The organism is Rhodopseudomonas sp. BR0M22 (assembly GCF_010907035.1).
In the GTDB taxonomy this organism is placed as follows: domain Bacteria; phylum Pseudomonadota; class Alphaproteobacteria; order Rhizobiales; family Xanthobacteraceae; genus Rhodopseudomonas.
In genome coordinates this window covers 1-57,671 of record NZ_QUMK01000028.1, presented here as the reverse complement: position 1 = coordinate 57,671, position 57,671 = coordinate 1, and the positions used below count along the sequence as shown (strand labels likewise).

Below are 57,671 nucleotides of genomic sequence, written 5' to 3'. Positions count from 1 at the left end.
GGTTGTCGTGCCGATCGAGAATGACGTCCTCGGGCGCCTCAATCCTGCCGAGGCCGATCAGCGACACGTCGCGCAGCTTGTCGTTCTGCTCGAACGGCCCGCCCTTGCCGATCTCGGTCGACGGTGGCGGCGGCAGATAGTGATAGGCCGGCGCGACATAAACCTTGCTGATGATGCGGTTGCGGTTCTTCAGCCAGCGGATATCGATCGTCGCCGCGATCAGCAGGATCGACGCAAGCACCATGCGGTTGTAGCCGCCGCGCACCGACAGCGTGGTCAGGCCGTTGGTGATCAAAAGCACGATCAGCGTGCCGGCCAGCGCCTTGGCGACAGAGCCCTTGCCGCCGCCGAGCGTGATGCCGCCGAGCACGGTCGCGGTCAGCACCGTGACTTCGAGGCCGACGCCGACGTCGCCGCCGACGGTGCCGAGCCGGGCCGCGAAGAACAGCGCGCCGATCGCGGTGAGCGCGCCGCTCGCCACGTAGCACAGCGCGATAGTGCGGCGGACCGGAATGCCCGAATTGTACGCCGAGCGGCGCGAGCCGCCGATCGCGGTGATGTGCCAGCCCGGCCGCAACCGCGTCAGGAAGATGTGGCCGAAGATCGCCACCACGACGTACAGCAGCGCGACGCTCGGAATGCCGAACACGTCGCCGCCGCCGAGGAAGTCCCACAGCGGAAAGTCCGGCATCGAGGAAGCGATCTTGACCGAATTGCCCACCAGCAGCAGATCATAGGCGGAGCGGAAGATGATCAATGTGATCAGCGTGGTGATGAAGGCGCGGAGCCGCAGATAGCCGATCAGGATGCCGTTGATGCTGCCGAGCAGCGCGCCGCAAGCGATGGTGGCGACAATCACCGCCGGCACCGGCCAGTTCAACACGTTGAGGCAATACAGCGCGCAGAAGTCGCACAGCGCGAACATCGAGCCGACCGACAAATCGATGCCGCCGACGATCACAACCAGCGCAATGCCGAGCACGACGAAGCCGATCTCGCCGGCCTGGCGCGCGGTGTCGCCGAGCGACGCGGTTGATAGGAATCCCGGAATCGCATTGCTGAGAGCGATCGCCACGACGATCAGCACGATCATCGGGATCGCGGTTTCGGTCCAGCGTTTCGACAGGATTTCGCCGAGCAGATGATCCGGCCAGTAGCGCGACTTGAATTTGACGAGAGCTTCTTGCATGGGACCTGCTGAACTGGACTGTCGCCGACGTGCGGGCGCGCGCGCCCGCGGCAGCCGCCCGCAGCACGCGGGCGGCGCCGTGTTCGAAGCTGGCGTGCGTTACTTCTTCAGGTCGCTGAGATTCCAGCACGCCGTCTGGGAATCGGCGTTCTCTTTGGTGATCGGGATCAGCGTGGTGTAGATCGAGCCCTTCACCTGGCCCGGCTTGACGCCGGACGACAGCAGCCACTTGATCATCGCCGCCATGTCGGCGGCCTGGGTCGGCACGTCGTAGCTGAGATTGAGATCGAACGCGCCCGACTTCACCAACTCGCAGGCGCCCTTGCGCTCACCGCCGCCCGAGGTGGCGACGAACACCTTGCCGGTGAGACCGGCCTCCTTCACCGCCGCGGCGGTGCCGATGTCCATGCCGTCCCAGAAGCCGACGATGCCGCACAGATCCGGATTCTGCTTCAGCACCGTCTGGGTGATCGCTTTGGCCTTGGCCGCATCCCAGTCCGCCGCCTGCGACGACACCACCTTGATGTTCGGGTGTTTGGCCAGCACGTCCTCGACGCCCTTCAGCGTGTAGGCCGAGGTCGCCGCCGACAACGCGCCCTGCATCACGGCGATCTTGCCGGACTTGCCCTCGCAAGCCTTCACCACCGCCTCGGTGGCCCGCTCGCCGACCTCGATCCAGTTGGCGCCGACGAACGCGGAGCTGCGGTACACCGAGCCCATGTTGATCTGGATGATGAAGATGCCTTCCTTCTCGGCGCGCTGCAGCAGCTTGGCGTAGGTCTGCACGTCGGGATTGTGCACGATGATCACCGACGGCTTTTCCGAGATCAGCGTCGTCAGCGCTTGCGCGCCTGCGCTGGTGCTCCAATTGGGATCGCGCACGATCACCTTCATGCCGAACGGTTCGAGCTCACGCTTGACGCCGGCGAACCAGCCTTCGGTGAGGTCGAAATTCATCGCCACCGGAAGGTAGGCGACGGTCTTGCCGGCCAATGCCGCCTTGAACGGCCCTTGGAACGGCTCGTCGAGCCCCTGCTGCGCGCGTGCGGGCAGCACCATCGCCGCCACCGCCGACGCGGCCACGATCAGCCGCAATGCAGTGCGCTTCAGTTGAACCGACATGGTCACCTCCCTTGGTCGTTGGTTTTCGCCCGGCGTTGTTCGCCGTGGCCTTCTTGGATTCGTCAGATATCGCCCTGCTGGGCGGTCTCCTCGTTGCGTGGATTGACGAAGGAGTCGGCGATCACCGCGATCAGCAGCACGACTCCCTTCACCAGATTCTGCCCCGAATAGGAGACGTCCATGATCGTCATGCCATTGAGCATCGTGCCGATCAGCAGCGTGCCGATCACGACGTTGAGCACGCCACCACGGCCACCCGACAGGCCGATGCCGCCGAGCACCACGACGAGAATGACGTCGTAGATCATCGTCGAGTTGAAGATGCGGGTCGGCATGCTGTTGACGGACGACGCCATCACCAGCCCGGCGAAGCAGCCGATCAGCGCCGCCAGCACGTATTGCAGCACGATGATCGGCCGGGTCGGAATGCCTGTGACGCGCGCGGTGTTGGGATTGTCGCCGACCGCATAGATGTAGGCGCCGGGCCGCGTACTGCGCAGCAGGAAGGCGACCAGCAGGCAGGCGAGTGCGAACACGATGATCGGGAGCGGTACGCCGAGCAACCGCCCCTGCCCGAGCCATTCGAAGCCCTGCATGCCAGGACTCCATTGCACCACATCGAGACTAAACAGCGCCGCCTGGCCGAAGCCGGCGAGAAACAATCCGCTCGCGAGCGTTGTGAACAGCGCCGGCACTTCGGCGTAAGCGATCAGCCAGCCGTTGAACACGCCGAATGCCACCGCCAGCAACAGCGCCACCGAGAGCGCTGCCGGCAGTGAACTGCCGTCCTGTACCATCTGCAGCACCAGCCCCGGCGGCACCGCGAGCACGGCGATGAGTGAGATGTCGATGCCGCGACCGATCACCACGATCGCCATCGCGAGGCCGAGAATGCCGAGAACGGACACGTTCTGCAGCAGCGTCAGCATATTCGCGGTGGTGAAGAAGCCCGGCAGAAACACGACGAAAGCGACAAACATGACGGCAAAGATGCCGAGCACGATGCCCTGCTGACTAACCCGACTGAGCGCCATCCCTAGCCTTACGTCTTTTTAGTTACGCGATCCTCCCCCGTCCTTTTACTAATTGCAAGACGAAATCCGGTGCACGAACAGCCGGCGCGTTTGTGCACCGCATCCACAACCGCCCGCTGACACAAACTAATCATTGCGCGATGATGTCGAGCGCGGCAATCGGAGGTTGGCGGACTGCGATGGAGTCTTCGTCGCTGCGCTCCTCGCAATGACGGCAACAGCACAAGCACTGAGTCCTTATCCTGAAGAGTCCGGCGAAGCCGAGCGTCTCGAAGGATGGGGCCACGCATCCCTCGCGGGCCATGGTTCGAGACGGCGCTGCGCGCCTCCTCACCACGAGGTCGTATTTGTGGATACGCATCATCGAGGCTGTCTCGACCGCGGCGGAGTTCATCACGATGCGATGAAAGAACTGCACTCACGTCGTCATGCCCGGCACAAGGACGGCCATGACGGTTAGTTACATGACGTCTGATCGATCGAACTACACCGTCGGCAGAATCGAAAACCGCTCGCCGGCCGCCCGCTGAGCCAGCAGCGCGGCGCCCGCCTGTTCCACCACCACCGCGTCGACGCGCGCGGCCGAGGGGCCGCGGTGGCAGGCGGCGATCATGTCGGTGACCACAGTGTCGTCGCCTGCGAACAGCGCTTCGACGCTGCCGTCGCGGCGGTTGCGGACCCAGCCTGCGAGCCCTTTCGTCTGCGCGGCCATCGCCACCCACGCGCGATAGCCGACGCCTTGGACACGGCCGGTGATCGTGACCTGCCGGAAGATCTCACTCATCAGCGTTTCACACCGAGGAAGTGTTCGTTCCGGTCGGCGACCACATCGGCGCGCGTGACCTTGTCCATCAGGTCGGCCCCGGCGAGCCCGGTCAGTTGCTTCGGCGTGGCGCCATCCTTGATCACCGACAGCGTTTTGAAGACGGCCTCGGTCGCAGCCGCGATCGGCGCATGGCCCTGCACGGCGATGCGGACTCGCCTGCCCGCCAGATGATCGAAGTCGCCGAGTTCGGCCGGCGGACTGCCGAGCGCCAGCGGCAGCTTGGTCACGGCACTGATCGCCTCGAGCTGCGCGCGGGTCTTCACGCCGGTGAAGAACAATGCGTCGACGCCGGCGGCCTCGTAGGCCAGCGCCCGCTCGATCGCATCATCGAGCGACGTGATCGAACACGCGCCGGTGCGTCCGAAAATAACGAGATTAGGATCGCGTCGCGCGTCGAGCGCGGCCTTGATCTTGCCGAGCCCCTCTTCGCGCGACACCAGCTGCGGCTTGGCTTCGCCGTAGGCCTGCGGCAGCAGCGTGTCTTCGATGGTGAGACCGGCGGCGCCCGCCGCCTCCAGTTCTTCGACGGTGCGGCGAACGCTGAGGGCATTGCCGTAACCGTGGTCGGCATCGACCACCACCGGCAACGCAGCGGCACGGCTCATCCGCCGCACCTGCTCGGCGAGTTCGGTGAGCGTGATCAGCGCGATGTCGGGATCGCCGAGGATCGCCAGTGAAGCCACCGAGCCGCCGAACATCCCGAACGGAAAGCCGAGGTCGTCGGCGATCCGGATCGAGATGGCATCGTACACCGACGCCGGGCGCACGCAGACGGATCCCGTGAGGATCGCCCGCAATGCGCTGCGGCGGTCGCGCCAGGCCACGGCTGCTTTACGCGAACTCGAGGATCATCGCATCGACCGCGAGCGTCGCTCCGGCCGAGGCGTGGATCTTCTTGACGGTGCCGTCGCGCTCGGCGCGCAGCACGTTCTGCATCTTCATCGCCTCGACCACCGCCAGCGTCTCGCCGGCCTTGACCTCCTGGCCTTCGGTGACGGCGATCGACACGATCAGCCCCGGCATCGGGCACAGCACCTTCTTGCCGGTGTCGGCCTTGTCGACTTCCTTCATCCAGCGCGCCGCGGCGGCTTCACGCTCGGTGAAGACGTTGACCGACACCTCGTAGCCATGATGCGCCAGCTTGAAGCCGTTCGGGATCGAACGGACCTGCACCGCCACCGGACGGCCGTCGATGGTGCCTTCCCAGACCGGATCGCCCGGCATCCAGGACGACAGCAGCTGATGCGGCTGACCGAGCGAACCGTCGGGGTTGGCGAAACGAACGACGAACGCCTCGCCCTCGCGGATCACGTCGAGCGGCACTTCGCTGCGCTCCAGCCAGACGCAGCGGCGGCGCTCGCGGATCACCGCGCGGCCGATCATCTGACCCGAGATCTTGCGCTTGCGTTCGCCGATCACCCGGTCGATCGCCGCGCCGACCGCCGCAATGCGCCGGGCGACTTCGCCTTCCGGCACCCGCGGGTGGAAGCCCTGCGGAAACTCTTCGGCGATGAAGCCGGTCGACAGGTTGCCCTCGCGCCAGCGCGGATGCGTCATCAGCGCCGACAGGAACGGAATGTTGTGGCGAATGCCGTCGACGTAGAACGCATCGAGCGCATGGGCCTGCGCCTCGATCGCCGCGGCGCGCGACGGCCCGTGAGTCACCAGCTTGGCGATCATCGGGTCGTAGAACATCGAGATCTCGCCCCCCTCCTGCACGCCGGTGTCGTTGCGCACCGTGATGCCGGAGGCCGCGCTCTCGGCCGGCGGACGGTACTTCACGAGGCGGCCGATCGACGGCAGGAAGTTGCGGAACGGATCTTCCGCATAGACGCGGGATTCGACCGCCCAGCCCTTCAGCGTGACGTCCTTCTGCGCCAGCGCCAGCTTCTCGCCGGCCGCCACACGGATCATCTGCTCGACCAGGTCGATGCCGGTGACCATTTCGGTGACCGGATGTTCGACCTGCAGGCGGGTGTTCATCTCGAGGAAGTAGAAGCTCTTGTCCTGGCCGGCGACGAACTCGACGGTGCCGGCCGAGTCGTAATTCACGGCCTTGGCCAGCGCGACCGCCTGCTCGCCCATCTTGCGGCGGGTGACTTCGTCGAGCAGCGGCGACGGCGCCTCTTCGATCACCTTCTGATTGCGGCGCTGGATCGAGCATTCACGCTCGCCGAGATAGATGACGTTGCCGTGCTTGTCGCCAAGCACCTGGATTTCGATGTGGCGCGGATCGACGATGAACTTCTCGATGAAGACGCGGTCGTCGCCGAACGACGCCTTGGCCTCGGCCTTGGCGAGGTTGAAGCCCTCGGCGACCTCGGCGGTCGAATGCGCGATGCGCATGCCCTTGCCGCCACCGCCAGCGGAGGCCTTGATCATCACCGGATAGCCGATCTCGTCGGCGATCTTCACCGCGTGCTTGTCGTCCTCGATCACACCGAGGAAGCCGGGCACGGTGGAAACCTTGGCCTGCGCGGCAGCCTTCTTGGACTCGATCTTGTCACCCATCGCGGCGATCGCGCCGGGGTTCGGACCAATGAACACGATGCCGGCGTCGGCCAGCGCCTTGGCGAACGCCTCGCGCTCGGACAGGAAGCCGTAGCCCGGATGCACCGCCTCTGCGCCGGTCTTCTTGCAGGCCTCGACGATCTTCTCGATCACCAGATAGCTCTCGGCAGCCGCCGGCGGGCCGATCAGCACAGCCTCGTCGGCCATTTCGACGTGCAGCGCGTCCCGGTCTGCCTCCGAATAGACGGCGACCGTTTCGATACCCATACGACGTGCGGTCTTGATGACCCGGCAGGCGATCTCGCCGCGGTTGGCGATCAGAATTCGTTTGAACATGCTCTTTTTCTTGCAACCTTGGGTGGTTCTGCTGTCCCGGGCAGGACAGCGACGGGGCATTGCAGGTGTGCTTGTAACAATTCTGACGCCGGGGAAAACTAGATATTGCGAAGGGGGCCCCGACGTGGGCCCCGATCAACCCGGGTCCCTGTCATGCGCCGCACACTCGCCCTGCTGTCTGCGAGCCTTTGCCTACTGTCCGTCTCCACCGCTTTCGCTCAGAACACCCCGCCCCGCAACCTGATTCTGTTCATTCCGGACGGCCTGCGCGCGAAGTCCGTCACCCCCGAAACCGCACCGGCAATGGCCGCGCTGCGCGATCAGGGCGTCAATTTCAAGAATCCGCACTCGCTGTTTCCGACCTTCACCATGGCGAACGGCTCGGCGATGGCGACCGGCCACTATCTCGGCGACACCGGCACTTTCAGCAACACCATCTACACCGGCTACAATGTGCCACCAGCCGGAAATACGGTGGTGCCGTTCATCGAGAACGACGATGTTTTGGGCGACATCGACAATCATTTCGACGGCAATTACCTCAACGAGGACAGTCTGCTGAAGCTCGCCCGCGACAAGGGGCTGAGCACCGCCGCGATCGGCAAGGTCGGCCCGACCCTGCTGTTCGACCACACCGACCGCGCCGACAGACCGGGCCCGCACTCGATCCTGATCGACGATGCGACCGGTTCGCCAAAGGGCGTGCCGCTGCCCGACGACTTCAAAGCCGAACTCGACAAGCTGGGGTTACCGCTCAAGACGCCCGGTCGCGGCGAAAATGCCAAGGCCGGCGACGCCAAGACCCCCGGCACCCTGATGGCGAACGTTGCCCAGCAAGCCTACTTCGCGGACGTCGCGACCAAGGCGGTGCTGCCGCTGTTCAAGCAGCGTGGCAAGCCGTTTGTGCTGGTGTTTTGGTCCCGCGATCCGGATGGGAGCCAGCACAATCAAGGCGATAGCCTCAACGAGCTGACACCCGGCATTAACGGACCGACCTCGCTGGCCGGAATTCGCAATGCCGACAACAACCTCGCGCAATTGCGCAAAGCTCTGGATGAACTCGGACTCTCGGCCTCGACCAACATCATCGTGTCGGCCGACCACGGCTTCTCGACGATCTCCAAGCAAAGCAAGACCAGCCCGTCAGCGAAGGCGAGCTATGGCGATACCCCGGCGGGCTTCCTGCCAATGGGCTTCCTCGCCATCGATCTCGCCAAGGCGCTCAAGCTGCCCCTGTTCGATCCCAACAACGGCAACGCAGCGGTCGGCGACAATGCCCACCCCAAGGCCGGCAACGGCGTGCTCGGCAAGGATCCGGCCAAGCCGGATCTGGTGGTGGCGACCAATGGCGGCTCCGACCTGATCTATCTGCCGACCGGCGACAAAAAGCTCGCCGGCCGCGCCATCAAGGCCCTGCTCGAGCAGGATTACGTCAGCGGATTGTTCGTCGATGACTCGCTCGGCAGCTTCCCTGGCACGCTGCCGCTGTCGGCACTGAATCTGAAAGGTAAGGCGGCGACGCCGACGCCCGCGATCGTGGTCAACTTCCGGTCCTATGCGTCTGGATGCGCCGAGCCGACGCTGTGTTCGGTGCAGGTCGCCGACACCGTGCTGCGGCAGGGCCAGGGCATGCACGGCTCGTTCAGCCGCGGCGACACCATGAACTTCATGGCCGCCACCGGCCCCGACTTCAAAACCGGCTTCGCCGATCCATTGCCGGTGAGCAACGCCGATGTCGGGTTCACCGCGGCGAAGCTGATGGGGCTCGATCCGACCACCAAGGGCAAGCTGATCGGCCGGGTGATGACCGAGGCGATGCCGAACGGCGCCGTGCCGAAGGCGACGCAGGAGACGATCCGCTCAAAGTCCGCCACCAACGGGCTGCGCACCGTGCTGGCGACCCAGCGCGTGGGGGATCAGCGCTATTTCGACGTCGCCGGCTTCCCTGGGCGGACGCTTGGACTCGACGGCGAGACCGACAAACGAAAAGCGGCGGGGCACTGACCCCGCCGCCGAAACATCGAAACCCGCTGCGAGCGGATCAAACGCCCAGATCAAAGATCTGCGGCACCTGCGTCATCAACGGCAGCGTGGCAACGCCGACCAGCGTGGCAACCAACCGCATCAGCGTATGGTTGCTGCGCCGGGTGCTGCGCATCTGGCGCGAGATCCACTCGAGCACCTCGGTATTGGCACCGACCGCCTGAGCCGGAGCCCAGGACTCGATCGCCACGTCGGGCGACAGCGCAACGCTCCGGGCAGGAACCTGCAGGCCCGAGGCGGATGCGGCGAGATGTGCGACCGCCTTTGCAAACAGATCATCGAACCGGCCACCATCAACCCGCTCGGCTGCGGCATCGTTGATCTCGAACAGCGCCTCGGCCTCGGCCCGGCTGATCGGCTGGCTGTCGATCGTTGCGTCGGTGAGGATGCGCATGCACCACTCGGTATCGGCGGCGTCGAGGGTGCGGGAGAAATGAACCCGACCTCCGGTGGTCGGGCCTTCGCCGGTGATGATCCCATCCCGAACGATCCCGAGCGCCTGCGCGGCGGTATAACGATTCGAAACCTTGAGAGGGTCGATGCCGATCAGTTCGGCGGTGGCGACGGCAGTCATTGCTTTCACTCGTTTTTCTGGCTCTGAGCCAGCATTTCCACGCTGGCGTAAACGCTTGGTTAAGACTTCGCTCCCGCGCCCGAATCGATCGGAATTACCCACGAAGTTTCGGAACAGGGTTGCCGATTTGTCGCAGCAGCGGTCTCGTCGGCTCAATTCGCAGGACGCTCCGGCGGCGATTAGGCGCAGTGGCGGCGAAGTTGAGGCAAAGCGACTTTCCGGGCGGCCATTTGGCCGCACCGGCCGTTCAGCCGCCCTTCATTTCAAGCGTCGAGCCGTCCGCGCTCGGTCAGCGCGGCGACCACCAGTCGGCGAGCAGCAGGCCGAGCGTTCCTGACACCGCGGTAATGAACACCCCCCACGAGATATCGACCGCGACCACCGGCCAGGTCCAGTGCTTCAGCAGGGCCAGTGAGGTCAGTTCGAAAGTGGCGTAGCAGAACAAGCCGAACAGCGCCCCGTATACCAACGAGGATTGCCAGGTCGCCTGCGCTGAGCCGTTGACGAAGATGATGATACCCACGACGTAAAGCAGGTAAAAAATTACAGCCGGCAGCAACCGCACTTCACCCAGCATCTCGCCGACCTGCGACTGGAAAAAGCTTTTGGCGATCGTGCCGAGGAACAAAAAGTCGAGCGGGATCATGACAATGAATGTTGCCAGATAGAGCACACCGTATCGCTTCAAATCGTCCTCCTGAACAAAAGCGAAATCCATCCTGTCAAATACGCAGCGTCTCGTCGATGGTTGCAGACGCGGCGAAAAGTCGGAGCAAGATCGCCCCCGGATCGAGGATGAGCCAACGTGTTGACCGCTGACGCCCGCCCCATCGTCGTCTGGTTTCGTGACGACCTCCGCCTCGCCGATCATCCCGCGCTGCACGCCGCCGCGCAATCCGGCGCACCGCTGCTGTGCGTCTATGTGCTCGACGACGACAGCGACGGGCTGCGGCCGATCGGAGCGGCGGCGCGCTGGTGGCTGGCTCAGTCGCTTCGAGCGCTGAGCTCCGAGCTGCGCGCGCTCGGCGCGGCGCTGATCCTGCGCCGGGGACCGGCGGCTGCGGTGCTGGCCCAGCTGGCGCAGCAGAGCGATGCAGCGGCGGTGCATTGGAACGAGATCGACATCGTCCCGCATCGCGCTGTCGCGGATGCGCTGGCCGACGCACTCACTTTGGCGGGCATTGCGTATCACCGCGATCGCGGCGATCCGCTGGTGGAGCCGAACGCGATCCGCAGCAAGGACGGCCGCGGCATGCGGGTGTTCACGCCATTCTGGCGACGCGTGCTCAGCCTCGGCGATCCACCACAACCGCTCCCCCGTCCGAAGACCCTGCGGCCAGGACCGGCACTGCCGAGCGAACAGCTCACCGACTGGCAGCTCGAGCCGACGACGCCGGACTGGGCCGGAGGACTGCGCGAGACTTGGACGCCGGGTGAAGCAGCAGCACAAGCCCGACTGACCGACTTCCTAGCTAGCCTGCCGGGCTATGCCGCGGGCCGCGACTATCCGGATCGGCACATCACCTCCGGCCTGTCCCCGCATCTGCGCTTTGGCGAAATCAGCCCGCGCCAGGTCTGGTATGCGGCGCGCTTTGCCGCTGACGAGCGACCGGCGATCGCGCCCGACATCGACAAATTCCTGAGCGAGCTCGGCTGGCGCGAGTTCTGCCGGCACCTGCTGGCCGACCATCCCGACCTCGCCACCCGCAATCTGCAGCCGGCGTTCGATGACTTCCCGTGGCATCGCGACGACGCCGCACTGACCGCCTGGCAGCGCGGCCACACCGGCTATCCGATCGTCGATGCCGGGATGCGTGAGCTGTGGCACTCTGGAGTGATGCACAATCGCGTCCGCATGGTGGTCGCCTCGTTCCTGGTCAAGCATCTGCTGATCGACTGGCGGCTCGGCGAACAGTGGTTCTGGGACACGCTGGTCGACGCTGATCCCGGCAGCAATCCCGGCAATTGGCAATGGGTGGCGGGCTGCGGCGCCGACGCGGCGCCGTATTTCCGGGTGTTCAACCCGGTCTTGCAGGGCGAGAAGTTCGACGCCGGTGGCGCCTACGTCCGGCGCTGGGTGCCTGAACTGGACGGCCTGCCAGACAACCTGATCCACCAGCCCTGGACAGCGACGCCGCTCGAACTCGCCGCGGCGGGCGTCGAGCTCGGCGGCAACTACCCGACTCCGATCGTGGACCACAAAGCAGGCCGGGCACGGGCGCTTTCGGCCTATGCCGAGCTGCGTCAGCGTTGAACAACTCCGCTTAGCAGCGTTACTAATTTCGCGAATCGGCTATCGTCGGGGCTATCTGCAAACCCGTGGGGGATCAACATGGACGACGACAAGCCGATGATCGAACAGGTGAGCGAGGTGATCGCCGAGGTCGCCGATGCCGCCAAGACCACCGTCAAGAAGGCCCGCAAGGCGGCCAAGAAAGTCGCCAAGAAGGTGACCGCAGAGGCCAAGAAGGTCGCGAAAAAGGCCACCAAGAAGGCCAAGAAAGCGACCAAGAAGGCCGCCAAGAAAGCGCCGAAGAAAGCTGTGAAGAAGGCCACCAAGAAAGCCAAGACCGTCGCCAAGAAGGCGCCGAAGAAAGCCAAGAAGGCCGCCAAGAAAACCGTAAAGAAGGCCAAGAAGGCGGCGCCGAAGAAGGCGAAGAAAGCCAAGAAATCCAAGCGCTGATCGCGTCATTCGCATCGGCCAGCGAAAGCCTCCGGAGCCATGCGCCGGAGGCTTTTTGCTGTCTGCGAAGCCGCGTTGCCGTCGACCAAACCGCGCCCGCTGCGGCGGCCCACCTAAGCCTTCGCCCGATTGACCAGAAACACCGCCGCCGCGCAGATCGCCATGCCGGCGATCGAGACCGCATCCAGCGTCTCGCCGAACAGGACATACGCCATCAGTGCGGTCACGCCGGGCACCAGATAGAACAGGCTGGCCACCGAGGTCGCGGCGGAATGCCGGATCAGCCAGTACAACAGCCCGATCGAGCCGATCGACAGCACCACGACCAGCCATCCCACCGCCAGCACGAACTCGGTGGTCCAGCTCACCACACGGGTTTCGAATAGCGCGGCGCCGATCGCGAACAGCGCCAGCGCGGCGAGGAACTGGATGATGTTCCCGGCGCGCCAGTCGATGCCGCTGCAGAACCGCTTCTGGTACAGCGTTCCAATCGTGATGCCGATCAGCGAGCAGGCCGACGCGAGCCAGCCCCAGCCGATGTCGCCGGTCAGGCTGCGGCCGTGCAGGATCAGCAGCGTGCCCCCGAGGCCGAGGCCGAGCCCCAGCCATTGCAGCGGCGTGACACGCTCGCCGAGCCAGCGATTGGCCAGCGTCGAGGTCAGGATCGGCTGCAGCCCGGGGATCAGCGCCGACAGGCCCGCCGGCACCGAATGCGCGATCGCGATCGAGGTGCCGCCCAGATACACGCCGTGCACCAGCAGCCCGGCGACGATGCTGTGGCCGACGCCGGCGAGGTTCGGCCAGCGCGGCCGGGCGATCGCGGCGATCACGGCCAGCAGGAACACCACCCCGATCATCCGAACCGACAGGTAGGTCAGCGGCTCCGCACCGGCCAGCGCGTATTTGGTGCCGACGAAGCCGGTGCTCCACAGCACGACGAACACGGCGGGCGCGGCGCGGCCGGCGAGATGCTCTGCGTTACGGTTCATTGTCTCCCCGGGAGCCCGCTCATATGGTGACGGGCAAGCGCCCGATGGCGCTACGTCCATGCCATGCCGCAAGCGCCGCGACCAGCAGGGATCGTCATCGTCCGACGCATCGCTCTCCTAACCCGCGCGGCGCGTTCATCATCTTCGGAGCCGCCAATGCGCCTGCAGTTCGAAACCGTCGACGTGTTCACCTCCGACCAGTTCAGCGGCAATCCGCTCGCCGTCGTGCTCAATGCCGAGGGGCTCTCGACCGCGCAGATGCAGGCGATCACCGCCGAGTTCAACCTGTCGGAAACGACCTTCGTGCTGCCGCCGCAAGACCCCGCACACACCGCGCAGGTGAGGATCTTCACGCCCAATGGCGAGCTGCCGTTCGCAGGTCACCCGAATGTCGGCACCGCTTTCGTGCTCGCCCGTATCGGACAGAGCTACGGCCGCAGCATCGCCGGCGAAAATGTGGTGTTCGAAGAGAAGGCCGGTCTCGTGCCGATCGAATTGCTCAAGGACGGCGGAGCGATTACCGGCGCGCGTCTGACATCGCCGCAACGCCTCTCGCTGGCCGACGAAGTCGCGCCCGATGTCGTGGCGGCGGCCTGCTCGCTGAGCGCCGGCGACATTGAAACGGCCAACCACCGGCCCTGCATAGCGTCTTGCGGCACCGGCTTCATCATCGCGGAGGTGAAGAGCCGGAGTGCGCTGGCCGCCGCCGGCCCGCGCGCCGAGGTCTTCGGCGACCGCATCGCCGGCTATTCGACGTCGAAGATCCTGCTCTATGTACAAACCAACGAGGACACGATCGACATCCGTGCACGGATGTTCGCGCCGCTGAACAAGATCCCCGAGGACCCAGCCACCGGCAGCGCCAATGTCGCGCTGATCGGCCTGTTGGCGAAGCTGCGCCCCGAAGCCGATTTGATGCTGTCCAAGACCATCCTGCAAGGGTTCGAGATGGGGCGCCCGAGCCTGCTGTTCGCCAGCGCGGAGAAGCGCGGGGGCGAAGTCACGACCACCGCGATCGGCGGACACTGCGTCGCCGTGATGTCAGGGACGATCATCCTCGAGTGAGGCCCGGGCCTGACAAGAGGCTCGCGCCGCCGCGTCCGGTTCAGGCCGCGGGCACGCTCAATAGTCTTCCGGACACGGATCGACGATCTTCCACAAATCGACGCCGTTCTTGATTTTCTTCATCTCGGGGGTCAGCCCGCCGTGGCGGGCGATCCAATCCTTCACCGGCTGAGGATAATACGACATCAGCTCCGAGGTGCCCTCGAGGCTGGTGACCTTGATGCCGAAGGTGAACGCCTTGTCGTAATAGGCCTGATGGAACCCGACGCTGGCGCGCGGGGTGACGCAGATCTTATTGAGAGGAACGATCCCGAACACCAGAGTACAGGCGGAATTGCAGATCCCGTCGATGATCACCCGCTCGTGGCGGTCACGGATGCGCTGATACTTGGCCTTGTACTCCTCGACGTAACCGCCATGATCCCGGGTAATATGGAGATCAGCGCGGGCCGGCGTGGCCAGCAACATCAGCGGCAGCAGAAGCGACGAGAACAGCTTACGCATGGTTCGGTCGAAACCCGTGGCGACAAGGGGAGCGGCCGGCGGTGGCCGGCACCAGCACTTTGGCCGAGTTTGGTTTGCGCGACGTTAATGCGGACATTCCGGCGAAATCATGGGATCCGCCCTCCCCCTTGTAAGCGCCTGCAAAAGTGGGGTATTCGAGAGGCCCTCGCCGGGGGCAAGCTTCCCCGGCCCCGCGCTCGTAGCTCAGCTGGATAGAGCATCGGATTTCGATTCCGAGGGTCGGAGGTTCGAATCCTTCCGAGCGCGCCATTTCCTCTTTCTGACTGACAATGAGGTGACGATCGTTCTCAACGGTCGCAACCTCCGCGAGGCGATCACTCCGAGGTCGCATCTCGTCGCGTTGACGCCGCGTCGGTTGCCTTGGCATAAAAGTACCCGCGCTCGATACGACAGAGCGATCGGCCGGGGCGCGGCTGGGGGATGTTATGAAAAACGGGCTGTATTCGCTCCACGTTGATCTGCTCGATGGCCGCTCCGGCAAGGGCAGCGGCGTGGCGCTGTTTCGCGACGGCAAGATTCTCGGCGGCGACGCCTATCTGTATTACGTCGGCAGCTACGTGGTTTCGGGCGACAGCTTCAAGGGCGAGGTCACCGTCACCCAGCACACCCCGAGCCCCGACGCCAATCCGCTGTTCGGCGGCCAGAAGGAGCCGGTCGGGGTCGGCGTTACCGGCACGTCGGACGGCCAAGCCGCAGTGATGACCGGCACCGCGCTGGTCGGCAAATCCAGCCAGCTGTTTCGCGCCACTCTGCGCTGGCTCGCGCCCGCCGACTGACGCGCCGCGGCGGCGGTCGTCCGCGCCTTCCCTATGAGGCCGAAGCCGCCGACAGATCGGCGCGCTCCTGCGGCGCGGTCCGCGGCAGCGTCATCAGAATGCGGGTGCCGTTGCCGGGCTCGGAGTCGAGTTCGAGCCTTCCGCCGAGCCGGTTGGTGACGATGTTGTAGACGATGTGCAGGCCGAGGCCGGTGCCCCCCTGGTCGCGCCGCGTCGTGAAGAACGGATCGAAGGCGCGGCGGCGGACGTCGAGGCTCATGCCGCAGCCGTCGTCGGAATACGCCACCACGACGTGATCGTTGCCCGCTGCACGCACCTCGATCTCGACCGTGCCGGCGCCGCCGTTCGGAAACGCGTGCGCCACCGAATTCAAAAACAGGTTGGTCAGCACCTGGCCATAAGGCCCGGGATAGGAGTTCATCATCAGCCCGGGCTGGCACTCGACGTTCAGCGTCAGATTGTGTTTGCGCAGGCCCGGCCGCAGGCTCATCACCACCTGCTCGGTCAGGTCGCCGAGGTCGAACAGCCGCTGATCCGAGTAGTTGCGGTCGGCCGCGACCTGCTTGAACGACTGGATCAGCTCGGCGGCACGGTTGAGATTGGCGACCAGCTGCGACGAGGCATCGCGCGTCGTTTCGATGAATTCGTTGAGGCGGGAGCGCTTCAGCTCGCCGCGGGCGACCTCGGTGCCGAACACTGCGGCCTTGCGCTCCAGCGCCGAAGCCACCGTCAGGCTGATGCCGACCGGATTGTTGACCTCGTGGGCGACGCCCGCCACCAGCCGGCCGAGGGCTGCGAGCTTTTCCGCCTCGATCAGCGACTGCTGGGTTTCGCGCAGGTTGCGCAGCGCCGCCTCGGCCGCGTCCTTGGCCTGCCGCATCTCGAGCTCGCCGCGTTTGCGTTCGCCGATATCCAGCGCCACCGTGACGATCCGCTCGATCGCGCCGTCGGCGTCCTTCAGCGGCATCTTGTTGACCAGCCATTGCCGCACCGCGCCGGTGGCGTCGCGATACTCCTCCTCGTAGAAGCCGAGCCCCTCGCCGGTCTCCAGCACGCGCTTGTCGTTGGCGTCGGTCTTGTGCGATCCGAACCGGGACATCAGCTCCGCGGTGGTGTGGCCGATCGCCTCGCGCGGATCGATGCCGAACACGCCCGCCATGTAGCGGTTCATCAGCACGTAGCGCAGCTCGGTGTCCTTGACGTTGATCACCGCCGGAACGGTGTCGATCACCTGCTGCAGCAGCAGCCGGCTTGCGGCCACCGCCTGCTCGGCGCGCTTCTGATCGGTGATGTCGCGCACCGCGCCTTCATAGCGGATCACGGCGCCGGCGTCGTCGCGGACCGCACCGGCACTGTCCGACAGCCACAGCACCTCGCCGCTGCGCTTGCGCGCCTGATACTCGAATTCGCGAACCATGCCGTCGCGCTGCATCAGATCGCGATACTGCTCACGCTTGTCCGGATCGATGTAGATCGTGGTGGTGACGTCGGCGGTGGCGCGGATCAGTTCAGCCGGGCTATCGTAGCCCATCATCCGCGCCAACGCCGGATTGGCGTTGAGCAAAGCGCCGTCGGGCGTGGTGACATAGATGCCGTCGATCGAGCCTTCGAACAGCTTGCGGTAGCTTTCTTCGGCGAGCCGCTGCTCGGCGAGCGCCCGAACTGCAGCCTCCCGGGCGTTGTCGGCCTCGACCAGGGTGCGGCGGAACACTTCGGCGGCGCGGGCGATGTCGCCGATCTCGTTCTTGACCTCGGTCGCCGGGATCGCGGTGTATTGCTGGCCGGCCGCCAGGGAGCGGATCGCGCGGGTGATTGCCGTCAGCGGTCCGACGGTGCGGCGGACCACGAACGCCGCCGCCATCCAGCCGACCAGCACGCCGGCGATGCCGAGCACGATGCTCTGCCATTTGTCCTCGGCGAGCGTGCGGGCGAGATCGCGCGACAGCACCCGGCCGCGCCGGGCAGCGGCGTCGCGCAGCAGTTCCGTGACCTTGCCGATCAGCCGGCCCTCGGTACCGAGCACGTCGCGGTCGAGGTCGGAGATTTCCTGCTCCACCGCCGCGGTCGATGCGATCACGTCGGCGTAGTCGCGCACCGAGCGGGCCGCGCCGGCATCGCCGATCGGCAGGGCCCGCATCCGCCTGGCGGCATCGCTGGCACCCATCAGATCGCGCGCCAGCAAAGTTGCCACAACTTTAGTCTGCGCCGCATGCAGGTCGCCGGCGAGCTGGCGGTCGGACAGTCCGGCGACCGCCGCCTCGAAGGCTTCGCGCGACGACGGGATCTTGGCGACCAGCTCACCACGGCGCTGCATCAGTTCGGTGATGCGCTGCAGACCGTCGCGATAATTGGTCAGGCGCTCGGTGACGCCGTCGAGCATCTCCTGCTGATCCGGCGCCAATTCCAGACGGGTCTTCTTCAGCAGTTCGGTGAGCGCGGACGCGGCGGCAAACACCTTGCCGGCGGGCTGCGCGGCCGGCTCGGTCACCGCCTGGCGGGCGGCGAAGCGCAGATCGCTCATCCGCCGTTCGATCTCCTCGGCGAGATCGCCGACGCTCTGCAGCCGCTGCAACTCGCCGAAGGTACGGTCGATATGCCGGATCGCCACCACACTGCCGATCGAGGTGGCGGCGATGATCGTCAGCAGCAACAGAAAGCTGCCGAACGTCATCTGTCCGATCGAGAGCGTGCGTGTCCTCACGCTCTGGATGAACGATGAAACAGCGTTTGGCATGCGGACGAGACCGGCGCTCCCTGTGCGGGCGAGATCGCCCCACACTCGTGGCGCCGAGAGTACAGCGTCGGTGCGCCGGCAACAATCGCCGACGATGTCCCGGCAGCTCGCGCTGCCGGGACCAGGCGTTCAAGCGGCCATCCCCCGGCCGAAACCGGTCGGCGCGACTGTCATTTCTTCGGCCGGATCGCGTCCGCGGTACCTTGGATGAAGGCCTGGATCTTCACCACATCAGCCTCGGTCAGCTTGCCGGTGAAATCCGGCATGCCCTTGTCGCGGAACGGCCCCTTGAAAACGATGTCCTTGAGGTGAGCGATCCGCTCGGTGGTGGAGTAGCCGAGGTTCTTGACGTTTCCGCCGCGATCGACGCCGGGCACGCCGTGGCAGGTGGCGCAGGCGGCGACGTAGATCGCCGTCCCCTCCGCCACGTCCTTCGGATCGTATTCGATGCCGGTGAGCAGATTGCCCATCTGATACTTGGTGAACTCCGGCATCTTGGCCTTGCCGCCGACCGCGAAGGTGTACACCGTGCCCGGCGCTTCGGTCTCGGTGGCACGGGCGCTGATGCCGAACACGCCGCCCCAGCCGACCGCGATCGAGACGTATTGCACGCCGTCGACCATGTAGGTCGCAGGCGCCGCCACCGCACCGGTGCCGAGCGGGCTCTCCCACAGCTTCTCGCCGGTCTTGGCGTTGTAGGCGACGAAGCGACCGTCAGCCGTGCCTTGGAACACGAGGTTGCCCGCGGTGGTCAGCGTGCCGCCGTTCCACGGCGAGACGTATTCGGCACGCCAGGCTTCCTTCTGCTGGACCGGGTCCCACGCCACCAGCCGGCCGAACGGCAGGTTCTTCGGCGGCACCGCGTTCAGCGTGAAGCCGACGTTCCAGCCCGTGGTCGAGCCGAACTTGAACGGCTCCATCTTGTTCTGGGTCAGCGCCTTCTCGCCGGTGAGATTGACCGGCACACCCTGCGCCGGCAGATACACCAGACCGGTCTGCGGATTGAACGACATCGGGTGCCAGTTGTGGGCGCCATACGGCCCCGGAATCGCGTCGAACGGTTTGTCCGCCGAGCGCGCTTCCGGCACTTCGATCGGCCGGCCATTGGAGTCGTAGCCGGTCGCCCAGTTCACATCGACGAAGTTCTTCGCCGAGATGAACTGACCGTTGGTGCGGTCGATCACGAAGAAGAAGCCGTTCTTCGGCGCGTGCAGGATCACCTTGCGCGGCTTGCCGTCGATCGGAATGTCCGCGAGGATCATCGGCTGGGTCGAGGTGTAGTCCCAGTTGTCGCCGGGCGTCTCCTGATAGTGCCAGACGTATTTGCCGGTGTCGGCATTCAGCGCGACGATCGACGCCAGATACAGATTGTCGCCGCCGGCCGGGCTGCGCAGATGCCGATTCCATGGCGAGCCGTTGCCGGTGCCGACATAGATCAGGTTGAGATCTGGATCGAACGTGATGGTGTCCCACGCGGTGCCGCCGCCGCCATTCTCCCACCATTTGCCGGCCGGGTCCCAGGTCTTGGCGGCCTTCTCCATCGACTCGTCTTCGAACGGCTTGCTCGGATCGCCCGGCACTGTGAACCAGCGCCACGCCTGCTTGCCGGTCTCCGCGTCATAAGCGGTGACGTAACCGCGCGCGCCGTATTCGGCGCCGCCATTGCCGATCACCACCTTGCCGTTGAACACTCGCGGCGCGCCGGTGATGGTGTAGGAATGGTCGTGGTCGATCAGCGTGTCGATCTCCCAGGCCTTGTTGCCGGTCGCGGCGTCGAGTGCGATCAATCGGCCGTCATAGGCACCGACGAACACCTTGCCCTTGTACAGCGCGACACCGCGGTTCACGACGTCGCAGCAGCCGCGATAGCCCTTGGAGTGATCGACCTTGGGATCGAAGGTCCACAGCTTCTTGCCGGTGCGGGTGTCGATCGCATGCACGACGCTCCACGACGCGGTGACGTACATGATGCCGTCGACCACCACCGGCGTGGCTTCGACGCCGCGCTCGGAGCCAAGGCTGTAGCTCCACTGCAGGCCGAGCTGCTTGACGTTGTCGGTGTTGATCTGGTCGAGCTTGCTGAAGCGGGTCTCGGCATAGTCGAGGCCGTAGCTCGGCCAGTCCTTGGTGGTCTTTGCGTTGGCGACGATGGCCGCGCTGTCGACCGCACCTGTCACCGCGCGGATATGCGCGGCGGAGCCTTTGGCGTCTTGCGCGACGGCGATCGCCGGCGACAGCAGCGCGGCCATCAGCGCCGCGGCGCCGAGACGCCTCGCAGCTAATCGTGTCGCTGGATGTTGGACAGGTCGGTGCGCAGTCCGCACCGCGTCAGCAGGCTTCCTCATGCATTCGCTCCCTACACGGCCTCTTGCCGGGCCGAGCGGAAGTGTTGCGCGCAGTCGAGAGAGCGTCAACCAGAATGCGGACGAGATGCAGACGCAGTTATTATCTCGCAATGCAATGCGCCGCGCGCTGCATTGCGATGCCGCGGCTGCGAACTACGCGCCGGAGAATTCGAACAGCTCGCCGTCGTAGCCGGCTTCGGCCGGAATCCGCAGCAAACGCTTGTCGCCGTCCTTGGTCATGATCGGCAGCACGGTCACGATGCTCTGTGCACGTGCGTGATCGAGCGCTGCGGCGACGCTCGGCTGCTGGCCGAGCCGGATCAGATTGCGGGTGGTCGGAAACGGCAGCGTGAAGCGGCCGCTGTCGCCACCGTCCAGCGCCTCGCTCGGCGACAGCCAGATCGAATCGGTGGTCTCCCCGCCGTCGTGCATGCCGAGTTGTTCGGGCGGCGCCTCGGCCAGGAAGAACCAGGTGTCGAACCGCTTCGGCAGCTTCTCCGGCGTGATCCAGTGCGCGTAAGGCACCAGCAGATCGAGGGCCAGCACCAGCTCGTTGTCGGCCAGGATCTGTGCAAACGCGATGCTGCCGTCGCACAGCGCCTTGCGGTGCGCCGCCTCGATTTCGGCGGCGCGGCTGGCTGCGACCAGCGCGTCGCTGCCGCGCGGCCGCGCCAGCAGGATGCCGCTTTCCTCGAAGGTCTCGCGGATCGCCGCGATCCGGAATTCCAGCGCCGGACCAACCGATCCGTCGACGCCGGCATACAGCTCCGGCCGCCCGACGATGTCGCGGTCGCCGGCATCGACGCTGCCGCCGGGGAACACCAGCGCCCCGGAGGCGAACTCGACCTGATAATTCCGGACCATCATGAACACGTCGAAGCCGGCCGCGGCCTGGCGCAGCAGCACGATGGTCGATGCGGGACGCGCGGCGGCTTCAACGGTCATGGTGTTACTCCGCAGCTTTGCTGCGCGGCTCGAAGTCGGCGCGTTTGTCGACCCGCGCCAGCCGCGACAGCAGATAATCGACTTCTTCGCGTGCCGTTTCGGTGAGGCTCGCGCCCGGCTTGCGCTGCGCGCTCGACGACAACAGCCCGCGCTTCTTCAGCACGTATTTGCGGACCGACAGGCCGACGCCCTGCTGATGCTCGTAGCGGATCAGCGGCAGATGCGCGTCGAACAGGTTGTGGGCGAGATCGCGCTGGCCGGCCTTCGACAGCTTGACGATGTCCACCAGCATGTCCGGGAAGCAGTAGCCGGTCATTGCGCCATCGGCGCCGCGCTCCATTTCGAAATCCAGGAACATGCCGCCATTGCCGCACAGGATCGACAGCGGGCGCAACGATCCGTCCTTCTGGAAGCCGCGCAGCGTGGTGATCTTCTCGAGCCCCGGCCAGTCCTCGTGCTTGAGCATCACGCAGGATGCGCTGTCCATCACGATCTGCCGGATCACCTTCGAGGTCATCACCACCGACAGCGTCAGCGGATAATCCTGCAGCACCCAGGGCACGTCATCGCCGATCGCTTCGGTGGCCTGGCGGAAATAGGTGGTGATCTGCTCGTCGGTGCGCAGCGACGGCGGCGGCGCGATCATCACGCCGGCCGCGCCTGCATCCATCGACAGCCGTGCCAGCCGCCGCATCGCGGCGAAGCCCGGCGCCGAGACACCGACGATCGTCTGCATCGACTTGGCGCGCTTGATGAAGCGGGTCGCCACCGCCTCGGCCTCGGCCGCATCGAGCTTCGGCGCCTCACCGAGGATGCCGAGCACGGTGACGCCCTCACAGCCGACCTCCGCATAGAAATCGGTCAGACGGTCGATCGACACGTCGTCGATCTTGCCGTCGTCGTGGAACGGGGTCGGCGCAATGGCAAAGGTGCCAGCGGCTTCCGGGGTGAGCTTCATCGCGTAGGCCTTTCGATCGGTTGCGCCGGCGCCGGCAGGTGGACCTGCTGGTTCAGCGCCGGCCGTCGCCACCGCACCGGTTCGGCGGCGGCGACACCTTTCGACCCCCGCTCAGCGCGGGCGTCCGGCCGCCTTGATAGCCTCTTCCGAGAAGAAAATCTCGCCGGCGTGGGCCGCAATCTCCTCTGCGGACCAGCCATTATGGGGCGGCTTCCAGCCGTCCATTTCCATCAGCTTCATCTCACGCACACCGCGCGGGCCGGAGACGCCGAGCACCTTGCCGGTCTGATCGCCGGACAAGCTGGAGACCATGTACAGCACCGCCGGGGCGATTCCCTCCGGGGTCAGCGCCGCACCCGGATTCTCGCGGTAGCGCGGCAGGTCCTCGGTCATCCGGGTCAGCGCGCCCGGCGCCAGCGTCCAGATCCGGATGTTGTATTTGCGGCCCTCGATCGCCAGCACGTTGGACAGGCCCCAGATGCCGCCTTTCGCGGCGCCATAGTTGCTCTGGCCGAAATTGCCGAGCAGACCCGAGGTCGACGAGGTGTTGACGATGACGCCGCCGCCATTGTCCTTCATCCATTTGAACACCGGCTGGGTGACGCAGAACGTGCCCTTGAGGTGCACCTTCATCACCCTGTCCCAGTTCGCCTCCGAGACCTTGGCGAAGGTCTGGTCGAGCAGGATGCCGGCGTTGTTGACCAGGATGTCGGCGCGGCCGAAATGCTTGATGGCGTCGTCGAACACCGACTGCCCGCCCGCCATGGTCGAAATATCGGCGGTGTTGGCGACGGCGCGGCCGCCCGCAGCCTTGATGGCGTCGACCACCTGCTGCGCCATGCCGGCGTCGGAGCCCGAACCATCCCGCGGCCCGCCGAGATCGTTGACCACCACCGCGGCACCTTCGCGTGCAAACAGCTTGGCGTAAGCCTCACCGAGCCCCCCGCCCGCTCCGGTGATCAACGCCACCTTGCCATCGAGCAATCCCATCGCGTCCTCCCGTTGTTGCCTGCGCGCTGACCGCGTCTGTTGTCGTCATTGCCGGGTCGTCCCGGCAATCCATCTTGTTCGAAGCGATGGATGCCCGGATCAAGTCCGGGCATGACGCATCACTCGAAATAAGCCTCGTTCTCCACTCAGCCGAGCACCGTCCTGCCGCTCTTGATCACCGTGACGTTGCGCGCCTTCACTCGCGCTTCGAACGAGATCACGTTGCCGTCCTTCCACATGTCCATGGTGACGGTCTCGCCCGGATACACCGGCGAAGAGAACCGCACCGCATGCTGCCGGAACGCCGACGCGTCGTAATCGGCGTAGGTCTGCAGCACGCCGCGGCAGGTCAGGCCGTAGGTGCACATGCCGTGCAGGATCGGGCGCGGGAAACCGGCCTTCTGCGCAAACTCCGGATCCGAATGCAGCGGATTGCGGTCGCCGCACAGCCGGTAGATCAGCGCCTGGTCCGGCCGGGTCGAGATGTCGACGCTGCGATCGGGCGCGCGATCCGGCATCTTGTGCGGCTCGGGCTGCTCCAGCGCCGGGCCGCCGAAGCCGCCGTCGCCGCGGGCGAAGCGCGATGCCAGCAGCGTCGCCAAGGCCTCGCCGGCCTCGTCGCGCAGGATGGTCTGGTGACGGATCACCACGCCCTTGTCCTTGCCCTTGTCGTACACTTCGACGACGCTGGAATCGGCGGTGATGTTCGCCGCCACCGGCATCGGCCGGTGGAAGGTGATGTCACGCTCGCCGTCGACCACCAGCAGCCGGTTGAGATTCATCTCGCCCGGACCAGCGCCCCACGCCGCGACCGACGCGAAGGTCGGCACCACTTTCAACGGACGCTCGGTGTAGGTCGCCTCGTTGACGAAGGCGAGTTCCTTCTCGTCCATCGGATCGGCGCCCATGCCGATGCCGTAGGCGTAGAGCATCACATCGCGGTCGGTGTAGCTGTATTGCTGCCCGGTCGTCTTCAGGGCCTTCAGTTCGTCGTAGCGGGCCGACATCGGCTTCTTCCCTTATTGTTTTCTTGGTGTTGCGCCTGCGATTGCGCCCTCTCCCCTTGTGGGAGAGGGCTGCGGTGACGTCGCAACGATTGCAGTCCGGTGAAGGGAAAGCGGTATCGCGCGGTTCGCCCCCTCACCCGCCTGTGCTGCGCACAGGCCCCCTCTCCCACAAGGGGAGAGGGACGTAATCAGGCCAGCGTAAAGAACGGCAGCGGTGCGCCGCCGTCGCTGGGCTTGAACACCACCTTGACCTTGGTGCCGATCTTCAAGGATGCGAAATCGCAGTCGACGAAGTTGGTCAGCACCGACGGGCCTTCCTTCAGCGTGACGTAGCCGATCGCGTAAGGACCGGTCGGCGACTTGCGCATCAGGCTGTAGCTGTAGATCTCGCCTTCGCCCTTGCTCTCTTCCCACACCGTCTGGTCGGAGAAGCAGAACGGGCACAGCGCGCGCGGGAAGTAATGCGCTTCGCCGCAAGCGGTGCACCGCTTGATCAGCAGCTTGCCTTCAGTCGCCGCATCCCAGAACGGCTTGGTTTCGGCGTTGCCCTGAGGCGCGGGATATTTCACGGGGCTGTTCATCACACGCGCTCCAGAATGCAGGTCGAGGCGGCGTGGCGGATGCCGAGCATGCCGCCGGTGCCATGAGCGATCGCGAGGTCGCAGTTCGGCACCTGCACCTTGGGATGCGCCTCACCGCGGAGCTGCCGCACGGCTTCGAGCAGCTTGGTCATGCCGCCGCGATTGACCGGGTGGTTGCTGCACAGACCGCCGCCGTCGGTGTTGAACGGCAGCTTGCCGACGCCCGAGATCAGGTTGCCGTCGGCGACGAACTTGCCGCCCTGCCCCTTTTCGCAGAAGCCGAGATCTTCGAGCTGCATCAGCACCGTGATGGTGAAGCTGTCGTAGATCGAGGCGTACTTGATGTCCTTCGGCGTGACACCGGCCATCTCGAACGCCGGCGGCGCGGACCACACGCCGGCCGAATAGGTCAGATCGAGGTTGTGGCCGCCGCGCGGCCCCTTGATCGCCTCGCCGGCACCGATCATCCGCACCAGCGGCTTCTTCAGGCTGCGCGCGATCTCCTCGGTGGTGACGATCAGCGCACCGCCGCCGTCGGTGACGACGCAGCAATCCATCCGGTGCAGCGGATCTGCGATCAGCGGCGAGTTCAGCACGTCCTCGACGGTGACGACATCGCGCAGCATCGCATGCTCGTTGTACTGCGCATGATGCGAGGCTGCGACCTTGATCCAGGCGAGCTGTTCGGACGTGGTGCCGTACTGGTGCATGTGACGCGCGGCGCACATCGCATAGACGTTATGCGTGGTGGCGCCATAGGCCAGTTCGAAGTCACCTTCGGCGCCGACCGGGCGCGGCGGCAGCGCGCCGGTCCGCGGCTTGCCGGCCAGCGTGATCAGCGCGACCGAGCAGCGGCCGGCGGCGATCGCTTCCGCGGCATGGCCGAGATGCACCAGATAGGAGCAGCCGCCGGTGTCGGTCGAATCGAAATGGCGAACCTTGAGGCCGAGATAATCGACCATCGCCATCACGCCGCCGGGCGCGTCGCCGGCGCAGAAGTAGCCGTCGATGTCGGCCTTGGTCAGGCCGGCGTCGTCGAGCGCACCTTTGGCGACTTCGGCGTGGAGCTGGGCGATGGATTTATCGGGCGCGTGGCGCGTGGGGTGTTCGTAGATGCCGGCAATGTAAGCCTTGCCTCTTATTGTCAACGCAGTTCTCCGCTGGCGTTTGGTCGGACGGTTTTTGTGACCGCTCCAAGCGACCTTGGCAAGCGTGTTCGCGCGCGGGGACAATTACCACGTCGCGGAATGTCTTGAGGCCGCATCGTCACAGTGGGCCAGAGGGAAAGACCCCTCCGTGATTGCGAGCGAAGCGAGGCAATCCAAGGCCCAATGCACCAGGCTGCTGGATTGCTTCGTCGCTGCGCTCCTCGCAATGACGTGGAGAGGATGTTGGCCGACCTACTCCGCCGCCATCTGCCGTGGCGGAGCGGGTTGCGGGTCGCGCAGATTGGCGCGGAGTTCGGCGAACCGCGGCGCGGTGTCGTCCACCGACTTCTGCTTGATCGGGCCGTAGCCGCGAATCCGGTCCGGCATCGCGAGCAACTCCACCGCGGTGTCGATCGTCGCCGGCGACAGATGCTGCAGCACGCTGGCGACATCCGCCTCGTAGTCGGCGATCAACTTCCGCTCCAGCTTGCGCTCCGGGTGATAGCCGAACGGATCGAGCGGCGTGCCGCGCAGGAAGCTGAACTTCGCCATCGTCCGGAACACCGGCCGCATCGCCTCGCCGAACTGCCGCTTCTTCGGCCGGCCGGTGAGATCGATGCCGGGCAGGATCGGCGGCGCGAGGTTGAAGCTGATCTTGTAGTCGCCTTCGAACTGGTCGCGGATCTGCTGTTCGAAGCCCGGCTCGGTCAGCAGCCGCGCCACTTCGTACTCGTCCTTGTAGGCGAGCAGCTTGGCGTAGTTCAGCGCCACCGCGCGCGGCAGCGCCTCGCCGTAGCCGCCGGCCTCCGCAGCGCTGCGCACCTTGGCGACCAGGTCGGCGTAGCGCTTGGCGAGCCGCTTGCCCTGATACGAGGTGAGCAGCGCGCTGCGATGCGCGATGATCTCGTCAAGCGACATCTCGCCCTGAGTCTTGCCGACCGTCGCATGATCGGCGCCGTGCAACAGCGAGGCCAGCCGTGCCGGATCGGCGGCGGCGAGCCGGCCGAGCCGGAACGCCTGGGTGTTCATCTTGATCGACACGCCGTTGAGTTCGATCGCCTGCTCGATCGCAGTCGCCGACAGCGGCAGCAGACCCTGCTGATAGGCGAAGCCCATCATCATCATGTTGGTGGCGATCGAGTCGCCAAGCAGCGTCTCGGCCGCCTTGGTGAAGTCCAGGAACGCCGAGTCCTTGCGCAGCGCCGCTTCGAGCACGCTGTTGACCTTGCGGGTCTGGAAATCGAAGTCGCGGTTGCGGATGAAGTCGGCGATCGGGATCAGATGGGTATTGACGACGCCGTGGGTGCGGCCGGCTTCGCACAGCGACAGCGTCTCCTTGGAGATCGCCATCACCTCGTCGGCGACGATCAGCACGTCGGCGGTGCCGGTGACGATCCGCGAACAGGTGACGTCCTCCGGCTTGTCCGACAGCCGGACGTGGCTGAGCACCGCGCCGCCCTTCTGCGCCAGGCCCGACATGTCGAGGATCATCGACGCCTTGCCCTCGATATGCGCGGCCATGCCGAGCAGCGCGCCGATCGTCAGCACGCCGGTGCCGCCGACGCCGCCGACCGCGACGTTGTACGGCTTATTCAGCCCCGGCCGCGTTGCCGGCTCCGGCAACGAACCGAGATCGCCGAGATCGACCGCCGCGCGTTTACGCAGCTTGCCGCCGTCGATGGTGATGAACGACGGGCAAAAGCCCTTGAGGCAGGAGTAGTCCTTGTTGCAGGTCGACTGGTTGATGGCGCGCTTGCGGCCCAGCTCGGTCTCCAGCGGCTCGACCGAAATGCAGTTCGACTGCACCGAGCAATCGCCGCAGCCTTCGCATACCGCGGCGTTGATCATCACCCGGCGCGCCGGATCTTCCATCAGGCCGCGCTTGCGGCGCCGGCGCTTTTCCGCCGCGCAGGTCTGCACGAACACGATCGCCGAGGTGCCGTTGATCTCGCGGCATTCCTTCATCACCGCATCGAGCTCGTCGCGGTGGCGCAGATGCACGCCCGGCGCGATGGTGTCGGCCGGATAGGCCTCGGGATTTTCAGAGACCAGATAGATCTCGCGGATGCCTTCGGAATGCAGCTGGTAGGTGATCTGCTGCGGCGACAGATCGCCGTCGTGACGCTGACCGCCGGTCATCGCGACCGCGTCGTTGTACAGGATCTTGTAGGTGATGTTGGCCTTCGAGGCGATCGACTGCCGGATCGCGAGGCTGCCGGAATGGAAGTAGGTGCCATCGCCGAGATTGGCGAAGATGTGCTTCTCGTCGGTGAACGGCGCGATGCCGGTCCACGGCACGCCCTCGCCGCCCATATGGGTGAAGGTCTCGGTCGAGCGATCCATCCATAGCGACATGAAGTGACAGCCGATGCCGCCGAGCGCGCGGCTGCCTTCGGGCACCTTGGTCGAGGTGTTGTGCGGACAGCCCGAACAGAAATACGGCGTGCGCGCGATCGGCACCACCGACTGCACCTGCGAGGCGTCGCGGCCGTGGAACCAGTCGGCCTTGGCGCGCAGCATCTCGGCGATCGTCGGATCGATCTCCATCGCCAGCAGCCGGTCAACCATCGAGGTGGCGACCTTGGCGACGCTCAGCTCCTCGGCAAACGGCAGGAAACGATGGTTGCGGTCGTCCATCTTGCCGATCACGCGCGGCCGGTCGCGCATTCCGAACAGCAGCTGCTTGACCTGGTTCTCGACGATCTCGCGGCGCTCTTCGACGACGAAGATCTCTTCGAGCCCGCGTGCGAACTGCTGCACGCCTTCGGGCTCCAGCGGCCACGGCATGCCGATCTTGTACAGGCGCAGACCGATCTTTGCGCCGACCTGCTCGTCGATGCCGAGTTCGCGCAGCGCCTGGCGCACGTCCTCGTAGCTCTTGCCCGACGCCATGATGCCGAACCGCGCGTTCGGCGAATCCATGGTGATGCGGTTGACCTTGTTGGCGCGGGCGAACGCGATCGCGGCGAAGCCCTTGTAGTCCTGCAGCCGGCGGTCCTGATCGTAGCGGTCGTCCGGCCAGCGCAGATTGAGTCCGCCCGGCGGCATCTCGAAGTCGGTCGGGATCACGAACGGCGTCATCTCGTCGGCGAGATTGATCTCCGCGGTGGTCTCCACTGTCTCGGTGATCACCTTCATGCCGACCCAGCAGCCGGAATAGCGCGACATCGCGATGCCGAGCAGCCCCATCTCGATCATCTCGTGGATCGACGACGGGTAAAGATACGGCATCAACGCGGCGATGAAGGCGTGGTCAGACTGATGCGGCACGGTCGACGACTTCGCGCCGTGATCGTCGCCGGCGAGGCACAGCACGCCGCCGTGCTTGGCCGAGCCAGCGGCGTTGGCGTGGCGGAACACGTCGCCGCACCGATCGACGCCCGGCCCCTTGCCGTACCAGATGCCGGTGATGCCGTCGTACTTGGCGCCGGGCGACAGATTGAGCTGCTGCGTGCCCCAGATCGCGGTGGCGGCGAGGTCTTCGTTCACGCCCGGCTGGAATTTGACGTTGTACTGTTCGAGATGATGGCGAGCGGCATGGAGCTGCTGATCATAACCGCCGAGCGGCGAGCCGCGATAGCCGGTGACGAAGCCGGCGGTGTTGAGGCCGGCCGCGCGGTCGCGCCGGACCTGCGCCATCGGCAGCCGCACCAGCGCCTGGATGCCGGTGAGAAAAACGTGGCCCGAGTGCTGCGTGTATTTCTGATCGAGACTGATCGGTCCCTGGTCGATTCCCATCCGGCCCTCGCATAAGGCATTGGACCGCGAGGCCATTCGGCCGCTGAAGCGGTCTGTTTCGAAACAGTCTAAGCTGGTTTTTCCGCCCGGCGCATCACAAAAAGCCGCGCGCTCAAGGCATTCCGCCTGTTCGCATTTTGATGTCTCGAAACCGTGGCCTGTAGCCAACAAAGTGCCGTCGAATGGCTGCTCGGCGAACGATCGTGTCCACCGCACCGCAACACAGCGTCAGGAGACGAAGTCGATTCGGCACGGAACCGGTCGATAGCGGGAACGGAAGGTGCGGAGACGGATTGGTGGAGGAGCCGAAAGGAGGATTCCATGGCGCGACACAATCCTGACGATCTGTCCCGGCGCGACGTCGAACCCAACGATCCTCGCTCCCCCTCTCAGCTCGATACGCAGTTGCAGGTTGAACCGGACATGCGCGAAGGCCGAGTGACATCGGGTCGTTTGGCACTGTTCGCCATCGCAATCGTGATGGTGTTCGCAGCGGTGTTGTACGGGATGGGCGGGCCGGTCGGCGGCCCGACCAATCCCTCTGTCGCAACGAAGACTTCGCCCCAGCCTAACCAAACCGACGCGAACAACAATGCGCCGCCCGTGCCGCCGGGCGTTCGCGATGTCACGCCGCGCAGCAGCGATCCCAATGCGCAGACCGGCATGACCACGGGCGCCGCCCCTGCACCCCGTGCCGCGCCGAGCAACGCCAACACCAACTAACTGCCTACGGACCGCAGCAACGAATCGATGAAGCGGCGGATGGCACATGTCGTCCGCCGCTTTGTCATGTACGCCTGCGTGCAATGCGGCCCCGCCGCATTCATGCCGTGTTCAGACCGAATCGGGTACATGCATCCTGGGGACGAACAGAACGCACACGTCGACTTCGACTCGAAGGAGGCGCGCGCGATGATGACAGCGCCGTTTATCTGGCAGTGAAGGGAAGAGCCAACAGATGAAGAAGATCTTTGCCGCAGCATTGTTCGCAGCCACGCTGGTCGGAGCCGGTGCAGCCAATGCGATGCCGTTGGCTCCCCTCGGCGCCGCCAATTCCGGCGACGTGATCCAGGTCGCGCAGGGCTGCGGTCCGGGCTGGGCGCGTGGTCCGATGGGCCGCTGCCGTCCGATGTATGCCCGCCCCGGCTATGGCCGTCCGGTCGTGGTGCCGCCGCGCGTCGTCGCGCCCCGCGCCTGCCCGCCCGGCTACGCCTGGCGTCACGGCCGCTGCTTCCGCCGGTTCTGATCGGCCTCGCGTCGCTCACGAAAAGCCCCGCTCGCGCGGGGCTTTTTTGTGCGTCCGGCCGAGTTCAGCGAAACCGGATCAGCAGCTTGCGCAAGGTGTAGAGCGGCACCCAGGGAAACAGGATCGGCACGTTCCGAACATACTCCTGATAGTCCGGCCGATCGCCGTAGCGTTCATCCTGCTTGCGCTCGAGCCCAGCGGATGCGGCCGTCATCAGCGCCAGAATGTACAGCACCCCGAGCAGCGACAGCGCCCAGGCCGCGCCGGAGCCATAGGCCGACAGGCCCGAGAACCACACGCCGAACCAGAACACCATCTCGCCGAGATAGTTCGGGCAACGCACCAGGCGATACAGCCCGGTGTCGCAATAATGCGCCGGGTGCTCGGCCTTGTAGCGATACTTCTGCCAGTCGGCGAGGCTCTCGACCCACAGCCCCACCGCCATGATCATCACGCCGAGCGGCGTCGACACCGGCCACACGCCCTCGGCCTGCAGCGACAACGTCAGCAACGCCGGCAGGAACAGCAGCGTGAACAGCAGGCTGACGCCGAGCCAGATCGCGATTCTGTGCCACAGCTTCAGCTCGGCGGTGCGGCGCTCGGCGCGGGCGAGTTCTGCCGCATAGGCGGGATTGCGTTCGCGCACCGCCAGGAAAGCGCCGAGCCGCACGCCGTACACCAGCAGCAGAAGAAGCTGCAGCGTCACCCAGCCGGAGATGGTGGTGGCGAACAGCAGCGCGAACACCAGGCTCTGCGCCGCGATCGCGCCCGCATAGCACAGGCTGACGAAGTAATAGACCCGCCGGAACCCGGGCGCCGCAACGACGAGGCAGACGGCGAAAGCCAGCGCGACGAGATGCCACGGTACAGTCATGTCGATGCACGCGTCCTTGCCCCGGTGACGACCTTATAGGCCGCCGATGATGACCTCGCCATGTCCGGCATCAAAGCCGCACCCGATCGGCCGGCCGCCCGCCCGGTTATTTGGTCGTACAGCGCTGGCCGGGCACGCGGCTGTCGCAGACGCGCGTCACCTCGAAGAACCGAGTCCACAGCTTGCGCTGCTTGGCATCCGGCTCGGCGGCCGCGGTCATCCGCAGCGCATAGAAATTCTCGCGGCCCTGCACCGCCTTCCACCAGGTCAGCGCCGGCTTGCCGGCCACCTTGGCCTGTGGGCAGCTCTCGCTCCACATCACCATCGGATACAGGTTTTCATTGCCGTGCCGGAGCTGCGCGAACCGCGCGCCGGGGCACTCCGCCGCGGCCTTCTTCTGGCTCGCCTCGCGAAACGCCTCGGGTGATTGGTCGGTCTGCTTGAACAGCGTCTGCGCCGTGATCCGCGTGCTGGCGCTGGCGATATTCTCGCTGCCCGGCACCAGCACCGTCGTGCTTTCCTTGGCGTTGCTGGCTTCGGCCGCCACCTTGAAGCCCTTGGGCGATTGCAGCAGCAGCTTTTCGGTGTCGGCGGCGCGCGCGACGCCGGCGGCGGCAAACGTCGCGATCAGGCACAGAACGGCAATGCGGAGCATGAACGATGAGCCCGGATGATTGAAGCCGGCGAAGCTTGCCCGAGAACCGCAGCCTGTTCAATATCGCTCCAGACGCGGCGCAATCGCTCAGAAGCTGCCGTGCAGCCGTGCCAGCAGCGCTACGACGATCAAGGCAAGCAGCGCCGATAACAGCTGCCAGAACAATAGCGGATTGCGCGCGGCGAGCGGCTGCGGCCGGGCGTCGAGATAGTCGGCCCGAGGATGCCGCAGGTCGTGAACGAACTCCGACAGCGCCGGATAGCGCTTGGCCGGATCGAGGCTGACGGCGCGTTGCAGCGCGCGGTCGACCCAGACCGGCACCTGCTCATTGTGGTCGGCGGCCGGGCTGTAGCGCAGCTTGCGGGATTTCAGCGCCTGATTGGCGCGCGCCAGCTCGGCCCCGTAAGGCAGCCGGCCGGTCAGCATCTGATAGGCGATCACCCCGAGCGAGAACTGATCCGACAGCGCCGAGCCGCCCTGCCCGGCGAAATATTCCGGCGCCATGTATTGCACCGTGCCGAGCAGCTCGTCGCCACCCGACGGCCCCAGCTCGGCGACGCCGGCGACACGCACCGAACCGAAGTCGATGATCTTCACCGTGCAGCTGCGATCGATCAGCACGTTTGCGGAGCGCAGATCCTGATGCACCATTTCCTTGCGGTGGAACGCGTAGAGCCCCTTGGCAATCTGCTCGATCAGGCCGCGGACGGTTTCGAGCTCCGCGCGCGGATGGTCGATCATCCATTGCGCCAACGTCTGGCCTTCGATGTACTCGAAGGCGACGTAAAGAGAACTGCGCGGCCGCTGCGCCGCGCATGGCTTCAGCACGTGCGGACTATCGATCCGCCGCGCGATCCACTCCTCCAGCATGAAGCGCTTGCGGGCGTCTGGATCGTCCCGCAGATCCGAGGACGGCGTCTTCAGCGCCACCAGTTCGTCGGTCTCGAGGTCGCCGGCCAGATAGATGTGGCTGCGGCTCGACGCGTGCAGCTCGCGAATGATCCGATAGCCGTCGAACTCGGCGCGCGGCACAAGCAGCGGCGGCAGCGGCAAGTCCGCGGCGCGGTCGAACAGATCGGCGGCACCCGCATCCGGGACCGCATCGATCCGCACCACCTGAACGGTGAGATTGTCGTCGCTGCCGTTGGCGAACGCCTCGCCGATGATTGCCCGCGCCGCGGCGTCGAGATCATCGGCATGATCGCGCAGCATCTGCACGACGACGCGCTGCGTGACATGCTCGTACACGCCGTCGGTCGCCAGCACGAACAGGTCGCCGGGGACGACCGGCACCGCCAGATAGTCGATCTCGACCTGCGGATTGACGCCGAGCGCGCGGCCGAGATAGCTCTGCTCGGAGGAGATCCGGACACGGTGATCCTCGGTGAGCTGCTCCAGCGAGGCGCCGACCAGCCGGTAGATCCGGCTATCACCGATGTGAAACAGATGCGCTGCCGCACCTTTGATCACCAGCGCGCTCAGCGTGCAGACATAGCCCTTGTCGCGATCGTAGCGATAATCGCTGCGCCGGGTCTCGGCGTGCAGCCATGAATTGGTGGCGGCGATCACCCGCTGCGCCGAGGATTTCACCGACCACGCTTCCGACGTGCAGTAGTAATCGGTCAGGAAGCTCTTCACCGCGGACTCGCTCGCGACCTGGCTGACGTCGCTCGACGAAATGCCATCGGCGAGCGCGATCGCGATGCCCTTGGTGGTGAGCAGCGGCTCGGCGGGCGTCAGCGCGCCGTAGAAGTCCTGGTTGACGGGCTTGCGCCCCGGCGACGACGCCTGCCCGATCGAGACTGTGAGCTGCTGCGCCATGCGGCCTGCTGCGACCCAAGAAAGGGAGCTTCACCCGGACCGGGCAAAGCTCCCGGAGGCGATCAGCTTACGCCGCGACGCGCGGCATCGGCGCAGCTTCGATCCGACGCTTCGCCGCGGTGCGGACGTGGGTGGTGTAGAGCGTAAGCCCGGTGAAGGCGAGCCCGCCGACCAGATTGCCGAGCACGGTCGGGATCTCGTTCCAGACCAGATAGTCGAGGATCGAGAACTTGGCGTGCAGCATCAGGCCCGACGGAAACAGGAACATGTTCACCACCGAGTGCTCGAACACCATGTAGAAGAACACCAGGATCGGCATCCACATCGCGATCACCTTGCCCGGCACGGTCGTCGAGATCATCGCCATCACCACGCCGGTCGAGACCATCCAGTTGCACAGCATGCCGCGGAAGAACAGCGTCGCCATGCCGGCGGCGCCATGCGCCGCGTAGCCCAAGGTGCGCCCCTCGCCGATATTGCCGATCACCGTGCCGACCTTGTCGGGATCTTGCGTAAAGCCGAACGTCGTCACGAACGCCATCAGGAAAGCCACCGTCAGCGCGCCGGCGAAGTTGCCGAGGAAGACGAGCCCCCAATTGCGCAGCACGCCGCCGAGCGTGCAGCCGGGGCGCTTGTCGAGCCAGGCCAGCGGCGCCAGCACGAACACGCCGGTGAGCAGGTCGAAGCCGAGCAGATACAGCATGGTGAAGCCGACCGGGAATAGCAGTGCGCCGATCAGCGGCTGGCCGGTATTGACGTTGATCGTGACCGCAAACCACGCCGCCAGCGCCAGGATGGCACCGGCCATGTAGGCGCGGATCACCGTGTCACGGGTGGACATCAGGATCTTGGACTCGCCGGCGTCGACCATCTTGGTGACGAATTCTGAAGGCGCGAGGTAGGACATCTGCTCCGTGCTCCGTTTGCTGCTGAAAAGGCCGCGTCGGAACGCACAAGCGGGGAGCAACAACGGGGCGGAGCCTCGACGACGCCGCGGCTCTCCGATCAGCGGGAGAGCTGTCCCCTTGCTGTCTGCCGGACACCGGCTTGGGCAATTCTCGGACGGCGGTCGTCGTTGACCGGAACTCACTAAGCAATCGCCGTGCCAGCAGCACGAACAGCCCGAAACACTAATTATCCCGCGGACAATCGCGACAGATTGAGCACCCGAACTCGCGCATTTCTTGAACAGCCGGCTCCTGCCTGCTCACACCGCCCGCAAATAGCCCGCAAACTAGGCAACCTACATCGCCGAGGGATTGACCAGACGTATCACATCATGATACGAATTGGTGAGAATGATCCAGAGCTTTCGAGGCAAGTTTGCTCGGACGATTTTGTACGACCGGAAAGCCCCCAAGAGCCTTCCGGCCGACCTTCTCGGCACTGCCCGGCGCAAACTGCTTCAGCTCAACGCCGCCGCTGCTCTGGCCGACCTCGCGATCCCTCCCGGCAATCGCCTGGAAGCTCTACGCGGAGATTTGCAGGATCTCCATTCGATCCGCATCAACGATCAGTGGCGGATCTTGTTTCGCTGGAAACACACTGGTCCGGAAGACGTCGAGATCGTCGATCTATCACTAGGGCGAGGCCACGATGAGGAAGAAACTCCCCCCTGTTCATCCCGGCGAAATTCTCCGCGAAGAGTTTCTGCTGCCGATGAGCCTGTCGCCCTACGCAGTCGCCGCAGCCTGCGGCGTACCGCGCACGCGCATCGAACGTCTGGCACGGCAGGAAACCCCAGTAACGGCGGACACCGCGCTGCGGCTGGCGAGATATTTCGGCACAACGCCTAATTTCTGGATGAACTTGCAGGCGCAGTACGATCTGGAAGTCGCAGAAGACAACAGCGCCGACGAACTAAGGCGGATCAAGCCAATGAAGTCGAAGGCTGCTTGAGTCGGTAGCCCGCATCAGTGCAGCGAGATGGAGGAAGCGCCACACCTGGAATTCTCTTCGCTCATCCAGGCTACACTTACGGTGATCTTATGACCACAGCCCTTTCCAAGCTCGAACGAGCCGATGAGACTCAAAGAGCAGAGATGGCAGCCACCGCGCCTCTCAAAACTCTCCGCACCGCTAGGCTGGCCCCTCGCCGAGCGCTCGCAAGGCCGAGAGCCCTTCCCGATAGGATGGATAGGCCAACGTAACTCCCAACTCCGTGCGGATCAGATCGTTGCGGACCCGGCAATTCTCCAGATAGAAGCTGCGCGCCATCGGGGACAGCTCGGCGTGCTCGAAAGCAATTTCAGGAGGCGGTGTTCGTCCGCAGAGTTCAGCGGCGAATTCGACGACCTGCTGCGGCGGCGCCGGCTCGTTGTCGGTGACATTGTAAATGGCACCGGGCCGCGGTCGCGAAAGTGACGCAGCGACCACCGTGGCGATATCGGCAACGTGAATTCGATTGAAGACCTGGCCGGGCTTGATGATACGCGTCGCCGTTCCGGCTGCGAGCTTCTCCAGTTGGTTTCGGCCCGGGCCGTAGATCCCTGATAGACGAAAAACGTGCGCGCCTAAAGCCAGCCAGCGCTGCTCAGCGGCGATCCGAAGCTGCGAGCGGGGTTTTTCGGAGGTCGCAGGCGTCGTTTCGTCGACCCAATTGCCGAGGTGGTCACCGTACACGCCGATCGTCGAAAGATACCCGATCCACCGCGGCCTGGACTCGCTGGTGATCGCGCCAGTGAAGGACGCGAGAACCGGATCGCCGGATTCATTCGGAGGGATCGACGACAGAATGGCGGCGCTCGACTTGATATCATCAGCGATGCGTGGATCGACAAAAGAGGATGAAAACACCCGTGTGGCGATCCCGCGCCGGCCCAACTCTTCAGCCTTGGCGGTTGTTCTGACGGTTGCAGTCACCTCGATCCCGGCGCCCTGCAAATGCTGCGCGATGTAGCTGGCCGAATAGCCCAAACCAAAAATCAGAATCTTCATCCGGACATCAATTCAATTAGGCATGATGAGATGCACAGATACCAGACAACTGATCCGATGGCTGCGCCGTTCTGAATCCGTATCCTGGCTGGACCATCAAATGAGCCAGGCCAGGAGCTTCGGGTCAGCTCAAACCACGAAGGGCGATGATCGTGTCGCGATCACCGCCCTTTTCCAAACTCGAACGAGCCGATGCCGTTACAGCGGCATGTTGTCGTGCTTCTTGGCCGGGATTTCCATCTTCTTGTCGCGCAGCATCGCCAGCGCGCGGGCGATGCGGCGGCGGGTGGCGTGCGGCATGATCACGTCGTCGATATAGCCGCGCTCGGCCGCGATGAACGGCGACAGGAAGCGGTCCTCGTATTCCTTGGTCCGCGCCGCGATCTTCTCCGGATCGTCCATGTCTTGACGGAAGATGATCTCGACCGCGCCCTTGGCGCCCATCACCGCGATCTGCGCCGACGGCCAGGCGTAGTTGATGTCGGCGCCGATTTCCTTCGACGCCATCACGTCGAACGCGCCGCCATAGGCCTTGCGGGTGATCAGGGTGACCAGCGGCACGGTGCACTGCGAGAACGCGAACAGCAGCTTCGCGCCGTGCTTGATCAGACCGCCATATTCCTGCGCGGTGCCCGGCAGGAATCCCGGCACGTCGACGAAGGTGACGATCGGAATGTTGAAGCTGTCGCAGAACCGCACGAACCGCGCAGCCTTCCGCGAAGCGTCGCTGTCGAGCACGCCCGCCAGCACCATCGGCTGGTTGGCGACGAAGCCCACCGTGCGGCCGGCAATGCGGCCGAAACCGGTGATGATGTTCTTGGCGAAGGTGTCCTGCAGCTCGAAGAAATCGCCCTCGTCCACGACTTTGAGGATCAGCTCCTTCATGTCGTAGGGCTTGTTCGGATTGTCGGGGATCAGCGTGTCGAGCGAGAAGTCCTCACGCTCGATATCGTCGAAGCTCGGCCATTCCGGCACGCCTTCGGAGGAGTTCGCCGGCAGGAAGTCGAGCAGCCGGCGCATCTGCAGCAGGGTCTCGACGTCGTTCTCGAACGCGCCGTCGGCGATCGACGACTTGGTGGCGTGCACCGACGCGCCGCCGAGCTCTTCCGGCGTGACGACCTCGTTGGTCACCGTCTTCACCACGTCGGGGCCGGTGACGAACATGTAGCTGGTGTTCTTCACCATGAAGATGAAGTCGGTCATCGCCGGCGCATAGACGTCGCCGCCGGCGCACGGGCCCATGATGACGCTGATCTGCGGGATCACGCCGGAGGCCTGCACCACGCGGCGGAACACGTAGGAGTAACCGGCGAGCGCCGCGACGCCCTCCTGGATGCGGGCGCCGCCGGCGTCGTACAGGCCGATGATCGGGGCCCGCGCCTTCAGCGCCATGTCCTGGATCTTGGTGATCTTCGCCGCGTGGGTCTCGGAGAGCGAGCCGCCGAACACGGTGAAGTCCTTGGCGAACACGAACACCTTGCGACCGTTGACCGTGCCCCAGCCGGTGACGACGCCGTCGCCGGGGATCTTGGTTTTTTCCATCCCGAATTCGGTCGAGCGGTGCTGGACGAACATGTCCATTTCCTCGAACGAATGCTTGTCGAGCAGCAGGTCGATCCGTTCGCGTGCGGTGAGCCGGCCGCGGGAGTGTTGCGCGTTGATGCGCTTTTCGCCGCCGCCGAGCTTGGCTGCCGTCCGCCGTTCGTCCAATGCTTCCAGGATGTGCTTCATGATCAATAAGCCGGTTTTCTTTTCTTGGTTGGGCGTGCGGAGGTTTTGCCCGTTTCACCGCAACAATCAAGGCCTTCTAGCACGGGCATTTCGCGGGAGGAAACCGCCTTGGACCGGACCGGCCTAGCCCTTTTGGCGTGTCCGAAGCCGGTTCTGCACGCTTGGGCGGGCGGCAGCAGCGCACCGCCGCTGAATCTGCATCCGCCCGATGCGAAACCGCGATGGCGCCCTGCCCCGAACCCTCCTATATCGCGGGGCCGCCCACACGGAGCCGACCGATGACCGCCGCCCCGCCGACCGCCGATCCCGTCAAGGAGAGCGGAGGCGTTCTCACCGTGCTGCGCGCCGAGGGCCTGGCGCTGTTCGTCGGCTGCTCGCTGTTCTACGTGATCTCGGATTCACCGTGGGAGCTGTACGCGCTGCTGTTCTTCGCGCCCGACCTTGGCTTTCTCGGCTATCTGGCCGGGCCGAAAGTCGGCGCGGTGGTCTACAACGTGCTGCATTCGACGGTCGGGCCGCTGCTGCTGGCGATCGCCGGGATCGTGCTGCTGATTCCCTATGCCGGCACGGTGGCGATGATCTGGCTGGCCCATATCGGCTTCGACCGCGCGCTCGGCTACGGCCTGAAGTACAAGACCGGCTTCCGCTTCACCCATCTCGGCCTGATCGGCAAGGCGCCGGCCGGCCAGCACTGAGTCAACGCACCGGGCCGCGCCCCGACAGCCGCAGCACGAAGGCCAGAACTTCGGCCACCGCCTTGTACAGTTCTTCGGGGATTTCGTCGCCGAGCTCGACATGCGACAGCGCGCCGGCGAGCATCTCGTTCTCTTCGATCGGGATGTCGTGCTGTTTGGCGACTTCGATGATCTTGGCGCCGAGCACGCCCTTGCCCTTGGCGACCACCCGCGGCGCGCCGGTGTAATCGTAGTGGAGGGCGATCGCGAGCGGGTTCTTGGTGTCGGTTGTGGTCACAGCGCGCGGTCCAGAAAATGGCCGGCTGCGGCCGGGCGTGACGCGGGCGGCGCGCCGTCGCGCACCACGATGTCGCCGGGCACCAGATCGGCGCGGGCGAGCGCGCGGCCGAGGTCGGCGGCGCCGGCGCGCAATTGGGCGGTGGTGGCGGGGCGCTCCGCCCACAGCCGCACCATGGTCTTCTCCCCGCGCAGCGAAATCAGCGCGTGCACCGGCCCGGCGGGCTCGACATCGAGCGAAAACCGCGCCTGCCACACCGTCCCCGACGCGCCGGCGACCTGAGCGGCCTCGTCGCGGTCGCGCGAAATCTCGAACTGCGCCACGGCGGTTCCCTGCGGGGTGGCGAGCGGGATCTCGAACGCCCAGCGCGGCTGGGCGGCATCGAGCCGCGCCGGCGCGGCGTCAGCGCGATCCGGCAGCGAGGCGACCTGCAGCAGCGTCTGCCGCGCCAGCGCGCCCTCGGTCTCGGTCAGAATCCGGCGCAGATTGGCGTCGAGCGGAGCGTGCGGGTCGAGATGGGCGGGCATCACCGGCTGGGCGGCCGGCAGCGCGCCGGGAAACGGCGGCGGCGGCGTATTCGTGCGGGCGATACCGCTGTCGTCCTTGACGACCCGGTTGCCGGTCAGCGCCGGCAGCAGCGACAGCAGCACCGGATTGTTCAGCCCGGCCTTGAGCAGAATCGCGGCGGTGCGCGGATCCGCCTGCAGCGCCTGCTGCAGCGCGCTGAGCGACGCCGCGTTGGCGGATGCGGCGGTCTCGGCCTGCGTTGTCGTGGCCGAGGTCGCGGTGCCGGTGAGCTGGGCGATCACGTTCTGCACCAGCGACTGCTCGGAGGTGCTGGCGCTCGCACCCGCGGTCGCGGCGGTCGCGGCCGCCAGAGTCGGCGAGGCGGTGAACGGTAGCGCCGTCGTCGTGCCGTTCGCAGCGGTCGGCGCCGCAGCTTGTCCGGTGGTGGTTTGGCCGGTCTTGCCGAGCAGATTGGCTTCGGCCTCGAGCTGCGCGGTGAGCGCCAGCAGCGAAGTGCCCTGCCCGTTCTGCAGCACTGGCGTCGTCGTGGCGCCGCCGGCCTGCGCGGTCGCGGCGCCGAGCGCGGTGGAGAGCACCTGACGCAGCACCAGAAGCGCCGCCTTCAAATCGGTGCCAACGCCCGCGGCCGGCGTGCCCGCCGCCAGCGCGGCTTCGAGGAAGATTCCGGAATTCTGCACCGCTTTCTGGACGTCGGCGCCGGTGAGCCCGCCTGCGGTCGGCAATTGCTGCGCCAGCACCTGCGCGGCGGCCTCGCGCACCGCCGCCGGCAGCGCGCTCGACGCCGAGACCGCGCCGAGATTGGCGAACAGCGCCGACAGCCCGGTCTGCTGCGTCACCGCGGTCTGGGCTGCGGTCGCGACCGCGGCGGCCTGCTGCGGCGTCAGCGCCGGAGTTGCCGCCGGCACGATGCTCGGCGCCGCCTGCGCCGAGGTCACCACGATCGCCTGGGGACCGAGCGTGACGCTGTCGACCGCCGGGCCGGACGCCGCCAGCGCTGCCTGCGCGGTGGTGGTGACCGGCTGATTGACGATCGCCAGCCGAATGCCGGCATCGGTCTGCGACACCGACACCTGCAACGTCTGCCCGGCCTGCAGCGGCACCTGCGTGGTGGCTTCGACGGTCTGGCCGCCGATCGCGATCCGAACCTGGTTGTTATCGCCGACCGACAGCACCTTGGCCTGCAGCACCGACCCGGGCTGCAACAGCACGTCCGCGGTAACGCCCTGCAGCGCGACCAAAGGAAGGTTCGGATTGACCGAAATCGCCATCGCTGTCCTTTGCGGGCGGCTGCTGAAATCGCAATCCGATCAGACTAAGCGAGGGTCGTAAACCCGTCGTTAACTTCTCCGGGAACCCAGCGCCGCGATCACCCGGGCGGCGGCGGCGAACTCCGCCTGCTTGGCGGCGCGGCGCGCGGCGGCCTCCTCGTCGAGGCCCCACTGCTCGATGTTCCAATCCTCGTCGACATGCGCCGCGGTCCACACCTGATCGGCATCGAGCCGGCCGTGCGCCAGCGCCAGCGCCAGCAGCGCCGAGCCGGTGATGGTGGTGACGACATGCAGCGCGCCGATCGACCATGGATCGGCCGGCAGCGCCGCGCGCGCCGCCGCGATCGCGGTCTCCGGCTGCGCCGCATGGATGATGCCCTGCGCCAGGATGAAATGCGCGCCGAAGGTGTCCGCGGCCCAATACAGCACCGGATCCCAATGCTGAGCTTCGCGCGCGATCAGCTCCTCCGGATGCTCGGCGCGATAGAACAGCAGGTCCGAGCCGAAATACTTGGCGATGTCGTCGGTCACCGCATCGATCTGGCCGGTGACGCCGTCGATCACGCTGTTGGCGAGCCGGGTCAGCGGCATCGTCGACGGATCGATGGTTTCGCCCTGCGCCTGCCATTCGGCGACGATCGCTTCGGCAAGTGTGGGGTCCGGCGCGGCCAGCGCATTGCGCGAAGGCGTCTTCACTGCGCGGCCGTCGAGCCGCACCGCAAAGCCGCCATCCTCCTCGGTGACGCTCGCCTGCGTGTAGAACCGCTGCGGCAGTTGCGCGCGGCTGGTGCGCCGCACCGCTTCGTTGGGATCGAGCGGCGACTTGCCGGCCACCTCGTCGAACAGATCACGCATGCTGGTTTCTCGACCTACTGATTGGCACAGGCGCGCGAATACGCGGCGCGCTCGCTGGCGTTGAGCCCCATTGCCGCGCCCTCGTCGAGACAGCGCGAGATCCGGTCGCCGAAATGACCGCGCTGCTGCAGCTGCGCCTTCGGCAGATCCGGCGCCGGCTGGATCCGCTCGTGGGTGAGCGGCGGCGGCGCGGCGAGTTGCGGCACCTTCGGCACGGTGATCACCGGCGGCGGCGCCGATGGCGGGGGAGCCGGCGGCGGAATCGCCGAGGGCATCGCCCCCGGCAGCACCACCTGCGCGGCGGCGGGGCCGGCGCATGCGCCGACGACCAGAACCGCGGCCAATAGGATGTGAGGTCGCTTCATCTTGGCCATGTCGGCATCGCCGCGCGCCGCCGCAAGCGGCGCCTGGGCGTCATTCCTCCGGCGCATGTTCGATCGGATCGAACCGGTCGTGCTCCAGGCCGAGCAGGTTCCAGCTCTGCAGCATGTGCGGCGGCAGCGGCGCCGAGACGTCGATCACGCCGCCGCGCGGATGCGGGATGACGATGCGGCGCGCCAAGAGGTGCAGCCGGTTCTGCAGGCCGCCGGGGAGCTGCCAGTTCTCGATGTTGAAGTACTTCGGATCGCCGACGATGGCGTGGCCGATATGCGCCATGTGGGCGCGGAGCTGATGGGTGCGCCCGGTCACCGGCTTCAGCGACACCCAGGCGAGCTTCTGCCCCGATGTCTCGACCACCGCGTAGTACGTCACCGCATGGCTGGCGCCGTCGTCGCCGTGCTTGGCGACACGCATGATCGAATCCTCTTCGCTCTCGTCCTTGGCCAGATAGGTCGAGATCCGCCCCTGCTTCGGCTTCGGCACGCCGGCGACCAGCGCCCAATAGATCTTGCGGGCCGAGCGGTGGCGGAACGAGCCGGTCAGCGCGGTGGCTGCGAAACGGGTCTTGGCGACGAGCAGACAGCCGGCGGTCTCCTTGTCGATCCGGTGCACCAGCCGCGGCTTCTGGCCCTTACTGTCGCGCAGCACTTCGAGCATCTGGTCGATATGCCGCGTCGTGCCCGAGCCGCCCTGCACCGCGAGCCCAGCCGGCTTGTTCAGCACCAGCACGTCGGCGTCCTCGAACAGCGTCATGTCCCTCAGCGTCTGCAGGGTCTTCTGCTCGGCCTCGGACAGATGCCCGGGCAGCTTCGGGGTGTCGAGCTTGAGCGGCGGAATCCGCACACTCTGGCCTTCTTCGAGCCGGTCCTTCGAATCGGCACGCTTGCCGTTCACCCGCAGCTCGCCTTTGCGGACGATGCGCTGGATGTGGCTGAACGACAGGCCGGGAAACCGCGCTTCGAGGAAGCGATCGACCCGCATGCCGTTCTCGTCCGCGGTGACGGTGACGGTCTCGACCTTGGTCGGCAGCGGCGCGTCGGGCTTGGCCTCGGGCCGCTCGCGGGTCTCGACCGGCGCCGGCTGCGCCGGGCGCGGCCTGCCTTCGCCTGACGGCCGCGACGATCGCGCCGGCCCTGCCCCAAACCGAATTGGCTTGTCGCCGGACCGCGGCGGCCGCGCCGCACCCTCGCCGCGCGAGGTCTTCGACGGCGCACCGGCGCGCAACGGCTTGGCATTGCGCGACGGCTTGGCGCTGCCCGGCTTGCCGGCTCCCGGCTTGCCCGCGATCGCCCCGCTAGCGCCGGGCTTCCCGCCCTTGGCGCCCAGCCCGGCGCGCGCCGGCTTGCCGCGCGTGCCGTCGGGGCCACGCTTGGCGAGAGGTTTCTTGACGCGGCGGCTCATGGGATGCTCCGGGGGAAATTCGTGCCGTGCCTAGCGCAAAAGCGGCCGCCGGTCACGGACGGAATGTGGATGGGGTAGTCTGTGGCCGGGACGCAAAGAAGCCAAAGCACCGCACCAGGGCACAGCGCTTACCGGCCTGTAGCCCGGATAAGCGGCAGCGATATCCGGGACCACGGGATAATTCACCGCTCCGGATGTCTGCGCTCATGCGGGCTACAACGCTACGCCCGTCCCACGCACAGGGTAGTCGCTTATTGAAGCGGCGGACGATGGCCTTAATCTCCCGGAGTTGGGAAGCACCTCAGCATCGCGCCCGCAGGCGCCACACCCACTCCATTCGCCTCTGGAAGCGCGCCTCACGGACGGGGCGGAGATAGGGACACAGGCCTATAGAAATTTCATCAAGGTCTGAAGCTTCTGAATTCCGGAAAAATTACACCGCTCTGTCGAACTCCATCAGTTGGCTTGAATGTTACGGCTGAGCTGGCGGATTAATTTTCTGAGCCTTTGGGCCAGCAGGTGCAGTTGAAACGGCCCCAGATCCTCCAGGATGGCTCGGCTCCGTTGTCGACGGCTGCCATGCACTACGAGGAACGTCATCAGGTCGAGTGACTAGCCCCGCGGCAGAAGCTCTCTCGCCCCCCGCCCTGAGCAACTCATTCTGCAGAGCACGAACTTGGGCCTTCAACAATTCAATGTCCGTCAAATTTGCCCTCGCGCCAGCAAAAGAACCCACAACTGCCTGCAGCAACGTAAAAATGAGCGCAATTCCGCCGACCCAAACTAACGCTTCCTTCCGAATGCGATCGAGGACATTCTTGCCCGCATCTTCCGCGATTTCATCCTTGTCTAAGAATGTTGGCGGAAATTTAGAGGCTGCGACTCTTTGAATGTCCTTAAGATAGATATCCAGCGGATCGGCCTTCCTCAGCTTCGCAATAGGCACTGGCTCGTGCTCGAATATGCTGACACGAAGGAATGCGTCACCAGAGGTGACCGTGTGATCGACCCTGCTGAAGTTCAACAAGGTGGTCGCGACAGGGCCGTTCCAACCTGGATCGATGATACCAACTGTCAAAGCCCAAATACCCTGCCTTGTCATTGTGGTTTTGTAGGTTACATGCCCAGTGTGCTTCTCTGAAAGCTTGAGCACTTCTGCAGACACAACTTGGACCATGTGGCCTGGCTTAATCGTAAAAAGGCCATCCACCTTCTTACCTTCATGATCAAAGATGCAGCCAATCGTGAGATCGAAACTTGATCCTTGAACTTGCGGATTCCCTCCCTCAAAGAAGCGCTTTGGATCAAGTTCGCCGCCCGCCAAAAGTGCCATCGCACACTCCTTACCTTCTTCGACTCCTCGTACAGCACGGCATCCAGCATGGCAATTTCTCAAAGAGACCAAAAATTCCTGCTTCGGTGCGAAGAGATCCGTCAGCAGAGTCATGATCCCGACCGCAGCGTCGGCGTCGTCATCGTCGATGCAGAGGGGCAAGTAGTTGCCGAGGGAACGAATGCACCGCCGACGGTCCTCGGCCTCACTCGGGACCAAAGCCACGAAGCAATCCGACAGAACCCCGACTGGAAATACTTCGTACTAGAACACGCAGAGCGGAATGCAATCTTCTCAGCATTAACGCATGGAAAGTCATTGCGCGGGGCAACTATGTACGGCACGCTCTTTCCTTGCGCAGATTGCGCGAGGGCTATTGCGGCGGCCGGGATATCCCGATTGATCGTAGTCGGATCAAGCCTCGATCCCTCAAGAGATGAGAAGTGGCTTAATCACTATCGACACGCCGAGCACATTCTAGCAATGGCTGGCATAAAGATATCCGTATTTGATCCCACAAACGCAGCATCGAGGATGCTAAACAACTAGCAAGCACAGCCCTGCGCGTGCGCAGCGATACCAAGAATTACAAGATGATGAGCTGTCCTGCATTTCGTTGCGCTCGAGCGGGCTGCGATGCTGTTGATCACCGATAGAAAGCTCACCTCCGTATTGCCCGAAACGATCGATCTGGCTCCGCCGGGCACAAGAACCGCAGCGCGTCGGAGGATGAACCGCCCATGGTGATGACACGTCGGGCCGCGTTGACGGCGGCGGTGCTGGCCGCCTCTGCAATGGCGACCGATTTCGCACGAGCCGAGAATGAGCCGAGCGAGATCGAGGGTCGACTTCGAGATCTCGAAAGGAGCAGCGGCGGGCGCCTTGGCGTGGCGATCCTCGACAGCAAGGATGGCAGGCTCGTCGGCCACCGGCTGGACGAGCGGTTTGCGCTGTGCAGCACGTTCAAGGCCTTGGCCGTCGCGTTCGTGCTGGCGCGTGTCGATCGTGGCGAAGAAAGCCTCGACCGGCGCATTGCATTCACCGAACGCGATTTGGTGAGTCCGTTCACGGCGACGAAGCCGCATGTCGGAGCCGAGGGCATGACGGTTGCGGCTCTTTGCGAAGCGGCGATCACGGTCAGCGACAGCACGGCCGCCAATCTGCTGCTGGACAGTTTTGGCGGGCCGTCCGCGCTCACGGCGTATCTGAGATCGCTGGGCGATCCGGTCACCCGCGTCGATCACAGAGAACTCGAACTGAACATCGTCAGACCAGGCGAAATTCACGACACCACCTCTCCGCGAGCCATGGTTGGAACGCTGCAACGGCTGCTGCTCGGCAGCGCCTTGTCGGCGTCGTCGCGGGCCAGACTGACGACCTGGATGATCGAAGCACGAGATGCCGCGGCGCGGCGCTTACGCGTCGGCCTGCCGAACGGATGGCGGATCGCCAACAAGCCGGGCACATGGGCGAAGATATCGACCAACGACATCGGGGTGATTTGGCCACCCGGCCGCGATCCGATCATCGTTGCGGCCTACCTTGGCGAAGCTCCCGGTTCGATCAAGGATCAGGAGGCCGTACTGGCTCAGGTTGCCCGCATCATTGCCGAGAGAGTGTGACCATCGATCGCGCCGCGCGTAGCGCGTAGCCTGGGTGAGCGAAGCGATACCCGGGGGTCACCGCATGATACATCGTCCCGCATGTCGCTGCGCTCATGCGGGCTACGGTCCTACGATCGGGCATGCCCCGAACAGCTCATCTCGAGATTCCGGGTTCGCGCGCGGTGCGCGCGCCCCGGAATGACGGGGTGCGTCGCCATCTTGCACTCGGCTTCCGAAACCGCGACACTCCCCGGCAATCACAAGCTCTCGGGGGAAACCAGACGCATGCAATACGACGACGTGGTCCGCGGCCGCCGCTCGATCCGCGGCTACAAGCCTGATCCCGTGCCGCGGGAATTGATCGAGGAAATCCTCGAACTGGCGATGCGGGCGCCCTCCTCGATGAACAGCCAGCCGTGGAATTTCACCGTGCTCACCGGCGAGCCGCTCGACCGCATTCGCGCCGGCAACACCGAGCGCAATCTCGCCGGCGTGCCGCACAGCCGCGAATTCCGGACCGGACAGCCGTTCGCCGGCGCCCATCGCGAGCGGCAGATCATGGTCGCCAAGCAGTTGTTCTCGGCGATGGGAATCGCGCGCGACGATCAGGCCAAGCGGCAGGACTGGGTGCTGCGCGGCTTCCGCCAGTTCGACGCGCCGGTGTGCATCATCATCACCTACGACCGCACGCTGAGCGACAGCGACGACACCCCGTTCGATTGCGGCGCGGTGACCAACGCGCTGGTCAACGCCGCGTGGTCGCGCGGGCTCGGCGCGGTGATCAACAGCCAGGGCATCATGCAATCCCCGGTGGTACGCGAACATGCCGGCATCGCCGACGATCAGGTGATCATGAAGGCGATCGCGCTGGGCTGGCCGGACGACGAGTTCCCGGCCAACGCCGTGGTGTCGGAACGCAAGCCGGTGCGCGAAGCCGCGCGGTTCGTCGGGTTCGACGGCTGACACGCGCCGAACCGACATCGCTCCGCGGCCCAGCGCCGCGGAGCGCGGCGATGTCAAGCCGCTTTGACAAACGGTCGCAATTCGGAGAGTAATAGCGACGGCTGCGCCGAGCGGCCACGGTCCGGGACGGCCTTCAGCGGCACGCCCGCTTTTCCAGTTCCGTTTCCGCCCCTCCGCGTCACGCCCGCCGGTTGTTCGAGCCCGATGCAGCCCCCTTCCAGTCCTGCGGTCAGCCAGAGCGAGGCGCGCTATCGTGCGCTGTTCGAAGCGATCGACGACGGCTTCTGCATCATCGAGTTCTTCGACGGCCCGCACGGCCCGCTCAGCGACTATCGCCATATCGAAGCCAACGCCGGCTACGAGAAGCAGACCGGGATTCCCAACATCGTCGGCCGGACCTTGCGCGATCTGGTGCCGGATGAAGCCGACGGCTGGGCGGAGCTGTATCGCAGCGTGCTGGTGACCGGCCGGCCGATCCATTTCGAGCGCGAATTCATCGCGGTGAACCGCGTCATCGAAGTGTCGGCGACGCGGATCGAGCCGCCGGAGCTGCGCCAGGTGTCGGTGCTGTTCCGCGACATCACCGCGCGCAAACGCGCCGAGGTCGCGCTGCGCGACAGCGAGCAACTGGCGCGCGAGAACGTGCAGCGGGTGCAGCTCGCGCTCGCCGCCGGGGCGATCATCGGAACCTGGCTGTGGGACCTGCCGACCGACCGCTTCACCGTCGACGAAGCGTTCGCGCGCGCGTTCGGACTCGATCCGGCGCTCGGCCGCGATGGCCTCAGCCTGGCGCAGGTCGTCGCCACCGTGCATCCCGACGATCAGGCCGGCCTCGCGGCCGCGATCGAGGAAGCGGTCAAGCGCGGCGGGCCTTACGCGCATCAGTACCGGGTGCGCCGCGCCGACGGCAAGTACTACTGGCTCGAGGCCAACGGCCGCGTCGAGCACGGGCCGGACGGCACGCCGCTGAGCTTTCCCGGCGTGCTGATCGACGTCAACGACCGCCGCGCGCTGATCGCCGAGCGCGACCGCGCCATTGCCGAGTTGCGCGCGCTGAACGAGACGCTGGAGCAGCGCGTCGCCGACGCGCGTGCCGAGCTGATGCGCTCAGCCGAACAGCTCCGCCAGGCGCAGAAGATGGAAGCGGTCGGCCAGCTCACCGGCGGCCTGGCTCACGACTTCAACAATCTGCTCGCCGGCATCTCCGGCAGCCTCGAACTGATGAGCGCGCGGCTACGCCAGGGCCGCGTCGGCGAGATCGAGAAGTATATCGGCGCTGCGCAGAGCGCGGTGAAGCGCGCCGCGTCGCTGACCCACCGTCTGCTCGCCTTCGCGCGCCGCCAGACGCTGACCCCGACTGCCGCCAACGTCAACCGCCTGGTCGGCGGCATGCTCGACCTGATCCAGCGCACCGTCGGCCCCGGCATCGAGGTGCAGCACGTCGGCGCCGCCGGGCTGTGGAGCGTGCTGGTCGACGTGCCGCAGCTCGAAAGCGCGCTGCTCAATCTGTGTATCAACGCCCGCGACGCGATGCCGAGCGGCGGCAAGATCACGATCGAAACCGGCAATCGCTGGATCGATCGCACGCAGTCGAAACTCTACGACATTCCGAGCGGACAGTACGTCTCGCTGTGCGTCTCCGACACCGGCACCGGGATGTCGCCGGACGTGATCGCCAAGGCGTTCGATCCGTTCTTCACCACCAAGCCGATCGGCCAGGGCACCGGACTCGGCCTGTCGATGATCTACGGCTTCGCGCAGCAGTCCGGCGGCCAGGTGCGGATCTATTCCGAGGTCGGCCAGGGCACGATGGTGTGCATCTATCTGCCGCGGCACCGCGGCGACGTCGCCGAGGACGAGCGCTTCCCGGACTCCACCGCGATCCCGTTCGCCCACACCGGCGAGACCGTGATGGTGGTCGACGACGAGCCGACGGTGCGGATGCTGGTCGCCGACGTGCTGGAAGACCTCGGCTACTCCGCGCTGGAGGCCTCCGACAGCGTCGGCGGCCTGAAGCTGCTGCAGTCCGACGCGCGGATCGATCTTTTGATCACCGACGTCGGCCTGCCCGGCGGCATGAACGGCCGCCAGCTCGCCGACGCCGCCCGCGACATCCGCCCCGGCCTCAACGTGTTGTTCATCACCGGTTTCGCCGAGAACGCGCTGCTCAACAACGGCCAACTCGAACCCGGCATGGCGGTGCTGACCAAGCCGTTCGCGGTCGACACGCTGGCGGCGCGGATCCGCGAGCTGATCGGGAAGTAGCAAGGTCGTACAAACACGCCGCGTAGATGGGGTAACGGGCCGGCCAGGCCGAGCATGTCGCTTGGTGGATTGGCGGAAGGATGGTCGTCCCTCAAACTGATGGTGTCAATCAACGGAGTCAGGGCGAGCCCGCTCCAAGCATCATCGAGGAACGACCATGTACCACTATGCCGGAATCGACGTGTCTTTGGAACAGTCTGCGGTTTGTGTCGTCGACGGGACTGGGCGGATCGCGCGAGAGGCGAAGGTGGCGAGTGAGCCGGCGGCGCTGATCGCCTGGTTCGGTTCGCTGGCGACGCCGCTGGAGCGGATCGGTCTGGAGGCTGGGCCGTTGTCGCAATGGCTCTACGCGGCCTTGCGTGAGGCGGGCCTGGCGGTCGAACTGCTTGAGACGCGGCACGTTCGCGATGCCTTCAAGGCGATGTCGGTGAAGACCGACCGGAACGACGCCCGCGCCATCGCGCAACTGATGCGGCTTGGTTGGTTCCGGCCGGTGCATTGTAAATCGATCGCGGCGCAGGAAGTCCGTGCCGTGCTGACGGCGCGCAAGCTGCTGCAGACGAAGTTGCTCGACGTCGAGAACAGTCTTCGCGGGATTCTGCGCGGCTTCGGCCTGAAGGTCGGCAAGACGACCGAGCGGAGCTTTGCGGCGCGGATCGAAGAATTGACTAAGGGCCACGCGGCACTGGCTTCGATCGCCAAGGCGATGCTCGCGGTGCACACCGTGCTGATGCGCGAGTTCAGAGCATTGGACAAGCAGGTGCTGCAGCTCGCCAAGGCGCAGCCACAAGCACGGCTGTTGATGACGACGCCGTCGGTCGGTCCGATCGTGGCGCTCACCTATGCCAATGCGATCGACGATCCGGCCCGGTTCAAGTCTTCGAAGGCAGCGGGCGCCCACTTCGGTCTGACGCCGAAGAAATATCAATCGGGGCAGACCGACTACACCGGTCGTATCACCAAGACCGGCGACGCTTCGGTGCGCGAGGCGCTGTATCAGGCGGCGCACATCATGCTGACCAAGCCGATCAAGAATTGCACCGAGTTGAAGAGCTGGGCGATGCGGATTGCCAAGCGGGCCGGCCTGCGCAAGGCGAAGGTGGCGCTGGCGCGCAAGCTGGCGGTCGTGCTGCACCGGATGCTGGCCGACGCCAAGCCGTTCAACCCCAACGTCAAGCTGGCGACGACCTGACGAGGAGAAATTATGAATTCGGGGAAGGCCAAGGCACCAAGCCATCCTTGAGCGAAGTCCCTTCGCCGGGACGATGGATCCGGTCAGGCCGCCATCCGGGACGTCGGTTCACAACCACGCTTCCGTAGATTGGCCGGCCGGCTCCTCTTACGCACCCCTAAAGGTGACGGCCACCGCGCCGATCCCGGACAGAAGCAAGTCGCCGGCGACAGGACCAAGCAAAAAGGGATTGACTAACCGAGGCCCGTTACAGAAGCCCGGATGCAGCGGAGCGAAATCCGGGGACCGAACCCGTGGGAGGTCCGATCCCCGGATTTCGCTGCGCTCATGCGGGCTACAGCTACGGCCGGCCACAGCGCGGGCATCAGGTGCCGCGCAGCATTTCGCTGACTACCACCCAGTCGTTGCCGTTGAATTCGAGCAGGTAGCCGTCCTTGATCGGGCGGAAGTCGGTCGGCGATGTGTTCAGCGTGATGCCGGGCAGCAGCAGCGACAGCGGCACGTTCTTCATGTTCGCCGCCTGTCGCATGATGTTGTCGCGGGACAGATCGTTGCCGCACTGCTTCAGCAGCGCCACCAGCGCCTCGCCCACCGTGTAGCCGTACACCATGCCGATGTTGTTCGGGTCGAGGCCCGGCAACCGCGCTTTCATGAACGCGATATAGGCGCTCATCGCCTTGTCGTCCTTCGGCTCGGCCACATAGGGCTTCAGCGAGCCGAGCGACAGCACGCCCTTGCCGGCGTCGACGCCGGCCGGGTCCATCACGGTCGCCTTGTTGGCGCAGCCGCTGGCGAGAAAGCGGATCGGCCGCCAGCCGACCTCGTGCGCCTTGCGCAGCGCCTGGGCGCAGGCGCGCGGCGTCACGCTGTAGATCATGAACACGTCGGCCTTGGTGTTGGCGAGCGTCAGAACCTGGGAGTCGACGGTGGGATCGGAGACCTCGAAGCTCGAGGCCAGCGCGATCGCCTTGTCGGCGTCCGGGCCGAGAGCATCCTTGACGCCGCGCATGAAGTCTTTGCCGGCGTCGTCGTTCTGATACAGCACCGCGAACCGCGCGTTCGGGTTCTTGGCGCGCGCATAGGCGACTTCGATCTTCGCCTCGCTCATGTAGTTCGGCGCCCATGGCAGCGCCATCGACCACGGCATGTTGGCGGGATCGTTCCATTTCGATGCCGAGCTGATCAGGAAGATCTGCGGCACCTTGTTGGTGTTGAGATATTTGGCGATCGCCGAGCTCGGCGCGGTGCCCATGGTGGCGGCGATGAACGCGACGCCGTCGCCTTCGACCAGCCGCCGCGTCGCCTCCATGGTCTTCGGCGGCGAGAAGCCGTCGTCGAGCGAGATCATCGTGATCTTGCGGCCGTTCACGCCGCCCTGCTCGTTGACGTGATCGAGATAGGCGGTGATCGCCTTGCCGGTCGAGCTCAGCGCCGAGGCCGGGCCGCTGTACGGCATGGTGTTGCCGATCTTGATCTCGGTGGCGGTGACGCCGGGCGCGTTCTGCTGCGCCTGCGCCGTGGTGGCGAGCGCCGCCGCGAAGGCAGCGCCGAGCCAAAGCCGAAGACTCCTCATCCGTTCTCTCCCTGTTGTTTGTTGCGATGCGGTGATCGCTTTTGTTTTCCAGGGAGGATGGGAAACCGGAACTAACCGGGTCTTGCGCGCAGCCGCTGTATCATCTTACTCGCCGATGATCTTGATCAGCACCCGCTTGCGCCGGCCGCCGTCGAATTCGCCGTAGAAGATCTGTTCCCAGGGGCCGAAATCGAGCCGGCCTTCGGTGATCGCCACCACCACCTCGCGGCCCATCACCTGGCGCTTCATATGCGCGTCGGCGTTGTCTTCGCCGGTGCGGTTGTGGCGATAGGACGACACCGGCTCGTGCGGCGCGAGCTGCTCCAGCCATTTTTCGTAATCGGCGTGCAGCCCGCTCTCGTCGTCGTTGATAAACACCGACGCGGTGATGTGCATGGCATTGACCAGCACCAGGCCCTCGCGCACGCCGCTGTCGCGGAGCGCCTGCTCGACCTCGCCGGTGATGTTGATGAACGCCCTCCGCCCCGGCGTCTGAAACCACAGCTCCTTGCGATACGACTTCATCGCGACGCTCTCCTTCGTCCGTGCGATCGGTTGGGCCGAACCATGCGGCGGACGCGGCGCGGCGTAAAGCGCTCAGGCGAGCTGCCGCTCGCTGCGACGCTCGTCGTCGCGGCCGGCGAGCCACGCCGCCGCGTCGGCGGCGCGCATCGGGCGGCCGTACAGCCAGCCCTGACCGTAGGAACAGCCGAGCATCCGCAGCGTCTCGGCCTCGCCCTGGCTCTCGACGCCCTCGGCGACGATGCGATGGCCGAGCGGCTGCGCCACCGCGGTGATCGCGGCGATCAGTTGCTGGTTCTGCCGGTTGGCGCTGACGCCATGCACGAACGCGCGATCGATCTTGATGGTGTCGAGCGCCACGGTCATCAGATTGGAGATCGACGAATGGCCGACGCCGAAATCGTCAATCGCCAGGCCGAAGCCGCAATGCTCGATCCGCTGCAATTCGCGCGCGCATTGCTTGGGATCGAACAGCGCCTCCTCGGTGACCTCGATCTCGATCCGGTGCGGATCGATGCCGTGGCGCTGGGCCTGATCCATCAAAATCCTGGCCGGCGAATGCAGCGTCAGCTCCCGCGGCGAGACGTTGACCGCGACATTGACAGGCGGCGCGCCGCTGGCGTCGAGCGCACGCAGGAAGGCGCAAGCCGCATCGCCGATGAACGACAGCAGCCGCGCCGAGAGCTGCAGCCGGATCGCGGCATGGACGATGTCCGGCGGCGGGATCAGACCGGCGATCGGATGGTGCCAGCGCAGCAAAGCCTCGAAGCCGACCACCTGCCCGGTGGCCAGCACCACCTGCGGCTGGAATTCGAGATGCAGTTCGCCGCGCCCGAGCGCGCCGGGCAGATCGCTGTCGATGCAGCGCTGCAGCAGGAATTCCTCCTGCATCCGCGCGTCGAACAGCCGGATACAGGCGCGGCCGTCGTCCTTGGCGCGGTACAGCGCCGCATCGGCGCGCGCGAACATGTCCTCGACGTCGATCGGCCCGCCCGGATGCACCGCGATGCCGATCGAGCAAGTGATCGCCAGCGGCTGGCCGGCAACCTGAACCGGCCGGGTCAGCGCGCCGCTCAGCCGGCGCGCCAAAGCCGGCGCCCGCCCCGCGACATCGTCGCCCTGCAGCACCACGATGAATTCGTCGCCGCCGAGCCGCACCGGCAGATCGTGCGGTCCGCAGGCCGAGCGCAGCAGCTCGGCCACCGCGGCGATCACCCGGTCGCCGGCTTCGTGGCCGCGGGTGTCGTTGATCGTCTTGAAGTTGTCGAGGTCGAACAGCACGAAGGCGACGCCCTGCCCGGATCGGCACGCCGCCGCCGCGGCTTCGCGGAAGTGACTGCGGTTGGCGAGGCCGGTGAGCGGATCGGCACGGGCGATCTGCTCCAGCGCGCGGTTCGTACTCAGCACTTCGCTGTTGGCGCTCGCCAGCGAGGCGGCCAGATCGGTCGCCTCCAGCGCGGTGGTCTGACTGGCGATGAACTCGCGTTCACCGCCGACCGCGGCGCGGAACAGCATGAAGGTGAGGAACAGCCCGTCGAGGGCGATGATGTAGTCCGAACCGTCGCCGGTCAGCATGATCCGCGCCAGGGTCGCGGCCATCACCGGCATCGCGAAGGCGAGCGAGATGCGGGCATAGGACGCGCTCTGAATGATCGCGCCGGTGGAGGTCCCGATCATGATGAAGGTGATGTAGTCGATGCCCTGCTGGGCGGCGAACACGCCGACCGCGGCAGGAACGACGCACCACAACAGCCCACTGGCGAAAGCCAGCGCGGTGAGATGGTGCAGCACCTGATACGGCGCGGTCTCCGCCGCCCCGGTCCTCGCCAGCCGCGCCACCCACCAGGCGCGGACGAGCGCCAGCGCCGACGCGGCGCCGAGCCACCATAAGATCGGCGTCTCGCCGTTCTCGCGATACAGCAGCACCGCGAGCGACAGCGCGATCACGATGTTGGAGATCAACGTGAGCCGAATGTTGCGTAGTGCGGTGCGGGCCTGGGCCTTGGCGAGAGCGATCGCCCTGAAGCTGCTGTCGGCTCGGATCATGAAGTCAATCGATCGGTACTGGAAATGCCGCTGCTGTTCGGAGCAGCCAATCAACCAGAGGCCGTTTAACATCGGCTTTGCACGCAGCGGTAAAATGACCGCGATCTCGGAATCCGAGCCGATTGGTTTCCTGTTCGCAAAGATGTCCTGCACCATCGCAAATGCGACGGAGTGGCGAACTAACCGCCCTTGGCGGCGCGCAGCTTGGCCCAGTAATCGAGCCGCTTGCGGATCTCGCGTTCGAAGCCACGGTCGGGCGGATCGTAGAAGGTCTGGCGGCCGAGCGCGTCTGGGAAGTAGTTCTGCCCGGAGAACCCCTCCGGCGTGTCGTGGTCGTACTGATAGCCGGAGCCGTAGCCTTCCGACTTCATCAGGCCGGTCGGCGCGTTGAGGATGTGCTTGGGCGGCAGCAGTGAGCCGGCGCGCTTGGCGGTCGCGGTCGCGGCCTTGTAGGCGGTGTAGGCGGCGTTGGATTTCGGCGCGGTGGCCAGATAGATCACCGCCTGTGCGATCGCCAGCTCGCCCTCGGGGCTGCCGAGGAAGTCGTAGGCGTCCTTGGCGGCGTTGCAGATCACCAGCGCCTGCGGATCGGCGAGACCGATGTCCTCGACCGCCATCCGCACCACGCGGCGCGCCAGGAACAGCGGATCTTCGCCAGCGTCGAACATCCGGCACAGATAGTACAGCGCCGCGTCCGGATCCGAGCCGCGCACCGATTTGTGCAGCGCCGAGATCAGATTGTAGTGGCCGTCGGCGCCCTTGTCGTAGATCGGCGCGCGGCGCTGCAAAATGTCCTGAAGCTGCGCGGCATTGAACACTTCGCCGGCGCGCGCCGAGCGCCAGACCTCTTCGGCCAGCGTCAGCGAAGCGCGGCCGTCGCCGTCGGCCATCCTCACCAGCACCGCCCGCGCCTCGTCGTCGAGCGGCAGCTTCTTGCCTTCGACCTCTTCCGCATGGGCAAACAGCTGCTCGATCGCCGCCGCGTCGAGCGAGCGAAACACCAGCACGCGGGCGCGCGACAACAGCGCCGCGTTGAGTTCGAACGACGGGTTCTCGGTGGTGGCGCCGACCATCACCACGGTGCCGTCTTCCATCACCGGCAGAAACGAGTCCTGCTGCGCCTTGTTGAAGCGATGCACCTCGTCGACGAACAACAGCGTGCCGGTGCCCATCTCGCGGCGCGCGCGGGCGGCGTCGAACACTTTCTTCAGGTCGGCGACACCGGAAAAGACCGCGGAGATCTGCTCGAAATGCAGCTCGGTGGCGTCGGCGAGCAGCCGCGCCACGGTGGTCTTGCCGGTGCCGGGCGGGCCCCAGAACACCAGCGAGCCGAGCGTCCGGGTCTCCAGCATCCGCGTCAGCGCGCCGTCGGGCCCGACGATGTG

Annotated in this window: 49 protein-coding genes, 1 tRNA gene and 1 pseudogene (1 of these 51 running past the window's edge); 16 read left to right on the top strand and 35 right to left on the bottom strand. The window is 65.7% G+C overall.

Features of this window, described 5'->3' with window-relative positions; genetic code table 11:
• From DY468_RS11350 to DY468_RS11325, 6 genes are all read right to left on the bottom strand, one after another.
• Window positions 1–1,189: the 5' portion of an ABC transporter permease gene (locus tag DY468_RS11350; RefSeq protein ID WP_164604913.1), read on the bottom strand. Its footprint begins 929 nt before the window's first position; only the first 1,189 of its 2,118 coding nucleotides appear in the window; it begins with the start codon at window positions 1,187–1,189; its stop codon lies off the left edge, out of view.
• A 99-nt stretch (window positions 1,190–1,288) separates the two neighbouring features.
• Window positions 1,289–2,311: a sugar ABC transporter substrate-binding protein gene (locus DY468_RS11345; RefSeq protein WP_164604912.1), complete on the bottom strand. Its 1,023-nt coding sequence runs from the start codon at window positions 2,309–2,311 to the stop codon at window positions 1,289–1,291.
• A gap of 62 nt (window positions 2,312–2,373) precedes the next feature.
• Window positions 2,374–3,345: an ABC transporter permease gene (locus tag DY468_RS11340; RefSeq protein WP_164604911.1), complete on the bottom strand. Its 972-nt coding sequence runs from the start codon at window positions 3,343–3,345 to the stop codon at window positions 2,374–2,376.
• A gap of 484 nt (window positions 3,346–3,829) precedes the next feature.
• A complete protein-coding gene (locus tag DY468_RS11335; RefSeq protein ID WP_164604910.1) occupies window positions 3,830–4,129 on the bottom strand; it encodes an acylphosphatase in 300 nt (99 codons plus the stop codon).
• Window positions 4,129–4,995, bottom strand: coding sequence for an isocitrate lyase/PEP mutase family protein (locus tag DY468_RS11330; RefSeq protein ID WP_164604909.1), 867 nt, complete (start codon window positions 4,993–4,995; stop codon window positions 4,129–4,131). Before DY468_RS11330 ends, DY468_RS11335 begins: the two co-directional genes overlap by 1 nt.
• A 7-nt stretch (window positions 4,996–5,002) precedes the next feature.
• A complete protein-coding gene (locus tag DY468_RS11325; protein ID WP_164604908.1) occupies window positions 5,003–7,018 on the bottom strand; it encodes an acetyl-CoA carboxylase biotin carboxylase subunit in 2,016 nt (671 codons plus the stop codon).
• Between the two features lie 153 nt (window positions 7,019–7,171).
• Here DY468_RS11325 and DY468_RS11320 point away from each other — a divergent pair, with 153 nt between their 5' ends.
• A complete protein-coding gene (locus tag DY468_RS11320) occupies window positions 7,172–9,022 on the top strand; it encodes an alkaline phosphatase family protein (protein ID WP_164604907.1) in 1,851 nt (616 codons plus the stop codon).
• Window positions 9,023–9,059: 37 nt separating this feature from the next.
• Here DY468_RS11320 and DY468_RS11315 read toward each other — a convergent pair whose 3' ends face one another.
• Together DY468_RS11315 and DY468_RS11310 are read right to left on the bottom strand one after the other, a co-directional pair.
• Complete coding sequence (locus DY468_RS11315) at window positions 9,060–9,635, bottom strand: hypothetical protein (protein ID WP_164604906.1); 576 nt, start codon at window positions 9,633–9,635, stop codon at window positions 9,060–9,062.
• Between the two features lie 289 nt (window positions 9,636–9,924).
• On the bottom strand, window positions 9,925–10,323 hold the full coding sequence (locus DY468_RS11310) for a DUF2177 family protein (RefSeq protein ID WP_164604919.1): 399 nt from the start codon (window positions 10,321–10,323) through the stop codon (window positions 9,925–9,927).
• Between the two features lie 117 nt (window positions 10,324–10,440).
• Here DY468_RS11310 and DY468_RS11305 point away from each other — a divergent pair, with 117 nt between their 5' ends.
• Both DY468_RS11305 and DY468_RS11300 read left to right on the top strand, forming a co-directional pair.
• Window positions 10,441–11,889, top strand: coding sequence for a cryptochrome/photolyase family protein (locus DY468_RS11305; RefSeq protein WP_164604905.1), 1,449 nt, complete (start codon window positions 10,441–10,443; stop codon window positions 11,887–11,889).
• A gap of 78 nt (window positions 11,890–11,967) precedes the next feature.
• A complete protein-coding gene (locus DY468_RS11300; protein ID WP_164604904.1) occupies window positions 11,968–12,318 on the top strand; it encodes a histone in 351 nt (116 codons plus the stop codon).
• Window positions 12,319–12,431: 113 nt separating this feature from the next.
• Here DY468_RS11300 and DY468_RS11295 read toward each other — a convergent pair whose 3' ends face one another.
• A complete protein-coding gene (locus tag DY468_RS11295; RefSeq protein ID WP_164604903.1) occupies window positions 12,432–13,307 on the bottom strand; it encodes a DMT family transporter in 876 nt (291 codons plus the stop codon).
• Window positions 13,308–13,463: 156 nt separating this feature from the next.
• Between DY468_RS11295 and DY468_RS11290 the strand changes: the two genes are divergently transcribed.
• Window positions 13,464–14,372: a PhzF family phenazine biosynthesis protein gene (locus DY468_RS11290; RefSeq protein WP_164604902.1), complete on the top strand. Its 909-nt coding sequence runs from the start codon at window positions 13,464–13,466 to the stop codon at window positions 14,370–14,372.
• 57 nt (window positions 14,373–14,429) lie between these two features.
• On the opposite strand, the gene DY468_RS11285 is transcribed toward DY468_RS11290, so the two are convergent.
• On the bottom strand, window positions 14,430–14,876 hold the full coding sequence (locus tag DY468_RS11285) for a DUF1402 family protein (protein ID WP_164604901.1): 447 nt from the start codon (window positions 14,874–14,876) through the stop codon (window positions 14,430–14,432).
• Between the two features lie 193 nt (window positions 14,877–15,069).
• On the opposite strand from DY468_RS11285, the gene DY468_RS11280 reads away from it, so the two are divergent.
• Both DY468_RS11280 and DY468_RS11275 read left to right on the top strand, forming a co-directional pair.
• Window positions 15,070–15,146 (top strand) — tRNA-Arg (locus DY468_RS11280).
• A gap of 176 nt (window positions 15,147–15,322) precedes the next feature.
• Complete coding sequence (locus DY468_RS11275) at window positions 15,323–15,673, top strand: GrlR family regulatory protein (RefSeq protein ID WP_164604900.1); 351 nt, start codon at window positions 15,323–15,325, stop codon at window positions 15,671–15,673.
• Window positions 15,674–15,704: 31 nt separating this feature from the next.
• On the opposite strand, the gene DY468_RS11270 is transcribed toward DY468_RS11275, so the two are convergent.
• The 9 genes from DY468_RS11270 to DY468_RS11230 form a co-directional block, all read right to left on the bottom strand.
• Entirely contained in the window at window positions 15,705–18,407 is a 2,703-nt protein-coding gene (locus tag DY468_RS11270; RefSeq protein ID WP_164604899.1) for a PAS domain S-box protein, read from the bottom strand.
• 170 nt (window positions 18,408–18,577) lie between these two features.
• Window positions 18,578–20,752: a PQQ-dependent dehydrogenase, methanol/ethanol family gene (locus tag DY468_RS11265; RefSeq protein ID WP_164604898.1), complete on the bottom strand. Its 2,175-nt coding sequence runs from the start codon at window positions 20,750–20,752 to the stop codon at window positions 18,578–18,580.
• A gap of 153 nt (window positions 20,753–20,905) precedes the next feature.
• Complete coding sequence (locus DY468_RS11260) at window positions 20,906–21,697, bottom strand: NUDIX hydrolase (protein ID WP_164604897.1); 792 nt, start codon at window positions 21,695–21,697, stop codon at window positions 20,906–20,908.
• Between the two features lie 4 nt (window positions 21,698–21,701).
• The gene (locus DY468_RS11255) at window positions 21,702–22,655 is read right to left on the bottom strand and encodes a dihydrodipicolinate synthase family protein (protein ID WP_164604896.1); all 954 of its coding nucleotides are present in this window, start codon (window positions 22,653–22,655) and stop codon (window positions 21,702–21,704) included.
• Window positions 22,656–22,766: 111 nt separating this feature from the next.
• A complete protein-coding gene (locus DY468_RS11250; protein WP_164604895.1) occupies window positions 22,767–23,645 on the bottom strand; it encodes an SDR family oxidoreductase in 879 nt (292 codons plus the stop codon).
• A 146-nt stretch (window positions 23,646–23,791) separates the two neighbouring features.
• Complete coding sequence (locus DY468_RS11245; protein ID WP_164604894.1) at window positions 23,792–24,652, bottom strand: MaoC family dehydratase; 861 nt, start codon at window positions 24,650–24,652, stop codon at window positions 23,792–23,794.
• Between the two features lie 188 nt (window positions 24,653–24,840).
• A complete protein-coding gene (locus DY468_RS11240) occupies window positions 24,841–25,233 on the bottom strand; it encodes a Zn-ribbon domain-containing OB-fold protein (RefSeq protein ID WP_164572378.1) in 393 nt (130 codons plus the stop codon).
• Entirely contained in the window at window positions 25,233–26,381 is a 1,149-nt protein-coding gene (locus DY468_RS11235) for a thiolase family protein (RefSeq protein ID WP_011158739.1), read from the bottom strand. Before DY468_RS11235 ends, DY468_RS11240 begins: the two co-directional genes overlap by 1 nt.
• A gap of 252 nt (window positions 26,382–26,633) precedes the next feature.
• Window positions 26,634–30,119, bottom strand: a complete 3,486-nt coding sequence (locus DY468_RS11230) for an indolepyruvate ferredoxin oxidoreductase family protein (RefSeq protein ID WP_164604893.1) — start codon at window positions 30,117–30,119, stop codon at window positions 26,634–26,636.
• Between the two features lie 321 nt (window positions 30,120–30,440).
• Between DY468_RS11230 and DY468_RS11225 the strand changes: the two genes are divergently transcribed.
• Complete coding sequence (locus tag DY468_RS11225; protein ID WP_164604892.1) at window positions 30,441–30,842, top strand: hypothetical protein; 402 nt, start codon at window positions 30,441–30,443, stop codon at window positions 30,840–30,842.
• 235 nt (window positions 30,843–31,077) lie between these two features.
• On the top strand, window positions 31,078–31,365 hold the full coding sequence (locus tag DY468_RS11220) for a GCG_CRPN prefix-to-repeats domain-containing protein (protein WP_164604891.1): 288 nt from the start codon (window positions 31,078–31,080) through the stop codon (window positions 31,363–31,365).
• 64 nt (window positions 31,366–31,429) lie between these two features.
• Here DY468_RS11220 and DY468_RS11215 read toward each other — a convergent pair whose 3' ends face one another.
• From DY468_RS11215 to DY468_RS11200, 4 genes are all read right to left on the bottom strand, one after another.
• On the bottom strand, window positions 31,430–32,239 hold the full coding sequence (locus tag DY468_RS11215; RefSeq protein WP_164604890.1) for a DUF1295 domain-containing protein: 810 nt from the start codon (window positions 32,237–32,239) through the stop codon (window positions 31,430–31,432).
• A gap of 106 nt (window positions 32,240–32,345) precedes the next feature.
• On the bottom strand, window positions 32,346–32,894 hold the full coding sequence (locus DY468_RS11210) for a hypothetical protein (protein WP_164604889.1): 549 nt from the start codon (window positions 32,892–32,894) through the stop codon (window positions 32,346–32,348).
• Between the two features lie 87 nt (window positions 32,895–32,981).
• Window positions 32,982–34,715 carry a bifunctional protein-serine/threonine kinase/phosphatase gene (locus DY468_RS11205; protein ID WP_164604888.1) on the bottom strand — a complete coding sequence of 578 codons (1,734 nt, stop codon included), beginning with the start codon at window positions 34,713–34,715 and terminating at the stop codon, window positions 32,982–32,984.
• A 67-nt stretch (window positions 34,716–34,782) separates the two neighbouring features.
• Entirely contained in the window at window positions 34,783–35,622 is an 840-nt protein-coding gene (locus DY468_RS11200; RefSeq protein WP_164604887.1) for a formate/nitrite transporter family protein, read from the bottom strand.
• Window positions 35,623–36,013: 391 nt separating this feature from the next.
• Here DY468_RS11200 and DY468_RS11195 point away from each other — a divergent pair.
• Both DY468_RS11195 and DY468_RS11190 read left to right on the top strand, forming a co-directional pair.
• Window positions 36,014–36,229: pseudogene (locus DY468_RS11195) on the top strand (type II toxin-antitoxin system RelE/ParE family toxin); the annotation flags it as partial.
• 82 nt (window positions 36,230–36,311) lie between these two features.
• Window positions 36,312–36,614 (top strand): HigA family addiction module antitoxin, encoded by a 303-nt coding sequence (locus tag DY468_RS11190; protein WP_164604886.1) that lies wholly within the window; start codon window positions 36,312–36,314, stop codon window positions 36,612–36,614.
• Window positions 36,615–36,794: 180 nt separating this feature from the next.
• Here DY468_RS11190 and DY468_RS11185 read toward each other — a convergent pair whose 3' ends face one another.
• Window positions 36,795–37,652, bottom strand: a complete 858-nt coding sequence (locus tag DY468_RS11185; RefSeq protein ID WP_164604885.1) for an SDR family oxidoreductase — start codon at window positions 37,650–37,652, stop codon at window positions 36,795–36,797.
• A 198-nt stretch (window positions 37,653–37,850) separates the two neighbouring features.
• Window positions 37,851–39,383, bottom strand: coding sequence for an acyl-CoA carboxylase subunit beta (locus DY468_RS11180; protein WP_164604884.1), 1,533 nt, complete (start codon window positions 39,381–39,383; stop codon window positions 37,851–37,853).
• A 278-nt stretch (window positions 39,384–39,661) separates the two neighbouring features.
• On the opposite strand from DY468_RS11180, the gene DY468_RS11175 reads away from it, so the two are divergent.
• On the top strand, window positions 39,662–40,078 hold the full coding sequence (locus DY468_RS11175) for a DUF4260 domain-containing protein (protein WP_164604883.1): 417 nt from the start codon (window positions 39,662–39,664) through the stop codon (window positions 40,076–40,078).
• A 1-nt stretch (window position 40,079) separates the two neighbouring features.
• Here DY468_RS11175 and DY468_RS11170 read toward each other — a convergent pair whose 3' ends face one another.
• From DY468_RS11170 to DY468_RS11145, 6 genes are all read right to left on the bottom strand, one after another.
• Window positions 40,080–40,355 (bottom strand): EscU/YscU/HrcU family type III secretion system export apparatus switch protein, encoded by a 276-nt coding sequence (locus DY468_RS11170; protein WP_164604882.1) that lies wholly within the window; start codon window positions 40,353–40,355, stop codon window positions 40,080–40,082.
• A complete protein-coding gene (gene fliK, locus DY468_RS11165; protein WP_164604881.1) occupies window positions 40,352–42,151 on the bottom strand; it encodes a flagellar hook-length control protein FliK in 1,800 nt (599 codons plus the stop codon). Before fliK ends, DY468_RS11170 begins: the two co-directional genes overlap by 4 nt.
• A 69-nt stretch (window positions 42,152–42,220) precedes the next feature.
• On the bottom strand, window positions 42,221–43,006 hold the full coding sequence (locus tag DY468_RS11160) for an ATP12 family chaperone protein (RefSeq protein WP_164604880.1): 786 nt from the start codon (window positions 43,004–43,006) through the stop codon (window positions 42,221–42,223).
• 14 nt (window positions 43,007–43,020) lie between these two features.
• Complete coding sequence (locus tag DY468_RS11155; protein ID WP_246700951.1) at window positions 43,021–43,437, bottom strand: hypothetical protein; 417 nt, start codon at window positions 43,435–43,437, stop codon at window positions 43,021–43,023.
• Window positions 43,421–44,788, bottom strand: a complete 1,368-nt coding sequence (locus DY468_RS11150) for an RluA family pseudouridine synthase (protein WP_164604879.1) — start codon at window positions 44,786–44,788, stop codon at window positions 43,421–43,423. The genes DY468_RS11155 and DY468_RS11150 overlap by 17 nt, the downstream gene beginning before the upstream one ends.
• A 472-nt stretch (window positions 44,789–45,260) precedes the next feature.
• On the bottom strand, window positions 45,261–46,235 hold the full coding sequence (locus tag DY468_RS11145) for a dCTP deaminase domain-containing protein (RefSeq protein WP_246700950.1): 975 nt from the start codon (window positions 46,233–46,235) through the stop codon (window positions 45,261–45,263).
• On the opposite strand from DY468_RS11145, the gene DY468_RS11140 reads away from it, so the two are divergent.
• The 5 genes from DY468_RS11140 to DY468_RS11120 all read left to right on the top strand — a co-directional run bounded on the left by DY468_RS11140 (window position 46,170) and on the right by DY468_RS11120 (window position 52,145).
• Window positions 46,170–46,670 carry a deaminase gene (locus DY468_RS11140; protein ID WP_164604877.1) on the top strand — a complete coding sequence of 167 codons (501 nt, stop codon included), beginning with the start codon at window positions 46,170–46,172 and terminating at the stop codon, window positions 46,668–46,670. The two genes, DY468_RS11145 and DY468_RS11140, sit on opposite strands and share 66 nt — an antisense overlap.
• A 191-nt stretch (window positions 46,671–46,861) precedes the next feature.
• Window positions 46,862–47,743 (top strand): class A beta-lactamase, encoded by an 882-nt coding sequence (gene bla, locus DY468_RS11135; RefSeq protein WP_164604876.1) that lies wholly within the window; start codon window positions 46,862–46,864, stop codon window positions 47,741–47,743.
• Window positions 47,744–48,010: 267 nt separating this feature from the next.
• Window positions 48,011–48,688 (top strand): nitroreductase, encoded by a 678-nt coding sequence (locus DY468_RS11130; protein WP_164604875.1) that lies wholly within the window; start codon window positions 48,011–48,013, stop codon window positions 48,686–48,688.
• Between the two features lie 204 nt (window positions 48,689–48,892).
• The gene (locus tag DY468_RS11125; protein WP_164604874.1) at window positions 48,893–50,953 is read left to right on the top strand and encodes a hybrid sensor histidine kinase/response regulator; all 2,061 of its coding nucleotides are present in this window, start codon (window positions 48,893–48,895) and stop codon (window positions 50,951–50,953) included.
• Window positions 50,954–51,110: 157 nt separating this feature from the next.
• On the top strand, window positions 51,111–52,145 hold the full coding sequence (locus DY468_RS11120; RefSeq protein ID WP_164604873.1) for an IS110 family RNA-guided transposase: 1,035 nt from the start codon (window positions 51,111–51,113) through the stop codon (window positions 52,143–52,145).
• 364 nt (window positions 52,146–52,509) lie between these two features.
• Here DY468_RS11120 and DY468_RS11115 read toward each other — a convergent pair whose 3' ends face one another.
• From DY468_RS11115 to DY468_RS11100, 4 genes are all read right to left on the bottom strand, one after another.
• The gene (locus DY468_RS11115) at window positions 52,510–53,718 is read right to left on the bottom strand and encodes an ABC transporter substrate-binding protein (RefSeq protein WP_164604872.1); all 1,209 of its coding nucleotides are present in this window, start codon (window positions 53,716–53,718) and stop codon (window positions 52,510–52,512) included.
• A gap of 105 nt (window positions 53,719–53,823) precedes the next feature.
• Window positions 53,824–54,243, bottom strand: a complete 420-nt coding sequence (locus tag DY468_RS11110) for a secondary thiamine-phosphate synthase enzyme YjbQ (RefSeq protein ID WP_011158763.1) — start codon at window positions 54,241–54,243, stop codon at window positions 53,824–53,826.
• Window positions 54,244–54,315: 72 nt separating this feature from the next.
• Complete coding sequence (locus DY468_RS11105; protein ID WP_164604871.1) at window positions 54,316–56,286, bottom strand: putative bifunctional diguanylate cyclase/phosphodiesterase; 1,971 nt, start codon at window positions 56,284–56,286, stop codon at window positions 54,316–54,318.
• A 179-nt stretch (window positions 56,287–56,465) separates the two neighbouring features.
• Window positions 56,466–57,671 (bottom strand): replication-associated recombination protein A (locus DY468_RS11100; RefSeq protein WP_164604870.1); only part of this gene is annotated, 1,206 nt, incomplete at its 5' end.

Coding starts and splice junctions, on each gene's coding strand:
- DY468_RS11250 (WP_164604895.1), bottom strand. CDS start 23,645: ATGGGATTGCTCGATGGCAAGGTGGCGTTGATCACCGGAGCGGGCGGG.
- DY468_RS11275 (WP_164604900.1), top strand. CDS start 15,323: ATGAAAAACGGGCTGTATTCGCTCCACGTTGATCTGCTCGATGGCCGC.
- DY468_RS11130 (WP_164604875.1), top strand. CDS start 48,011: ATGCAATACGACGACGTGGTCCGCGGCCGCCGCTCGATCCGCGGCTAC.
- DY468_RS11160 (WP_164604880.1), bottom strand. CDS start 43,006: ATGCGTGATCTGTTCGACGAGGTGGCCGGCAAGTCGCCGCTCGATCCC.
- DY468_RS11115 (WP_164604872.1), bottom strand. CDS start 53,718: ATGAGGAGTCTTCGGCTTTGGCTCGGCGCTGCCTTCGCGGCGGCGCTC.
- DY468_RS11180 (WP_164604884.1), bottom strand. CDS start 39,383: ATGAAGCACATCCTGGAAGCATTGGACGAACGGCGGACGGCAGCCAAG.
- DY468_RS11285 (WP_164604901.1), bottom strand. CDS start 14,876: ATGCGTAAGCTGTTCTCGTCGCTTCTGCTGCCGCTGATGTTGCTGGCC.
- bla (WP_164604876.1), top strand. CDS start 46,862: ATGGTGATGACACGTCGGGCCGCGTTGACGGCGGCGGTGCTGGCCGCC.
- DY468_RS11255 (WP_164604896.1), bottom strand. CDS start 22,655: ATGAAGCTCACCCCGGAAGCCGCTGGCACCTTTGCCATTGCGCCGACC.
- DY468_RS11260 (WP_164604897.1), bottom strand. CDS start 21,697: ATGACCGTTGAAGCCGCCGCGCGTCCCGCATCGACCATCGTGCTGCTG.
- DY468_RS11110 (WP_011158763.1), bottom strand. CDS start 54,243: ATGAAGTCGTATCGCAAGGAGCTGTGGTTTCAGACGCCGGGGCGGAGG.
- DY468_RS11290 (WP_164604902.1), top strand. CDS start 13,464: ATGCGCCTGCAGTTCGAAACCGTCGACGTGTTCACCTCCGACCAGTTC.
- DY468_RS11340 (WP_164604911.1), bottom strand. CDS start 3,345: ATGGCGCTCAGTCGGGTTAGTCAGCAGGGCATCGTGCTCGGCATCTTT.
- DY468_RS11190 (WP_164604886.1), top strand. CDS start 36,312: ATGAGGAAGAAACTCCCCCCTGTTCATCCCGGCGAAATTCTCCGCGAA.
- DY468_RS11245 (WP_164604894.1), bottom strand. CDS start 24,652: ATGTCGGCCCGCTACGACGAACTGAAGGCCCTGAAGACGACCGGGCAG.
- DY468_RS11230 (WP_164604893.1), bottom strand. CDS start 30,119: ATGGGAATCGACCAGGGACCGATCAGTCTCGATCAGAAATACACGCAG.
- DY468_RS11215 (WP_164604890.1), bottom strand. CDS start 32,239: ATGACTGTACCGTGGCATCTCGTCGCGCTGGCTTTCGCCGTCTGCCTC.
- DY468_RS11345 (WP_164604912.1), bottom strand. CDS start 2,311: ATGTCGGTTCAACTGAAGCGCACTGCATTGCGGCTGATCGTGGCCGCG.
- DY468_RS11270 (WP_164604899.1), bottom strand. CDS start 18,407: ATGCCAAACGCTGTTTCATCGTTCATCCAGAGCGTGAGGACACGCACG.
- fliK (WP_164604881.1), bottom strand. CDS start 42,151: ATGGCGATTTCGGTCAATCCGAACCTTCCTTTGGTCGCGCTGCAGGGC.
- DY468_RS11185 (WP_164604885.1), bottom strand. CDS start 37,652: ATGAAGATTCTGATTTTTGGTTTGGGCTATTCGGCCAGCTACATCGCG.
- DY468_RS11145 (WP_246700950.1), bottom strand. CDS start 46,235: ATGACTCTGCTGACGGATCTCTTCGCACCGAAGCAGGAATTTTTGGTC.
- DY468_RS11140 (WP_164604877.1), top strand. CDS start 46,170: ATGGCAATTTCTCAAAGAGACCAAAAATTCCTGCTTCGGTGCGAAGAG.
- DY468_RS11325 (WP_164604908.1), bottom strand. CDS start 7,018: ATGTTCAAACGAATTCTGATCGCCAACCGCGGCGAGATCGCCTGCCGG.
- DY468_RS11320 (WP_164604907.1), top strand. CDS start 7,172: ATGCGCCGCACACTCGCCCTGCTGTCTGCGAGCCTTTGCCTACTGTCC.
- DY468_RS11125 (WP_164604874.1), top strand. CDS start 48,893: ATGCAGCCCCCTTCCAGTCCTGCGGTCAGCCAGAGCGAGGCGCGCTAT.
- DY468_RS11210 (WP_164604889.1), bottom strand. CDS start 32,894: ATGCTCCGCATTGCCGTTCTGTGCCTGATCGCGACGTTTGCCGCCGCC.
- DY468_RS11265 (WP_164604898.1), bottom strand. CDS start 20,752: ATGAGGAAGCCTGCTGACGCGGTGCGGACTGCGCACCGACCTGTCCAA.
- DY468_RS11155 (WP_246700951.1), bottom strand. CDS start 43,437: ATGCGCCGGAGGAATGACGCCCAGGCGCCGCTTGCGGCGGCGCGCGGC.
- DY468_RS11225 (WP_164604892.1), top strand. CDS start 30,441: ATGGCGCGACACAATCCTGACGATCTGTCCCGGCGCGACGTCGAACCC.
- DY468_RS11105 (WP_164604871.1), bottom strand. CDS start 56,286: ATGATCCGAGCCGACAGCAGCTTCAGGGCGATCGCTCTCGCCAAGGCC.
- DY468_RS11205 (WP_164604888.1), bottom strand. CDS start 34,715: ATGGCGCAGCAGCTCACAGTCTCGATCGGGCAGGCGTCGTCGCCGGGG.
- DY468_RS11295 (WP_164604903.1), bottom strand. CDS start 13,307: ATGAACCGTAACGCAGAGCATCTCGCCGGCCGCGCCGCGCCCGCCGTG.
- DY468_RS11240 (WP_164572378.1), bottom strand. CDS start 25,233: ATGAACAGCCCCGTGAAATATCCCGCGCCTCAGGGCAACGCCGAAACC.
- DY468_RS11200 (WP_164604887.1), bottom strand. CDS start 35,622: ATGTCCTACCTCGCGCCTTCAGAATTCGTCACCAAGATGGTCGACGCC.
- DY468_RS11220 (WP_164604891.1), top strand. CDS start 31,078: ATGAAGAAGATCTTTGCCGCAGCATTGTTCGCAGCCACGCTGGTCGGA.
- DY468_RS11175 (WP_164604883.1), top strand. CDS start 39,662: ATGACCGCCGCCCCGCCGACCGCCGATCCCGTCAAGGAGAGCGGAGGC.
- DY468_RS11300 (WP_164604904.1), top strand. CDS start 11,968: ATGGACGACGACAAGCCGATGATCGAACAGGTGAGCGAGGTGATCGCC.
- DY468_RS11150 (WP_164604879.1), bottom strand. CDS start 44,788: ATGAGCCGCCGCGTCAAGAAACCTCTCGCCAAGCGTGGCCCCGACGGC.
- DY468_RS11315 (WP_164604906.1), bottom strand. CDS start 9,635: ATGACTGCCGTCGCCACCGCCGAACTGATCGGCATCGACCCTCTCAAG.
- DY468_RS11120 (WP_164604873.1), top strand. CDS start 51,111: ATGTACCACTATGCCGGAATCGACGTGTCTTTGGAACAGTCTGCGGTT.
- DY468_RS11335 (WP_164604910.1), bottom strand. CDS start 4,129: ATGAGTGAGATCTTCCGGCAGGTCACGATCACCGGCCGTGTCCAAGGC.